Consider the following 57,671-nt stretch of genomic DNA (forward strand, 5'->3'; position numbering starts at 1 on the left):
GGGCGCTGGCTTGCGGCCCTCGCGCCAGCCCTAGGGCATGTAGTAGTCGACCGGGTCGCCGCCGGCTTCGGCGAGGTCGGGGTTGCAGGCGCGGTAGAACGGCCCGTCCACGACGCGGCGTGCGAGGCGCTCGAACTCGGCGGTGTCGCGCGGGGGCAGCGGATGTCCCGCGGCCTGCCCGCTGCGATCACCCCTGCGGCGGCGGCGCGCCAGGGCGTGCAGGAACGGGTTGATGCCGGCCCTGGCCAAGTAGGGGCGCGCGGCGAGGTAGTCGGCGGAGGCGAAGTCGGCCCGCGGGTCCCGGCCCGCGCGCCAGCCCTGGACCAGGTAGTCGCGCACCGGATCGGCCGTGATGCCGTACCAGCTCGCGTAGAAGCCCGCGTCGAAGTGCGGTTCCAGCGCGGCGACCAGGCGCCCTTCGAGGTCCGGGCCGTCCGCCGCATCCGCGCCGGCCCAGAGGCGATGCAGGGCCGCCGGCGTGGCCAGCCGATCGCGCAGCCGGCGCGTGATCTGCGTGAGGGTCGAGGCCCGGCCGAGGCCGTGGGAGCCGACGGGCATCTCAGGGCCCCGCGGACGGACGTTCGCCGCGCGCCGTCACGGGGCGCGGCCTCGGCCGACAGCCTTCGGGGTCGGCGCGGTCGAGGCGCGGGGTGCGGATCGGTTCATGGGCCGCAGCGGGCGGGCAGCGTCGGGGGGCGAGGCAGCGCGGAAGGGTCATGGCTCTGGTTACCCGTGGCACTAACGGAACCGGCGAGGTCCGTAAACCGTGCGCCCCGGGCGGTTCCGTACCCGCGGTCCGCCGGGACGGCGCCTTGTTGGCGAGCCTATTTCGATATATCTAGTTTTACGCCATATCGAAACGGAGTCGCCCCCATGCATCCCCGTGCCTTCGACTGTCTGCGCGCCGACCCCTTCGATCCCCACCGCGCCCGGGCGCATCGCGGCCCGATCGAGGCGGATCCCCGGGGGCGCCACGGCCCCCACGGTCCCCACGGCCGCCGGATGTTCGGCCGCGGCGGCCGCGGCGACCTCGCGCGCTTCTTCGCCCACGGCGACCTGCGCCTCGTCATCCTCCATCTCATCGCCGAGAAGCCCCGGCACGGCTACGAGATCATCAAGGCCATCGAGGAGCGGGTCGGCGGCGCCTACAGCCCGAGCCCCGGCACGGTCTACCCGACGCTCACGCTCCTGGAGGACCTCGGCCACGTGACGGTGACCCAGGGGGAGGGTACGAAGCGACTGCACACGGTCACCGCGGAGGGGCGGGCCGTCCTGGACGGCAACCGCCCGACCCTCGAGGCGATCCTCGCCCGCATGGCGCAGGCCGAGGCCGCCCGGGGCGACGGGCCGCCGCCCTCGGTGGTGCGGGCCAAGGAGGGGCTGAAGCTCGCCCTGCAGTTGCGTCTCGGCCGCGGCCCGCTCAGCGCCGAGCAGGCCGCCGCCATCACGGCCGCCCTGGAGGCGGCGACCGCCGCGGTGGAGCGGGCGTGAGGGGCCGCGATCGGAGCCGGGACGCGGCCGGTGCCTGACCCGCGGCTGAGCCGCCTCGCCCTCGGGATCACCCTGTTCCGTCCGGGCCCCGACCAGTTGGCGCGCGTCCGGGCGCAGGAAGCCGCCGGGTTCGCCGCGGTGATCGCCTTCGACAACGGCGGCCTTCCGGACGCGGAGGCCCGGCGCCTCGCCGGGGCCGGCGTGACCCTGCTGTCGGAGGGGAGGAACCTCGGCATCGCGGAGGCGCTCAACCGGATCGCCGAGGCCGCCCGGGCGGCCGGAGCCGACACCCTCCTGCTCCTCGACCAGGATGCCGAGCCGCCCGGCGACCGCGCCGCCGCGGGGCTGGCGGCCGAGCTGCTGGCGGCCCTGGACCGGCTGCGGGACGCCGGGATCCCGGCGGCGGTCGTGGGGCCGGCCCCCGCGCCGGCCCCGGGCCACAAGGCGCCCGCCTACCCGCCCCGCCCCGGCGCGCCGGAGCGGGGCGACCTCGCGCCGGTGCAGTTCCTGGCGACCTCGGGCTCGCTCATCGACCTCGCGGCGTTCGCCCGGGTCGGGCCGTTCCGGGTCGACTTCTTCATCGACGGGGTCGAGCTCGAATGGTGCTTTCGCGCCTGGAGCCTCGGCCGCGGCTGCTACGTCGCCCGCGCGGTCGCGATCCCCCACCGGGTCGGCGGCGGGGTGATCCGGGCGTTCGGGATCGGCAGGTTCGGCATCGCGATGCCGCGCCAGCCCCTGTTCCGGATGGCGACCTATCTGCGCAACGCGGTCTACGCGTGGCGCCTGCCGCACGTGCCCCTGCGCTGGAAGCTCGCCCAGGCCGCCTACCTGCCGCTCCAGGCCGGGCTGTACTGGGCGGATGCCGGCTGGCGGCCCGCCGTGCTGCTGCGGCTCCTCGCGGCCGCCCGCGACGGCGCCCTCGGACGCCTCGGGCCGCCCGGGGACTTGCCCGAGGATTTGCCCAAGAACCTGCCCAAGAACCTGCCCAAGAACCGGCCCGAGGACCCGTCATGACCGATCGTCCTGTCCTGGACGTGGTGATCGTCAACTGGAACGGCGGCGCCCTGCTGGGCGCCTGCCTGGCGAGCCTCGCGGCGGTCCGGGACGCCGCCACCGTGCAGGTCACCGTGGTCGACAACGCCTCCGGGGACGGCTCGACGTGCAACCTGCCCCCCCTGCCCCGCCCCCTCCGGCTGATCCGGAACGCGGCGAATCTCGGCTTCGGCCGGGCCTGCGACCAGGGCGCCGCCGCCGGGGACGCCCCCGCGATCCTGTTCCTCAACCCGGACACGCAGGTCGCACCCGACGCCCTCGCCTGCGCCCGCGCCGCCCTGATGGCCGACCCCCGGACCGGGATCGTCGGCGCCCGGCTCGTCGATCCGGACGGGCGGACCGCGCGCTCCTGCGCCCGGACCCCCTCGGGCCCCGGCCTCCTCGCGCGCGCCCTCGCGCTGGACCGGCTGGGGCTCGTACGGCCGCATTTCCTGCTCGACTGGGACCACGCGGAGGACCGCGCCGTCGACCAGGTGATGGGCGCCTTCCTGATGATCCGCCGCGACCTGTTCCAGGCGCTCGGCGGCTTCGACCCGCGCTTCTTCGTCTACTGGGAGGATGTCGACCTCTGCGCCCGCGCCCGGGCGGCGGGCTTCTCGGTGCGGCACGTGGCCGGGGCGGTGGCCGGCCATGTCGGCCAGGGCACGACGCGGCAGGTCCGGGCGCGGCGGCTGTTCTACTTCCTGCGCAGCCAGATCCTGTATGCCGGCAAGCACCACGGCGCCGCGATGGCCCTCGCCCTCACGGTCGCGAGCCTCGGCGCGCAGCTGCCCCTGCGCCTCGCCCTGGCGCTCGCCCGTCGCTCCCCCGGGGAGGCCGCGGAGGTGCTGCGGGCGGCCGGCCTCCTGGCGGCGGCGCTGCCGGGCCTCCTGCGAAGCCTCCTGGCACGGCCGACTGGCTGATCCCGCAAGCTCGGGCGCCTGGCGAATCCGCCCGAGCTCATCGTCAGGGCACGCGGTCCAGGCGCTCGACGCGCGCTCTGGGGAGGTCCGGCCGGCCGGCTGCAGCCTCGCGACCCTCGACCGCTCCAGGTTCGGCGGGGTCGGCCACCGGTCTGTCTTCGCGCAGGGCTCCGTCGAGCCGCCCGTCAGCGGCCGATATGGGCCACGGAGGCGATCTCCACCAGCGCGTCCGGCTTCACGAGGCCGCACTGGATGCAGTAGCGCGCCGGCTTCTCCCCGGGGAAGTACGCGGCGTAGACCGCGTTGATCGCCCCGTAATCGGCCCAGTCCTTCAGGAAGACGTGGTTGAAGGTCACGTCGTCCATCGTGCCGCCCGCGGCCTCGACCACGCCCTTGATCGTCTCCAGCACGTGCCGGGCCTGGGCGCCGGCATCCCCGACATGGACCACGTTGGCGTCCCGATCGAGGGGGAGCGTGCCCGAGACGTACAGCACCCCGTCGGCCAGGGTGCCCGGCACGTAGGGGGCCAGCGGCTTGCCCGAACCGGGCGGGATGACGACCTGCTTCGGCATTGTCTGGGACCCTCGCGGCAGGGGTGTCGGGATCGCGGGTGAGCTACTCGGCCGCCGCCCGGGCGCCCGCGCCGAGCGCCGCCTCGAACGACGACACGTCCGAGACCCAGCCGAAGAAGGTCTCGATGTTGGCGAGCGCGCCCTCGTGCAGGCTCCGCGGCCCGGCCTGGTGGGTGGCGTCGGCGAGGACGATCCCGAAATACTCGCGGTGGTAGCCGTCCCGCAGGGTCGACTCGACGCAGACATTGGTGGCGATGCCGGCGAAGACCAGCGTGTTCACCCCCCGGGCGCGCAGGGTGCTGTCGAGGGGCGTGTTGTAGAAGCCGCTGTAGCGCGGCTTGCCCATCACGATGTCGCCCGGCTCCGGCTTCAGGGCGTCCACAAGGGCGTAGTCCCAGGAGCCCTTGGCGAGGAGCCGCGCGTTCCGCTCCGGGTGCCGGCGCATGGTCTTGAGGGCGTTGGACTTGTGCCAGTTCGGCGAGCCCGGCCCGCCCGCCTCGACGTAGTCCGGGTCCCAGCCGTTCTGGAACCACAGGATCCGGATCCCGGCCGCCCGCGCCGCCGCCACCGCCCGGGCGACCTGGGCGACCACCGGCCCGGTGCCCGACACGTCGAAGCCCGCGAGGTCGAGGTAGCCCCCCGGGCTCGCATAGGCGTTCTGCACGTCGACGACGATCAGGACCGTGGCGGCCGGATCGAAGGCGATCGGCTCGGGGCGCGCCGGCAGCGTCACCGCGCCGTGCCGGCCCTGGGCATCGCGAAAACCCGCGGGGGCGTCCATCACGCGACCTCGGCGAGCGGTGCCGGCACCACGTGCCGCCGCGATTGCATCAGCGGCTGGATCCGGGTTCCGAAGGCGTCGAGCCCCTTCAGGAAGTCGTCGAACACCAGCAGCACCCCCTCCACCCCGTCGATCGTCGTGATCGTGTCGAGCATCGCCGCCACGCTGGCGTAGCTGCCCACCAGGGTGCCCATGTTGAGGTTCACCGCCGAGGCCGGGTCGGCGAGCTGGCGCACGTTGGTGTCGCTGCCGGACTTGGTGTCGGCCGCGCCCTGGAGCCCGAGCCACGCGATCGCCTCGGCGTCGGCCCCCGCCCGGTAGTGCTCCCAGGTCGCCATCGCGGCGGCGTCGGTCTCGTCGGCGATGATCATGAACAGCGCGAAGGCGGTCACGTGCCGCCCGGTCCCGGCGCCGGCCTCCGCGAGCTTCTCCACCACGGGGGCGAAGGCGGTCGGCGTGTTGAGGCCCTTGCCCAGGCAGAAATTGTAGTCGGCGTACCGCGCCGTGAAGGCCAGCCCGGCGCCGCTCTGGCCGGCGCAGATGATCTTCATCGGCGCCTGCGGCCGGGGGCTCAGGCGGCAATCGTTCATCTGGAAGAACGTGCCCTTGAGGTCGCTGACACCCGTCTCCCACAGCTCGCGCAGGATCTGAGCATACTCGGCCAAATAGTCGTAACGCTTGGCGAAATACGCGTCGCCCGGCCATAGACCCATCTGGTCGTACTCGGGCTTCTGCCAGCCGGTGACGAGGTTCAGGCCGAAGCGCCCGCCGGAGATCGAATCGATGGTCGCGGCCATGCGGGCGACGATCGCGGGCGGCATGCACAGGGTCGCCGCGGTGGCGAACAGCTGGATCCGGGTGGTGACGGCGGCGAGCCCCGCCATCAGCGTGAACGATTCGAGGTTGTGGTCCCAGAACTCGGTCTTGCCGCCGAAGCCGCGCAGCTTGATCATCGAGAGGGCGAAATCGAGCCCGTAGCCCTCGGCCTTCAGGGTGATCTGCTTGTTCAGCTCGAAGCTCGGGCGGTATTGCGGGGCGTTCTCCGAGATCAGCCAGCCGTTGTTGCCGATCGGGATGAACACCCCGACGCTCATGGCGCGGGCCGCTCGGGCCCCGGCATCGTCGTCCGCATGGATCTGCATCGTCGGCCTGCGCTGTGCCCGGACGGTTCTCCCGGAACCGAATCGGCGCGGGGAGGCTCGCAAAGCCCGGGCGGGGGGTCAAACCCGCGGCGCCGGTCCGGCGGGAAAATGCACATGTTTTCAGCGACTTGCACAACTTGAACGCGATGCCTGCCCAACCGATGCGCGTTGCCGGGGCGTGTCTCCGCCGGGCCGGACCGGATCTCCGCGCGGCAAATCCGTCCGCGCTCCTGCCTGCCGATTGTCATCGCCGAACCGGAGACCATTTCCGAAGGCGGATGACGGATCCTCGATCCGTCCAGATCTGCTCCCGATCGGGAGCCGATCCGAGCCTGTGTCGTGACGCGCGCGGTCGCCGAAGCGATGTCCCTTCGGCGGCGCGCGCCTGAGCCGGAGTGACCGTCGATGCGCGCGTGGCCCGCCCTCCTCCTCCTCGCCCTCGGCCTCGCGGGCCCGGCGGCGGCCGACGACGGGGACCGCGCGGCGGCCCGGGCGGTGATCGCCAAGCAGGAACAGGCGCTGGGCCGCGACGACGCGCAGACCGCCTACGAGCAGGCCGCCCCGGCGATCCGCGCGCTGTTCCCGAACGCCGACCTGTTCATCGGCATGGTCCGCAACCAGTACGGCCCGGTCTACCGCCACCGCAGCTTCGTGTTCGGCGAGGCCCGGGACACGGGCGCGGACAGCGTGGTCCAGTCGGTGGCGATCCAGGACGCGTACGGCGTCGACTGGACCGCCGAGTACAGCCTCGTCCGGGATGCGGACGGGCAGTGGCGCATCACCGGCTGCCGCCTGATCAAGGCGCCGGGCACGAGCGCCTGAGCCGCGCCGGCCCGGCGACGCCCTACCGGCCCTCGCCGGGCCGCATCGTGGCGAGCCGGTCGAGGAGCTGCAGGGTGATGTCGGCGCAGGCCTTGGTCGAATCCTCGTCCGCGCATTTCACGTCGATGCGCGCGTCGCCGCGCTCGAGCACGAAATGGGCGGCCCGCGACGGCGGCGGCGGCGGAGGCGGCGGCCCATCCGGACCGGGGCCGCGCCGGGGACCGCCCGGCGGCGGGGGCGGCGGCGGTCCGGCCTCGGGGCCGGGCCTCGGGCCGCCCGGCGGCGGCGGGGTCTGCGCGAGGGCCACGCTGCCGGACAGCAGGGCCGCGACGCCCGCGAGGGCGATGATTCGGGTCATGGCGGGTCTCTTTCGAGGCGGGATCCGCCCCGCCGGCCCGGGGGCCGCGGGGCGGTCCGGCTATAGGGACGGGCCGCCGAACCGGTCCTGAACCGGCCCGTTCAGCCCCGGTTAAAGCCCGGGGCCCGCGCCGGCGCGGCGCGGGTTTTCGACAGGTCCGCCGGCATCGTGTAGAGGGAGCGCCTTCCTCCCGGAGGCCCCTGTGCTCCACGTCTCGACCCGCGGCGAGGCCGCGCCGCTCTCGTTCTCGGATGCGCTCCTGGCGGGCCTCGCCCGCGACGGCGGGCTCTACGTGCCGCAGACCTGGCCGCAGATCGCCCCGGCGGAGATCGCCGCCCTGGCCGGCCGGCCCTACGCGGAGGCCGCCAAGCGGGTGCTGCGCCCGCTGATCGACGGCGACATCGCCGGCCCGGACCTCGACCGGATGATCGACGAGTCCTACGCCACCTTCCGTCACCCGGCGGTCTGCCCGCTGACCCAGCTCGACGACAACCTGTTCCTGCTGGAGCTCTTCCACGGGCCGACGCTCGCCTTCAAGGACGTGGCGATGCAGCTGCTCGGGCGGCTGATGGACCACGTGCTGGCCGCGCGCGGCACCCGCGCCACCATCGTGGGCGCGACCTCGGGCGATACCGGCTCCGCCGCCGTGGACGCCTTCGGCGGCCTCGACCGGGTCGACGTGTTCATCCTCTACCCGCACGGGCGGGTCTCCGAGGTGCAGCGGCGCCAGATGACCTCGGTGCCGGCGCAGAACGTCCACGCGCTCGCCGTCGACGGCACCTTCGACGATTGCCAGAATCTCGTCAAAGCCCTGTTCCAGCACGCCGACTTCGCCGATGCGGTGCGGCTGTCGGGGGTCAACTCGATCAACTGGGCCCGGGTCGCCGCGCAGGCGGTCTACTACTTCACCAGCGCGGTGGCGCTCGGCGCGCCCCACCGCCCGGTCTCCTTCGCGGTGCCGACCGGCAATTTCGGCGACGTGCTCGCCGGCTGGGTCGCCAAGCAGATGGGCCTGCCGATCGCGAGGCTGATGATCGGCACCAACGCCAACGACATCCTGGTGCGCACGCTGGAGCACGGCGCCTACGACCTGCGCGGCGTGGTGCCCACCACCTCGCCCTCGATGGACATCCAGATCTCGTCGAACTTCGAGCGGCTGCTGTTCGAGGCGCTCGGGCGCGACGCCGCGTCCCTGTCGCGGCTGATGGCCGGGCTGAAGCAATCCGGCGGCTTCTCCCTGAACCCGGAGGTGCTGGCCACGGTCCGCGCCGAGTTCGACGCCGTCGCGGTGCCCGAGCCCGACGTCATGGCGGAGATCGCCCTGACCCAGGCCGCCACCGGCGTGGTGCTCGATCCCCACAGCGCCATCGGGGTGCACGCCGGGCGGCGGCTGCTGGAGCGGGATCCCGCGACCCCCGTGGTGGCGCTGGCCACCGCGCATCCGGCCAAATTCCCGGACGCGGTCGCCAAGGCCACCGGCGGCCTGCGCCCGCCCCTGCCGCCGCACCTCGCCGACCTCATGGACCGGCCCGAGCGCCTGACCCGGGTGGCCAACGACCAGGCCGCGGTGGAAGCGCACATCCGCGCCCGCGCCCGCATCACGCGGGCTGCGTGAGTTTGGCGCGCCGGTCCTCCTCCCCCCGCAGAGGGGGGAGGGAATCCGCGTCCGATCCGGTCCCCTTCGCGACGAGCCGTCGATGAACCAGCATTTCTCCACCCACGCCGCCTCCCCGTCCCTGCGCACGACGCGGCTTGAGAACGGCGTCACGGTGGTCACCGAACCGATGCCCGGCGTGGCCACCGCCAGCCTGGGCGTCTGGGTCGGGGCCGGCTCGCGCAACGAGCGCGCCGACGAGGCCGGGCTGTCCCACCTCATCGAGCACATGGCGTTCAAGGGCACCCGCGCCCGCTCCGCCCAGAAGATCGCCGAGGCGATCGAGAATGTCGGCGGCGAGATCAACGCCGCGACCTCGACCGAGGGGACGAGCTACACCGCCCGGGTGCTCGGCGAGGATGCCGATCTCGCCCTCGACGTGATCGGCGACATCCTCACCGATTCGGTGTTCGACGCGGGCGAGCTCGCCCGGGAGAAGGGCGTCATCCTGCAGGAATACGCTGCCGTCGAGGACACCCCCGACGACGTGGTCTACGACGCCTTCACGGAGGCGGCCTTCCCGGACCAGCCGGTCGGCCGGCCGATCCTCGGGCGCCCCGAGACGATCCGGAGCTTCGACGAGGCCGGCATCCGCGCCTATCTCGACCGGGAATACACCCCGGACCGGATCGTGGTCGCCGGCGCCGGCGCCGTGACCCACGAGGCGATCGTGGCGGCGGCCGAGCGCCATTTCGGCGTGCTGCCGGCGAAGGCCGCCCCCACGGCGGTGCCGGGGGTCTATGGCGGCGGCGAGCGGCGGATGCCGCGCAAGCTCGAACAGGCCAACCTGGTGATCGGCCTGCCCGGCCTGTCGTTCCGGGACGAGCGCTACTACGCGCTGCACATGTTCGCGCAGGTGCTCGGCGGCGGCCTGACCTCGCGGCTGTGGCAGGAGGTGCGCGAGACCCGCGGCCTCGCCTACGAGATCCAGGCGTTCCACTGGCCGTTCTCGGATTGCGGCCTGTTCGGCATCGGCGCCGGCACCGCGGGCGCCGACCTGCCCGAACTCGTCGACGTGACCCTCGCCGCCACGGCGCGCGCCGCCCGCGACCTCGACGCCGCCGAGATCGCCCGCGCCAAGGCGCAGCTCAAGGTGTCGCTGCTCTCGGCGCTCGAGACCCCGGGCGGCCGCATCGAGCGCAACGCCCGCCAGATCCTGGCCTGGGGCCGGGTGATCCCGGCCGGCGAGGTGATCGACAAGGTCGATGCCGTCACGGTGGCGGATGTCCGCGCCGCGGCGGCCGCGATGCTGCGGGGCACGCCGACGCTGGCGGCGATCGGGCCGATCCGCAAGCTGCCCGCCCTCGACAAGATCGCGGGGGCGCTCCGGGCGGCGTGAATGTTCGGCGGGTCGCCCTGCCGCGGCCGGCCACGCACCCTCCCTCTCCCCCGCTGCGGGGGAGGGTGGCCCCCGAAGGGCGTCGGGAGAGGGGAGCGACGGTGCAGAATGGAGCTGTGCCCGCCAAGAAGGTTGTGCCTTATCCTGAAGCCGGGCTCCCCTCTCCCGACCCGGCCTGACGGCCGGCCCACCCTCCCCCGCAAAGGGGGGAGGGAGAGAGGCGGCGCCGCTTGCGCCCACGCGCCAACGAAGATCTGTGAAGCCGACAGGGATGAGGGCGCGGCTGGGAGAATCCGAGCCGGATCGGCTCTGAGACGGCCGTGCGACGACGCCCCCTCCCGCACCCAACTTGATTTGGCCGCAAAGGGGCGCGATCCGCGGGCGGTGGACCGGCCCCGGGGCGCGCTTGCCCCGGGTCAGGCCCACGCCTATCGATCGAGGCCGCCCGGGCGGCCGACGCCGCTTCTCGCACGGCCGGAAGTCAAGACACCCTTGCGCATCCTCGCCCTCCTCCTGACCCTGGTCGGCGGTCTCGTCGGTGCCCTCGCGGCGAGCGCTCCCGCTCAGGCCGTCGAGGCGGTGCGCGTCACCCTCGACGCGCCGGTGATCGACCTGACCTCCGCGATCGAGCGCTACCGCTCGGACGGCGACCTGATCCAGATCTCCACGGCGCCCGGCAAGGACGGCATCGTCCGCCGCATCGTCGTCAAGGCGCGCGACGCCGGCGCCCGGCCCGACTGGATCGTGTTCGCGCTCACCAACGACACCGACGAGCAGATCGACCGGATCCTGGTGGCGCCGCATTTCCGGCTGGTGGATTCCGGGGTGATCTGGCCCGATCTCGGCGGCTCGCGGATCGCCGCCATCACGGCGAGCCAGGGCATCCGGCCCGAGCGCGACGAGAACCCGGAAGCCGACCAGTTCACCATCACGCTGGATCCCGGCACGACGATCACCTACGTGGCCGAATTGCGCGGCGCCAACATCCCCCAGCTCCACCTCTGGGACCAGGACGCCTACCGGCGCAAGGCCGCCGGGCTGACCCTGTATAAGGGGATCATCATCGGAATCAGCGGGCTGCTGGCGCTGTTCCTGACCATCGTGTTCGTGGTCAAGGGCGCGATCATCTTCCCCGCGGCGGCCGCGCTCGCGTGGTCGGTGCTCGCCTATGCCTGCATCGATTTCGGCTTCCTGCAGCGGGTCTTCCCGGTCACCGAGCTGGCCGAGCGGGTCTACCGGGCCTCCGCGGAGGCGGTGCTCGGGGCGACGCTGCTGGTCTTCCTGTTCGCCTACCTCAACCTCGCCCGCTGGCACGTGCGCTACAGCCACGTGGCGTTCTTCTGGCTGGCCTTCCTGGCGGGCCTCGTCGGGCTCGCGGTGTTCGACCCGCCGGTGGCGGCGGGGGTGGCGCGCATCTCCATCGCGGCGGTGGCGGGGATCGGCCTGCTGCTGATCCTCTACCTCGCGGTCCATAACGGCTACGACCGGGCGATCCTGCTGGTGCCGACCTGGCTGCTGCTCGTCGTCTGGGTGGCGGCGGCGGGCTTCGCGGTCACCGGCCAGATCGGCAGCGACCTCGTGCAGCCGGCCCTCATCGGCGGCCTCGTGCTGATCGTGATGCTGATCGGCTTCACGGTGCTCCAGCACGCCTTCGCGGGGGGCGGCCTCAGCCACGCCCTCGTCTCCGACACCGAGCGGCGGGCGCTGGCGCTCACCGGGGCGGGCGACGTGGTGTTCGACTGGGACGTGCCCGCCGACCGGGTCTTCGTCGGCCAGGAGATCGAGGGCCAGCTCGGCCTGCCCCGCGGCACCCTGGAGGGGCCGGCCACTAACTGGCTCGGCGCGCTGCACCCGTTCGACGTGGAGCGCTATTCGGCGGCCCTCGACACGGTGATCGAGGAGCGGCGCGGCCGCATCGTGCACGATTTCCGCCTGCGCTCGGCCGCCGGCACCTTCTTCTGGTACCGGCTGAAGGCGCGGCCGGTGATCGGCGCCGACGGCGAGGTGATCCGGGTGGTCGGCACCATCGCGGACGTGACCGAGGTCAAGACCGCCGAGGAGCGCCTGCTCCACGACGCCGTGCACGACAGCCTCACGGGCCTGCCGAACCGCGAGTTGTTCGGCGACCGCCTCGATGCCGCTCTGGCCTTCGCCAGCCAGGACCAGCGCCTCAAGCCCACCGTGATCGTGCTGGACGTCGACCGCTTCAAGGCGATCAACGACGCGATCGGCCTGTCGGCGGGGGATTCGATCCTGCTCACCCTGTCGCGCCGGCTCGGCCGCCTGCTGCGGCCCCAGGACACCCTGGCCCGGGTGGCGGGCGACGAGTTCGCGGTGATCCTCCTGTCGGAGCGCGACCCCGACCGGATCCTGGCCTTCGCCGAGATGATCCGCCGGGCGATCGCGACGCCGATCACCTACGCCGACCGGGAGATCTTCCTCACCGTGTCGATCGGGCTGGCGCTCTACGAGGCGGGGGCCAACCTCAAGCGCGACGAGGTTTTCAAGTGCGCCGAGGTCGCCATGATCCAGGCCAAGCGCAACGGCGGCGACCGGATCGAGGTGTTCCGCGCCCATATGCGCACCGACCGCACCGACCGGCTGATGCTGGAGAGCGACCTGCGCAAGGCGATCGAACGCAACGAGCTGAAGGTGCTGTTCCTGCCGGTGGTGCGGCTCGAGGACCGCACCGTGGCGGGGTTCGAGACCGTGCTGCGCTGGGACCACCCGAAGCTCGGGCGCATCCCGGCCTCGACCTTCCTGCCGCTCGCCGAGGAGAGCGGCTTCATCGTCAACCTCGGCATCTTCGCCCTGGAGCGCACCGCCCTCGAACTCGCCGCCTGGCAGCGCTCCCTGGAGGTCGAGCCGCCGATCTTCGCGGCCTGCAACCTGTCCTCGCGCCAGCTCCTGCGCCACGACCTGCTGCACGACGTGAAGACCGTGCTGGCCCGCTCCGGGGCGCTCCCCGGCTCGCTCAAGCTGGAGTTCAGCGAGAGCCTCGTGATGGAGAACCCGGAATACGCCGCCCAGATGCTGGCGCGGATCCACGATCTCGGGGCGGGCCTGTGCCTGTCGGATTTCGGCACCGGCTACTCGGCGCTGTCGTACCTGCAGCGCTTCCCCTTCGACACGATCAAGGTCGACGCGACCTTCGTGCGCCAGATCGGCACCGGGCAGACCGCGATCCTGCGCTCCATCGTCCGCATGGCGAGCGAGTTGAACCTCGCCATCGTGGCGGAGGGCTGCGAATCCGAGGCCGACGCCCAGGCGCTGGCCGGCCTCGGCTGCGAGTACGCCCTCGGTCCCGCCTTCGGCGACCCCATGACCCTGCTGCAGGCCCGCCAGATCGTCGGAGCGGCCCCCGAAGCCGCGTGATGTGAGTTCTCGACCGGACCGATTTGGTATACCGCCGACCAGCGATCAACGTGATGGCAGGTGATGCGATGACCCCCGATCAGGTGAGGCTCGTTCAGGACAGCTTCGCGAAGGTGCGGCCGATCGCCGGGACGGCGGCGGACCTGTTCTACGGCCGTCTGTTCGAGACCGCCCCGCAGGTGCGCGGCCTCTTCCCCGACGACATGACCGAGCAGAAGCGGAAGCTGATGGCCATGCTCGGGATGGCGGTGGCCAACCTGAACCACCCGGAGAGCGTGGTCCCGGCGCTCCAGGATCTCGGGCGCAAGCACGTGGCCTACGGCACGCAGGCCGGCCATTACGCCCCGGTGGGCGACGCCCTGCTGTGGACCCTGGAGCGGGGCCTGGGCCCGGATTTCACCCCGGAGGTCCGGGACGCCTGGGTCGCGACCTACGCGCTCGTCGCCGGGGTGATGCAGCAGGCGGCCGCGCAGGCGGCGTGAGCCGTCGGGGCTTCCCGAACGCGGTTCGCGAAAGCTGCCCAGACATCGCCGTCCCGCGCCGTCCGGGAGGCGCGCCTTGGCGGCCGGCGCCGGGACGGCAAATCCGGCTCTCGCCCCGTCCTCCGCCATGCCGGCGATCGTGGCGGCCCCGGGGAACCCGGGTTATGCCGCCCGTAAGACCTTGACGCGTAAATAAAATCTGAATGCCATCGTTAAGCCGCCCTTAACCATGTCCGATCAAGCTCCTGTTGATGGACGGGCCTGTCAGTGCCCGCGATGGGGATGGTCGGATGGCCGAGGCGGCGAGGCGTTACCAGCAGGCGGGAACCTCTGATCTCATGCGCCGCCTGATGGCCCGGCCGATCCGGCTGGAGCAGCAGGCCCGCACCCGGCCGCCGCTCTCCGGCCGCCACCCGGACCTCTCCGACGACCTGTCGGACGATCCGGACGAGGCCGAGGAGATCGACCGCCTCGAGACCCAGCTTCAGGTGGTGAAGGCGGTGCTCCGGGCCCAGCGCCAGGAGGTCGAGTCGCTGCGGGCGCAGCGCCAGATCCTCACGGAATCCGCCCCGAGCGACGATGTCCGGGCGACCCGGGAGCGCTGGGCGGCGCTGGTCGATTCGCTCCTGATCCGTGCCAAGTGAACCGACCTTCGTGAACCCTCTCCAGATCACGCGGGGTATGGCCATGGGCGCGCGCTGCTCGCTCGTCGTCAACGGCCGGGCGGTGCGCGTCTCGCCCGGCGACACGCCGCTGGAGGCGGCGCTCGCCGAGGGCATGATCGCGCCGTCCCTGGCGCAGTCCGGCACCCCTCTGGCCGGCCAGGGCTTCGCGCAGGGCAACGCGGCCCCGTCCGGCCGCCGCCACCCCGCCCGCCGGGCCCGGGCCGAGACCCTGCGGCCGGCGCTCCCCGGAGCCCCGATCCAGGGCCAGGAGGAGGCGCCGCCGCCGCCCGTCGCCCTGCGCAAGGGCACGGTCACGGAGATCCGCCGGCTCAGCCCCGGCATCGTCGAGGTCGTCGCGACCCTGACCCGGCGCCCGACCTGCGAGCCCGGCCATCAGGCCCTCGTGACCTTCGCGGGCCTGCCCACGCTGACGCTGTCCCCGACGCTGCGGGTCGACGGGGTCGCCGAGATCAACGAGGCGGTGTTCCACGTCGCCCGCGACTCCGAGGGCGACCCGCTCGACGCGCTCCGGCTCGACCAGCCCGTGCGCCTGAAGGGGCCGGTCGGCCGGGGGCAGTACCGCCCCGGCGGCGGCCGCCTCGTGCTGGTGGCGGCCGGCGCCGGCTTCGGGGCGATCTGGGCGATCGCCCGCGCGGCCCGCTACGTGGAGCCCGCGCGCGAGATGGCGCTGGCGGTCGGCGCCCGCGACGCGCTGGACCTCTACATGCGCGACAGCCTGGACTGGCTGCGCCGCACCGGCGTCGCCCGGATCGTGCTCTGCGCCGACCGGGGCCGCCAGCGGCCGCCGGACGTGCGCTCCGGCCCGCTCACCGCCCACCTGCCGAGCCTGCGCGCCACCGACGTGGTCCACGTGGCGGGCGACGTCGCCACGGTGGGCGCCGTGCAGGTGCTCGCCGCCTCGGTCGGGGCGCGCTGCTACCCGATCGTGCTCAACTGAGGCGCGCCGCCTCGACGCGGCGGCGCCCGGCTGATACCCGCGCCGGGAGGGCGGCCACGCGCGCCCGCCCCTGATCCGAGCCCTGATGGTCCGCGTCCTCTGCCTCGGCTACAGCATCACGGAGCTGCCGGGCTACGTCGAGCGGGCCAACGCCCTGGCCGCGGCCGAGGGCCGCCCGGTCACCTTCCTGCGGAGCGGCTGGGGCGGCCATTCCCTGCCCTCCATCGCCTGCCTGATCGACGAGATCCTGGACGCCCTCCCCTGCGACTACGTCCTCCTGGAGCTGTTCACCGGCAACGTCCGCTACTTCGACGGCGCGACGATGCGGGCCCATCTCGACGACATCCTGGCGGCGACCGCCCGGCGGGACCTGCCCGTCGCCTTCCTCAACCTGCACCAGGGCGGGGTCGACTACGCGGCCGAGCCCGTGGCCGGCCTGCTGGCGGAGTACCGCGCCCTCTACGGGATCCGCGCCCTCGACATCGCCGCTCCGGTGGCGGCGGCGGGCGCGGGCGACATCACCTACCTCCTGACGGACGGGACCCACGTCACGCCGGCCGGCGCCGACCTCTACGGCACCCTGGTCTACAGCCTCATGCGGGCCCCGCCCCCGGGCCGCGCCTACGTCGCCCGGTTCCGGGGGCTGCCGGGCCGGTTCGAGTCGCTGCCGCTGCGCACCCTCCGCGGCCTGGCCTGCGGGTTCGCGCTGCGGCGCAACGGCATCCCGCTGGCGTTCCTGGAGATCGCCGAGGGGGCGCGCGTCGAGATCCCCCTCGGGCGCCCCCGCGACGTGATCGGCCTCCTCGTGACCTACGGTCCGCAGGCGGGCACGCTGCGGGTCCAGGACCCGGCGACCGGGCGGGCGCACGCCGTCGTCGCCTACGATGAATTCTCCTACTACACGCGCTCGATGTTCCGCGGCGTCACCCTCCCGGCGGCGCGGTCGCTGACGATCGCGCAAGGGGCGGAGCGGCCCGACATCGCCCTGCGCAAGGGCACGCCGGATCCGGGCCCGCGGCTCGGGCGCGTGTCGCACGTCTTCTTCCGGCGCCGGCTGAGCCTCGCCGCGCGCGCCGCGCGCCTGCGCCACCGGCTGCACCGCACCCTGCTCCGCGTCGGCCTGCGCCTCGGAGCCGTCCGCAGGGCCTGAGGCCCCCCTTCGCGGGGCCCGGGCGCGATGCGCGGAGATATCCCGCTATCCGACCGCATCCGGGGCCGGCAGCGGCGCGCGATGACGGCGCGATGATCCCGAACCCGAAGATTTCATTCGCACCGGGTTGCGAAGTATTTGTATCGAAACAGAAATATTTTCTCCAAGACGCCGATGAAAGGTGCGCCCGGGAAACCGTATTTCCGGCTGGATCCGACAAAACAGCCTGTGTTAGTCGAAATCGCAGCGCGAACGGGGCGACACACATGCGATTCCTGGAAAGAGTAAACTTACCCGTCAAAATGTCGGTTCCGATCACGATCATGATGCTCGCGAGTGCGACTTTGGTCTTCTACGCGCTCGGCGCACTCGGTCTCATGGAGCAAAGAAACAACTACATGGTCGACTATTACTTCGCCCGGTTGGAGATGTTCTCGCAGGTCCGTGAGCGGTTTCTCGACGCCAGCCTCATGAACCGCAGCATCATCATCGGTCAACCGGAGGTCGACCTCCCGTCCTTCCGCAGACGCTACGACGAGGCCGTCAAGGCGGTGGCCGACAACATCGAGAAGCTGGCCGCGGGCTCGCGGCGAAAAGAGATCCAGGACCTGCAGCGCACCATCGGCAAGATCGCGCGCGAGTATTTCGACCTGCTCGACCGCTCCAACGACCTCGCCTTCCGGAACGACCGCGCCGCGGCGATCGAGGTCGGCGTCGTCGCCAGCCGCGAGATCCGGGCGCGGTTCGTCGTGGCGGCGCAGGATTACGAGGCGCAGGCGGCGGCCCGGCTCGAAGAGGCGAAGATCGCGACGCGGCAGGAGGCCGAGAAGGCCCGCACGGTCCTGATCGGCTCCGCCCTGGCGGGCCTGCTCGCCGCCCTCGGCCTCTCCGGGGTGATCGTCGTGTTCGGCGTGACGCGGCCGCTCAAGCGCCTCGTCGCCGCGCTGCAGAGGATGGCGAAGGGGGATGCCGAGGCCACGATCGCGGAGGCCCGGCGCGGCGACGAGATCGGGATGGTCGGCCGGGCGGTCGAGGAGATCAAGGCGATGGTCGCCCGCAACGCCACCGCCGAAGCCGAGCGCACGCGGCAGGCGGAGGCCCTCGCCGCCGCGGCGCGCAAGGGCGCCATGATGGACTTGGCCCAGGCCTTCGAGGAGGCGGTGGCCAAGATCGTCACCCGCGTCTCCGCCTCGGCGGACGAACTTGAGGGCACCGCCCACCAGATGACCACGACGGCCCAGGAGACGGCCACGCAGTCCGGCGCCGTGGCGGCCGCGGCCGAGGAGGCCGCGGCCAACATCAACACCGTCGCGACCTCGACCGAGGAACTCGGCAGCGCCATCCAGGAGATCGGCCGTCGGGCGAGCGGCTCGTCCGAGCTCGCGCAGCAGGCGGTGAGCGAGGCCGACCAGACCGCCGCCCTCGTGTCCGAGCTGCAGGATTCCGCCGCCGCGGTCGGCGACGTGGTGGAGCTGATCTCGACCATCGCCGGCCAGACCAACCTGCTGGCGCTCAACGCCACCATCGAGGCGGCCCGGGCCGGCGAGGCGGGCCGCGGCTTCGCCGTGGTGGCCGCCGAGGTCAAGGCGCTCGCCGAGCAGACCGCCAGGGCGACCGGCGACATCTCCGGGCAGATCGCGCGGATCCAGGCCGGGACCGACGCGGCGGTCGGGGCGATCGGCACGATCATCGCCCGGATCCGGGAGATCAACGGGGTGGCGACGGGCATCGCGACGGCCGTGGACGAGCAGGGCGCGGCGGCTCAGGAGATCGTGCGCAACATCGCGCACGCGACGCAGGGCGCCTCCGAGGTGACCGGCAACATCGCCGGGGTGGCCGAGGCCTCGGAGCGGACGGGGATCGCGGCCGATCACGTGCTCACGGCCGCGACGGCCCTGTCGCGGCAATCCGAGCGGCTCTCCGCGGAGGTCGGCCGCTTCCTGGTCAGCGTCCGCGCTGCCTGAGGGGGCGCACGGGAAGAGTGGGGGCGTCATCCCCCTCCGACCGGCGGCGGGCGGCGCGCGGTCCGATCCGCGGCCCCGCCCGTGAGTCCCGGCCGGCGGCTCAGGCCAGCCGGACCCGCCAGATCTCGGCGGCGTATTCGCGCATCGCCCGGTCGGAGGAGAACCACGCCATCCGGGCGGTGTTGCGGATCGCCTTCGCCCACCAGCCGCGCGGGTCGCGCCATGCGGCGTCGATGGACCGCTGCACCCGCCAGTAATCGTCGAAGTCGACGGTGAGCAGGTACTGGTCGCGGCGGCGCAGGTCGTCGGTGAGCGGCCGGAACCGGCCCGGCTCCTCCGGCGAGAACCGCCCCGAGGCGATCATGTCGAGGGCCGCCGCCAGCCGCGGCGAGGCCTGGATCGCCCGGGCGGCGTAGTCCGGCTCGGCCTGCCGGGCGCGGACCCCGTCGGCCTCCAGGCCGAAGATGAAGATGTTGTCCGCCCCGACATGGTCGCGGATCTCGATGTTGGCGCCGTCGAGGGTGCCCACCGTGAGCGCGCCGTTGAGGGCGAACTTCATGTTGCCGGTGCCCGACGCCTCCATGCCGGCGGTGGAGATCTGCTCGGACAGGTCGGCGGCCGGGATGATCGTCTCGGCCAGGCTCACCGAGTAGTTCGGCAGGAACACCACCTTCAGCCGGTCGGCGACCTCGGGATCGTCGTTCACCGCCTTGGCGACGTCGCAGGCGAGCTTGATGATCAGCTTGGCCTGCACGTAGCTCGGCGCCGCCTTGCCGGCGAAGATCTTCACCCGGGGCGCCCAGTCCCGGTGCGGCTCGGCCTTGATCGCCTGGTAGAGCGCCACGGTCTCCACCACGTTGAGCAATTGGCGCTTGTACTCGTGGATGCGCTTCACCTGGACGTCGAACAGCGCGTCCGGATCGATGTCGATGCCGGTGCGCTCGGCGACCAGGGCGGCGAGCGCCTCCTTGCGCTGCCGGCGCACGCCGGCGTAGCGCGCCACGAAGGCCGCATCCTCCGCGTGGGCCTCCAGCCCGCGGAGCAGCTCGGGGTCGTCGAGGACGCCGGCGCCCACCGTCTCCACGGCGAGCCGGGTGAGGCCCGGATTGGCGTTGTGGAGCCAGCGGCGGAAGGTGATGCCGTTGGTCTTGTTGACGATCTTGTCCGGATCGAGCGCGTGCAGGTCGGAGAAGACCGTGGAGCGCATCAGGTCGGTGTGCAGCGCCGAGACGCCGTTGACCCGCCGGGCGCCGTGGAAGGCGAGATGCCCCATGCGCACCCGCCGGCCGTGCGACTCGTCGATCAGCGAGATCGACGCCAGGTAGGCCGCGTCCTGCCGGCCGTGCTTGGACTGCTCCTCGAGGTGCATCCAGTTGATCAGGTAGATGATCTGCATGTGGCGCGGCAGCAGCCGCTCCATCAGCTCCACCGGCCAGGTCTCCAGCGCCTCGGGCAGGAGCGTGTGGTTGGTGTAGTGCAGCGTGTTGGTGGTGACGTGCCACGCATCCTCCCAGGAGAGGGCGTATTCGTCGAGCAGGAGCCGGATCAGCTCCGGCACCGCGATGGCCGGATGCGTGTCGTTGAGCTGGATCGCCGCGTGGTCCGGCAGGGACCGGACGTCGCCGCGCTCGGCCACGTGGCGGGCGACGAGGTCCTGGAGCGAGGCCGCGGTGAAGAAGTATTCCTGGCGCAGGCGCAGCTCCTGGCCGGCGGCCGAGGCATCGCTCGGGTAGAGCACCCGGGAGATCGCCTCGGCGCGCATCCGCGCCGCGGCCGCGCCGACATGGTCGCCGCCGTTGAACCGGGCGAGGTCGATGGGCTCGCCGGCCTCCGCCTTCCACAGGCGCAGGGCGTTGACGTGGCGCCCGCGCCAGCCGACGACCGGCACGTCGTGGGCCACCGCCCGCACGGTCTCGGCCGGCTGCCAATGGCGCCGGATCACCCCCGCCTCGGGGGAGGACAGCGTGACGGTGCCGCCGAAGCCGATCGTGTAGGCCGCCTCGGGCCGGGCGAATTCCCAGGGGTTGCCCTCCGCGAGCCAGGTCTCCGGCGCCTCGCGCTGCCAGCCGTCCTCGAAGGACTGGCGGAACAGGCCGTGGTCGTAGCGGATGCCGTAGCCCATGGCCGGGATGCCGATGCTGGCCATGCTCTCCATGAAGCAGGCGGCCAGCCGCCCGAGGCCGCCGTTGCCGAGCGCCGCATCGGGCTCGGCCTCCTGCACGGCGTCGAGGTCGACCCCGAGATCCCGGAGCGCCGACCGCGTGGTCTCGGTGAGGCCGAGGTTGTTCATCGCGTCCGACATCAGCCGGCCGATCAGGAATTCCAGCGACAGGTAGTAGACCCGCTTGTTCGGCACGCCGCGCTCGGAGGCCATGCAGGCGGCCACGATCCGCTCGCGCAGGGCCAGCGCGGTCGCGGCGAACCAGTCGCGCGGGCGGGCGGTCTCGGGGGTCTGGCCCAGCGCGAAGGTGAGCTTGGCGCGGATCGATTCCCGCAGATCCACCACCGCATCGCCGCTTGCGGACAGGACCGGGGCGGTCCAAGAGGCGGAGGCGGCAGCCTCGGGACCGCGCTCGTCGCGCGGGGCCTCGTGTGGCACAGGCCGGATCAGAACATCGTTCAGCACGTGCAGGTCCCCCAAAGTCGGTGTCCCGGATGTTCGGGCCGGGCGGATCGTGGGCGGATTATCTCTCTTGATGGATTGCCGCCGCGTGAACGGACGGGCAATCCGTGCCCCCGAAGCGCCCGACTGTGCGGTCGGCTTCCGGCGAAGTCGTGGCAGCGCCGCCGCAGCGGGGCGCACGGACACGTCCGGGACTATATGGCACGCCAACGTGACATTCCAGACACATGCGCCCGCGTCGAACCGGCCGCCGCCGGTCGCCGGCGCGCCGGCCCGCGGCGAAGCCGGGGCCGCAACGCGAGAGACGCAGCATGACCGACACCGTCTGGTGGAAGTGCGGGACCGTCTACCAGGTCTATCCCCGCTCGTTCCAGGACACGAACGGCGACGGGGTCGGCGACCTGCCCGGCATCACGGCGCGGCTCGACTACCTCGCGTGGCTCGGGGTCGACGCCGTGTGGATCTCGCCGGTCTACCCCTCGCCCATGGCGGATTTCGGCTACGACGTGGCCGATTACTGCGGGATCGACCCGCTGTTCGGCACGCTCGCGGATTTCGACGCGCTGATCGCCGAGGCCCACCGGCGCCGGCTGAAGGTGATCCTCGATTTCGTGCCCAACCACTCGTCGATCGCCCATCCCTGGTTCGCGGCGAGCCGGTCGTCGCGCGCGAGCCCGAAGCGGGACTGGTACATCTGGCGCGACCCCGCCCCCGGGGGCGGTCCGCCCAACAACTGGCTGTCGAATTTCGGCGGCCCGGCCTGGACGCTCGATGAGGCCACCGGCCAGTACTACTACCACGCCTTCCTGGCCGCGCAGCCGGACCTGAACTGGCGCAACCCCGCCGTGCGCGAGGCCATGCACGACGCGCTCCGCTTCTGGCTGGACCGCGGGGTCGACGGGTTCCGGGTCGACGTGATCTGGCACCTGATGAAGGATGCCGGATTCCGCGACAACCCGGCCAATCCCGACTATGCGCCGGGTTCGCCCGAGATCAACCGCTTCACCCAGGTCTACTCCGCCGACCGGCCGGAGATCTTCGACGTGATCGCCGGCATGCGGGCGGTGCTGCGTCGCTACGGCGAGCGCGTGCTGATCGGCGAGATCTACCTGCCGGTGGAGCGGCTCGTGGCCTATTACGGGCCGGACCTCACGGGCGCCGACCTGCCGTTCAACTTCCAGCTGATCCAGACCCCCTGGCGCGCCGACGCCGTGGCGGATCTCGTGGCCCGGTACGAGGCGGCCTTGCCCGAGGGCGGCTGGCCGAACTGGGTGCTGGGCAACCATGACCAGCCGCGCATCGCCGCCCGCGTCGGCGAGGAGCAGGCCCGGGTCGCCGCGATGCTGCTCCTGACCCTGCGCGGCACCCCGACCCTCTATTACGGCGACGAGATCGGCCTCGGGCACGTGCCGATCCCGCCGGAGCGCGCCCGGGACCCCTGGGAGCGCAACGAGCCGGGTCACGGCCGCGATCCGGAGCGCACGCCGATGCAGTGGGACGACTCCCCCCAGGCCGGCTTCTCCACGGCCGAGCCCTGGCTGCCGCTGTCGGCGGATTGGGCGACCCGCAACGTCGAGGCCCAGCGCTCGGACCCGGCCTCGATGCTGACCCTGCACCGGCGGCTGCTGGCCCTGCGCCGCGACCACGCGGCGCTCGCGGTGGGCGGCTATCGGGAGGTGCCCCCGGGGATCGGCGCGGAGGGGAGCGCGGACGGGAGCGCGGAAGGGAACGCGGAAGGGAACGCGGAAGGCGGCGCGGAGGTGTTCGCCTACGAGCGATTCGCCGACGATCAGGTCCTGCGCGTGATCCTGAATTTCGGCGCCTCGGCGGTCCGCCTGCCGCTGCCCGCGGGCGGCTGGACGGTGCTGCTCTCGACCTGCGCGGGGCGGGCCGGCGAGGCGGCCGGCGCGGCCGTGGCGCTGGGCTCCGCCGAGGGCGTGATCCTGCGGCGCTCCTGAATCCTGTATTCGGCGGTCGAGACATCGATTCGACGGTGCCTTCTTGCCGCAGTGCGGTATGAGTAACCGCCGCTTAAGGATGCCGGTGGCCTACTTTGTGCGTCGCAGCGGAACCGTCGCGGCGGAGGAGCATTGATCGTGGTTGAGATCGCGACAGCCGTGTCTGCCCGATCGTCCGCCAGAGCGGGACACCCGCCCGGGCCGGTGCCGATGCCCGATGCGCGCCGCGAGGGGTCCTACGGGGGCGCCTTCGCCGACCGGGCGCCGGTCGAGGACGGCGGCCCCTACACGATCCGGCAGGCCGCCCGTCCGGCCTCGCTGCGCCGCCGCATCCTCTACGCCACGCCCGAGATGGCCGATTTCGTGAAGACCGGCGGTCTCGGCGAGGTCTCGGCCGCCCTGCCCCGGGCCCTGGTGCCGCACTACGACATCCGCGTGCTGATCCCGGGCTACCGCCAGGTCCGCGCCGCCTTCCCGGAGATCCCGGTGGTCGCCCGCCTCGACGGGTTCGCGGGCGTCCCGCCCTGCGACCTCGGCCTGGTCGAGGCGGCCGACGGGTTGCGCATCTACGTCCTCCTGAGCCCCGACCTCTACGAGCGGGACGGCACGCCCTACGGCGACCAGAACGGCGATTTCGGCGACAACGACCTGCGCTTCGCCCGGCTCAGCCTCGCGGCGGCCGAGATCGCCGCCGGCATCGACGCCGACTGGGCGGCCGACCTCCTGCACCTCAACGACTGGCAGGCGGCGCTGGCCCCGGCCTATCTCGCGTGGCGCGGCCGGCGGGTGCCGAGCGTGCTGACGATCCACAACCTCGCCTACCAGGGCCTGTTCCCCCGGGACAGCCTGGCCCGGCTCGGGGTGCCGGAAACGGCCTTCCAGGTGGACGGGGCCGAGTTCTACGGGCAGCTCTCCTTCCTCAAGGCCGGGATCTTCTACGCCTCCCAGGTCACCACGGTGAGCGAGACCTACGCGCGGGAGATCCAGACGCCCGAACTGGGCTGCGGCCTCGACGGGCTGCTGCGCACCCGCGCCGGCCAGGGCCGGCTCGCCGGGATCCTCAACGGCATCGACGAGACCTGGGACCCGAGCACCGACCCCCACCTCGCCACGCGCTTCGAGATCGACGACTGGAAGGGCAAGCGCGCCAACGCCGAGGCGGTGCGCCAGCAGTTCGGGCTGGCGGTGTCCCGCGGGCCGCTCTTCGCCATCGTGTCGCGCCTCGTGCACCAGAAGGGCATCGACCTGAGCCTGCAGGCCGCCGAGGCGATCCTGGCCGAGGGCGGCCAGCTCGTGGTGATCGGCCAGGGCGAGGGCCGGTTCGAGCAGGCGCTCCGGGGGCTGGCCAAGCGCCACCCCGACGCGGTGGGCGTCCATGTCGGCTTCGAGGAGGCGCAGGCCCGGCGGATGTTCGCCGGCAGCGACTTCCTGCTGATGCCGTCGCGCTTCGAGCCCTGCGGGCTGGCCCAGATGTACGCGCAGCGCTTCGGCTCCCTGCCGATCGTGCGGCGGACCGGGGGGCTGGCCGACACGGTCGAGGACGAGGTGACGGGCTTCACCTTCGCGGAGCCCTCGGCCGCGTCCTTCGGGGCGGCGGTGCGCCGGGCCCTGCAGGCGTTCGGCCAGAAGAAGCGCCTCAACGCCATGCGCCGGCGGGCCATGGCGGCCCGCTTCGGCTGGGACCAGGCCGCCGACACCTATGCCGGCCTCTACGGCCGGGCCATCGGCAACAGCACGGCGCTGCGCTGGCGGGCCGCGTAGGGTTCTTCGCAGGGCGTTCCGCGTTTCTCCCTCCCCCCCCTCTGCGGGGGAGGGTTGCCCCCGGAGGGGGTCGGGAGAGGGGAGCGACGGTGCAGAATGGCCCTGTCCCGCCCTACCTGCTGTGCCCTGTCCTGAACCGGGGTTCCCCTCTCCCGACCCCTGCCGACGCAGGGGCCACCCTCTCCCGCAGAGGGGGGAGGGAGCACGTGGCGCATGTAGCCGCCCTCACCCCTCCAGCAGGAAGATCATCGTGGCCAGCGGCGGCAGGGTGAGCGACAGGCTCTGCCCCTGGCCGTGGCTCGCCGCCGCGTCGGTGTGGAGCCCGCCCCGGTTGCCGACATTCGAGCCGCCGTAGATCCCGGCATCCGAGTTGAACGCCTCCCGGTAGAAGCCCGCCTGCGGCACGCCGACCCGGTAGCCCTCCCGCGGCACCGGCGTGAAGTTCGACACCACGATCGCCACCTCGCCGGGCTTGGCGCCCTTGCGGGCCCAGGCGATGACGCTGTTGTCCTGGTCGTCCGCCACCAGCCACTGGAAGCCGGTATGCTCCACGTCGCGGCTGTAGAGCGCCGGGGTGGAGACGTAGAGCCGGTTGAGATCGCGGACCGCGTCCTTGACGCCCTTGTGCAGGGGATCGTCCAGCAGGTGCCAGTCCAGGCTGATGTCGTGGTTCCACTCCCGCTCCTGGCCGAACTCGCCGCCCATGAACAGCAGCTTCTTGCCGGGATGCCCCCACATGAAGCCGAAATAGGCCCGGAGGTTCGCGAATTTCTGCCAGCGGTCGCCCGGCATCTTGCCGAGCAGCGAGCCCTTCCCGTGCACCACCTCGTCGTGGGACAGCGGCAGGATGAAATTCTCCGAGAAGGCGTAGAGCAGCCCGAAGGTCAGGTTGTGGTGGTGGTAGCGGCGGTGGATCGGATCCTCCGACACGTATTTCAGCGTGTCGTGCATCCAGCCCATGTTCCACTTGAAGCCGAAGCCCAGCCCGCCCGTGTAGGTCGGGTGCGACACGCCGGGCCAGGAGGTCGATTCCTCCGCCACCGTGATCGTCCCCGGGGCGTGGCTGTAGGTCGCCTCGTTGGTCTTGCGCAGGAAGTCGATGGCGTCGAGGTTCTCGTTGCCGCCGTAGCGGTTCGGGATCCACTCGCCCTGGCGGCGCGAGTAGTCGAGGTAGAGCATCGACGCCACCGCATCCACCCGCAGGCCGTCAAGGTGGTAGTGCTCCAGCCAGAACCGGGCGTTGGCGGCCAGGAAGGTCGCCACTTCGGTCCGCCCGAAATTGTAGATGTAGGTGCCCCAGTCCTGGTGGAAGCCCTGGCGCGGGTCGGCGTGCTCGTAGAGGTGGGTGCCGTCGAACAGGCCGAGCCCGTGGGCGTCCAGGGGGAAGTGGCCCGGCACCCAGTCGAGCAGCACGCCGATGCCGGCCTCGTGGGCGGCGTCCACGAAGGCCGCGAAGTCGTCGGGCGTGCCGAAGCGGCTCGTCGGGGCGAACAGCGAGACCGGCTGGTAGCCCCAGGATCCGTCGAACGGGAACTCGGTGATCGGCAGCATCTCGATATGGGTGAAGCCCATATCCTTGACGTAGGGGATCAGCCGCTCGCCCAGCTCCTTGTAGGTCAGGTAGCGGTTGCCCTCCTCGGGCACCCGCGCCCAGGAGCCGAGATGGACCTCGTAGATCGAGATCGCGGCGTGGCGCGGGTCCTTGGCGCCCCGGGTCGTCATCCAGCCGGAATCGCGCCAGTCGAACTCGCTCGTGCCGTGGGTGACCGAGGCGGTCTCCGGCGGGTGCTGGGCGGCGAACGCCACCGGGTCGGCCTTGAGCGGCACGAGGGCGCCGTCCGGGCCGCGGATCTCGAACTTGTAGCGCACGCCCGCCTTGAGGCCGGGCACGAACAGCTCCCAGATGCCGCCGTCCTGCCACAGGCGCATCGGGTGGCGCCGGCCGTCCCAGTCGTTGAAGTCGCCGACCACGCTGACCTTGCGGGCGTTCGGCGCCCAGACGGCGAAGCGGAAGCCGTCGATGCCGTCGAGCTGGCCCGACTGGGCGCCGAGCATCCGGTAGACCAGGTTGGTGCCGACCTCGCGCAGGGCGGCGACGTCGTACTGCTCGATCGACGAGCCGAAGCCGTAGGGGTCGTAGCGGCGGCGCTTCGACCCGTCCCAGGACTCGACCTCGATCTCGTAGAGCGGCCGTCCCTCGCCCTCGACCTTGGCGACGAAGAACCCGTCCGGGTGGCGCTTCTCGAACGGCACGGTGCGGCCGTCCATCACCAGGGCGGCGGCCTTCGCCTCGGGCAGCACGGCGCGCACCTCCCAGGCCTGGGGCCCGACCCGGTGGGGGCCGAGCACCGAGAAGGGGTCGCCGTGGCCGGCACCCATCAGGGCGGCGATCGCGTCCGGGTGGACGCTCGGCGGCGCGGCGGCTCCGGGGCCCGGGACATCCGCGTTCCGCGCCGCCCCCGCTTCCGGGTCGGCCCGCATTGCGAAGGTCTGGTCGATCGCCGTCATTCCGATGCTCCGGGCTCGTGTCCGTCCGTGTCCAGAATGGTGAGAACCCCCCGTGCGGGGATTTCGATCCAGTCCGGCCGGTTGTTGGCCTCGTAGTCGACCTCGTAGAGGGCCTTGGTCAGCAGGCAGAGGCGCAGCAGCCGCGCCCGCGTGCCCGGGTCGGTCACCGCAGCCCGGGACCCGTCCACGGCCGACTGGTATCCGGCCAGGAAGGCCGCCTCGATCATGCCGCGCCACGCGGTGGCGGCGTCCCGGGCCCGCTCCTCGGTATCGCCGAACCGGGCGGCGATCTCGCGGGTCACGGTCTCGGCCCCGTACGCGAAGGAGCGCATCAGCCCGGCCACGTCGCGCAGCGGCATCGACTTCGCCCGGCGCTCGTCGGCGGGCCGCGAGGGCTCACCCTCGAAGTCGACGATGATCAGGTCGCTCTCGGCGACCAGGACCTGTCCCAGATGGTAGTCGCCGTGGATGCGGGTCTTGTGGGCTCCCCGCGGCGGCTCGGCGGTGAGGGTGTCGATCAGCGCCTCGACCTGCTGGCGGCGCTGGCCGAGCTCCGCGCAGGCCGGCTTGCCGGCATCGAGGCCCCGGTCGGCCAGGCCCTTGAGCGCCCGGAAGGCGCGCTCGGCCTGATGGCGGGCATCCCGGGCCAGCACCCCGAGGTCGTCCTCGGTGAAGGGCTCGGCCGCGAAGGCCGGATCGTCGGTCTCGATCGCCAGCGCCGCGTGCAGCTCGGCGGTGCGCCGCCCGAGCAGGGCCGCCCAGGGCCCGTGGGCCTGGAACGCCTCCGCGGGGGTGGCGGCCTCGCTCTCCGGAGTGAGCACCACGGTCTCGAAGTCCCGGCGCAGCCCCTCCAGCATCAGCGTCCAGGCGTCGCCCTGGTTCATGACGAACTTTTGCAGGACCGCCAGCGCCGTCCGCGTGCCGTCCTCGGCCACGTGTTCGAGGGTGCCGAGCAGCGCGGGCGTGTTGGAAAAACCCGCCTCCTCGGTGAGGAAGCGCCCGACCTCGATCTCGGGATGCATCCCCGGCTGCAGGCGGCGCAGCAGCTTGAGCATCATCTTCGAGCCGATGGCGATCGAGGTGTTGCTCTGCTCGGCCGAGAGCCGGCGGATGTCGGCCACGTCGACCGTGACGGCCGGGTCGAAGGCCGAGGTGACGGCGAAGACGAGGCTCCCGCTCTCCGTGGGGATCTCCCGGCCCTGGCGCATGTCGTCGATCAGGCAGGCGGCGAAGTCGTTGGAGCCGGCCGCCCCGTAGAGCAGCCCGGTGCGCGGCCCCCGGCGCACCCGCGCCACCGCGAAGGGCAGCAGCGTCTCGTCCTCGCGGCCCTCCTCGACGCCCACGGGCATGAAGTATTCGTGGCTCTCGCCGTTGGCGAGCTGCACCTGCAGCCGCGGCAGCAGGAACCGGGCGCTCCCGTCCACGTCCTTCAGGGCGGCGCAGTCGATGACCTTCACGGCCCGGATCCGCGAGCCCTTGGCGCCGAACCAGCGCCGGCTCGTCAGGAACGGCGGCACCACCGTCCGCTCGAAGGCGACGCGCTCGCGCCCGCTCATCAGGCTCTCGATGCCGCCGGTCAGCACCAGGGTGAACAGCTCCGGCGGCTCCTGCTGCGGGCCGACGACGCCGGAGCGCGCCGCGCTGAGCGAGAACCAGTAGAAGCCGTAGGACGGCAGGGTCAGCAGGTAGGGCAGGTCGCCGATCGGCGGGAACTCGGTGCCGCCGGTGAGCTCGATCGGCACCGCGGTGCGCAGTTCCGACAGGTCGAGCTGCACCGCCTGGGGCGCGCGCGACAGGTTGGCCACGCACAGGACCCGCTCGTCCCCGTGCTCGCGGATCCAGGCCAGGACCTTGCGGTTCGACGGATAGAGGAACTGGATCGTGCCGCGGCCCAGGGCGACGCTGTTGTTGCGGATCGCGATCATGCGCCGCGTCCAGTTCAGCAGGCTGGTCTGCGCCTGGATCTGCGCCTCGACGTTGATCGCGTCGAAGCCGTAGATCGGGTCCTGGATCGCCGGCAGGAACAGCCGCTGGGGGTTCGCCCGGGAGAAGCCGCCGTTGCGGTCGGGGGTCCACTGCATGGGCGTGCGCACGCCGTCGCGGTCGCCGAGGTAGATGTTGTCGCCCATGCCGATCTCGTCGCCGTAATAGAGCACCGGCGTGCCGGGCATCGACAGGACGAGGGACTTCATCAGCTCGATCTTGCGCCGGTCGTTCTCGAGGAGGGGCGCGAGGCGACGGCGGATGCCGAGGTTGATCCGGGCGCGGCGCTCGGCGGCGTAGAACGACCAGAGATAATCACGCTCCTCGGCGGTGACCATTTCCAGGGTCAGCTCGTCGTGATTGCGCAGGAAGATCGCCCATTGGCAGCCCTCGGGGATCTCGGGGGTCTGGCGCATGATGTCGGTGATCGGGTGCCGGTCCTCCCGGGCGATCGCCATGTACATCCGCGGCATCAGCGGGAAGTGGAACGCCATGTGGCATTCGTCGCCGTCGCCGAAATACTGCGCGGTCTCCTCCGGCCACTGGTTGGCCTCGGCGAGCAGCATCCGGTCGGGATAGCTGGCATCCAACGCGGCGCGGATTTTTTTTATGACGTCATGCGTTTCCTGGAGGTTCTCGCAATTCGTGCCGTCGCGCTCGATCAGGTAGGGGATCGCGTCCAGCCGCAGCCCGTCGACGCCCATGTCGAGCCAGTAGCGCATCACCTCGATGACGGCCTCCAGCACGGCCGGGTTGTCGAAGTTGAGGTCCGGCTGGTGGCTGTAGAACCGGTGCCAGAAATACTGCTTGGCGACCGGGTCCCAGGTCCAGTTCGACGCCTCGGTATCGAGGAAGATGATCCGCGTATCCTTGTACGGCTCGTCGGTGTCCGACCAGACGTAGAAGTCGCGCTCGGGCGAGCCGGGGGGGGCCTCCCGGGCCGCCTGGAACCAGGGATGCTGGTCGCTGGTGTGGTTGATGACGAGCTCGGTGATGACCCGCAGGCCGCGCTCGTGCGCCGCCTCCACGAAGGCCTTGAAGTCCTCCATGGTCCCGTAGGAGGGGTTGATGTCCCGGTAATCGGCGATGTCGTAGCCGTCGTCGCGCAGGGGCGAGGGGTAGAACGGCATCAGCCAGATCGCCGTGACCCCGAGGTCGCGGACGTAGTCGAGGCGCTGGGTCAGGCCCTCGAAGTCGCCGATCCCGTCGTTGTTCGAGTCGAAGAACGACTTGACGTGGATCTGGTAGATGATGGCGTCACGGTACCATTGCGGGTCGCTGCGATCGATCATCGCGTCGCTGCCTCATCGGTGGACTTCAAGGGGATCGGCGGTCGGGACTGGCGGATGGACCGCCGCGCGCCGCAACGGTCGGCGACGGGACCGCCCGCCGCCGGATATTCAATTGCCATGGTCGAGTGCCACGCGCGGCCTCAGCCCGCAACCCGCCGCGGCGCCCGCAGGCGCCAGATCACGCAGGATCGCTCGGCCGGATCGAGGGCGATGCGGTGGGTCTTGCCGCGCAGCTCGAACGTGTAGCCCTGGAGCAGGTCCTCGACCTCGACGGCGCCGTCGTCGGGCAGGCCGAACAGCCAGAGCGGCACCTCGTAGGTGCATTCCTGGCGGCTCTTCGGGTCGAGGTTGACCATCGTGAACACGCAATTGTCGCGCTCCGGCGTCGCCTTGGCGTAGGCGATGATCTGGTCGTTGGAGGCGCCGGTGAAGACCACGTTGCGGAAGTCCCAGAGGGCGGGGTTCTCGCGCCGGATCTTGTTCAGCCTGACGATGTGCTCGCGGATGTTGCCCGGCCGGTCGTAGTCCCAGGCCTTGATCTCGTATTTCTCGGAGTTCAGGTATTCTTCCTTGCCGGGATACGGCGCCGCCTCGCACAGCTCGAAGCCGTTGTAGATGCCGTAGACCGACGACAGGGTCGCGGCGAGCGTGCCGCGGATCACGAAGCCGGCGCGGCCGCTGGTCTGGAGGAAGTAGGGATTGATGTCGGGCGTGTTGGCGAAGAAGTTCGGGCGGTAGTATTCGCCCATCTCGCCGGCGAGCTCCAGGGCGTAGTCGGTGAGTTCCTGCTTGGTGTTGCGCCAGGTGAAGTAGGTGTAGCTCTGCTGGTAGCCGGCCTTGGCGAGCTTCTTCATCATCTTCGGCCGGGTGAAGGCCTCGGCCAGGAAGATCGCGTCCGGATACCGGCCGTTGACCTCGGCGATCACCCATTCCCAGAACGGGATCGGCTTGGTGTGCGGGTTGTCGACCCGGAAGATGCGCACGCCCCGGGCGCACCAGCCGAGCAGGATGTCGCGCAACTCGATCCAGAGCCCGGGCAGGGCCCCGCCGTAGAAATGGACGTTCGAGATGTCCTCGTACTTCTTCGGAGGATTCTCGGCGAATTTGAGCGTGCCGTCGGGGCGCCACTCGAACCACTCGGGATGGTCCTTGATCCAGGGATGGTCCGGCGAGCACTGGATCGCGAAGTCGAGGGCGATCTCCATGCCGTAGGCGTGGCTCGCCGCCACCAGCCGCTCGAAATCCGCCAGGGTGCCGAGGTCCGGGTGGACGGCCTCGTGGCCGCCCTCCTCCGAGCCCACCGCGTAGACCGAGCCGACATCGCCGGGCTCGGCCGTGAGGGTGTTGTTCTTCCCCTTGCGGTTGGTGCGGCCCACCGGGTGGATCGGCGTGAAATAGAGGACGTCGAAGCCGAGCTCCCGGATCTCCGGCAGGCGCCGGATCACGTCGTCGAAGGTCCCGTGGCGGTGGACGTCCATCGACTGGGAGCGCGGGAAGATCTCGTACCAGGCGGAGAACCGGGCCGCGAGGCGGTCGGCGATCACCGGCAGGGTCACGGGATAGCGGGTGAGGTTCACCCGCTCGGCGTTCCGGCGCACGAGGCTCGCCGCGTCGGGCTGGAGGATCCGTTCGAGCTGGGCGGCGGAGCCGGTCTCCTCGGCGGCCAGGGCCGCCACCAGGGCGGTGAGGCGCTCGCCGTCGCGCCCGCCCCGGGTGCGGGCCAGCGACGCGGCGGTCTCCACCAGGGTCACGCCCTCGATCGTCTCGAGGCGCACGTCGACGCCGGCGGCGCGCTTCTTCAGGGTGTCGCGCACCCAGGACGAGAACGGATCGCGCCACGCGATCAGGGTGAACTCGTAGCGGGCGTTCTTCTCCAGGGGGACGTGCCCGGCCCAGCGGTCGTTGTCGACGAAGACCATCGGGTCCTCGCGCCACGCCGCGTCGCCGGCGACCCGCGACAGGATCGCGGCGTCGATGACCTCGTGGCCGTCGGAGAAGATGTCGGCCTCGACCCGCAGGGACTCGCCGACGATCCGCTTCACCGCCGAGCGGCCGCCGTCGATCTCAGGGCTCACCGCCTCGATCACCACCCGGCCCGCCCCGTCCGGGGTGCCCCGTTCGGGCTGGCGGGCGACCTGCTGGGCGCCGGCCGCGAGGATGCGCAGCTCACCCGGAAGCAGGTCGATGGCGCTGCCGGGATGGAAGGCGATCGGCTCGACCTCGGGGGTCCGGTCGACGAAGGCGCCGAGCATCCCGCCGGTGCGGGCGATCAGCGCGCCGGCCTCCACCGGCACCGGCTTGTCGGTGGGATTGTAGAGCACGATCAGCCCGTGCCGGGCCGAGGCCGGATGGCCGGTGTCGAAGCGGGCGAGCGCCACGAGGTCGCTGTCGGGCGCCGAGATGCGGACCTGCGCGCCCTCGACATTGGCGGCCGGCAGCTCGGCTCGCAGGGCGTTGATCGCCCGGATGAAGCCGGAGATGTCGATGCCGGTGTCGCTCTCGCGGTCGCGCGGGGTGGTCTCGACCACGTGCAGCGCCCGGCGGTAGCCCCACTCGTAGCCGATCGGCATCAGCACGCCCGCCGAGAAGAAGGCGGCGAGCGCGTAGCGGGTGCGCAGGTGGGCCGCCACCGCCTCGGGGCCGCCGCCGATCTCGGCGGCGAGCCGCTTCATGTCGTGGTTTTCGGGAAACGCGATCGAGGGCGCCAGCACCCGCAGGCGCTCGTACTGCTCCAGCGCCCAGGGCTTCTTCAGGTCCCACCACGCGAAGGAGTTGAACAGGTAGTCGAAGCCGGCGCCCGCCGTGGCCCGCGCCTCCTCGAAGGTGCAGCCCAGGGTCTCGGCGGCGAACAGGCAGGCCGGGTCGCGGTCCTTGGCCTCGCCGATCAGGACGCGCCAGGTCTCCGGCGGCACCTTGTAGGCGGCGTCACAGCGGAAACCCGCGACGCCGAGCCCCTGGAGCCGCCCCACGTAGGCGCCCCAGATCCGGGTCAGCTCGTCCCGGGCCGCGGGGGTGTGGTAGTCGAGTTCGGCCAGATCGCCCCAGACCGTGCGGATCGTGGGATCGTCGGGATCGACCGCCGCGGGGTGCATGATCGAGCCGTCCGGCTCCTTCATGAACAGGTCGGGCCGCTCCGTGGCGAGCCGGGCGTTGTCGGCGGTGTGGTTGATCACGAGGTCGGTCATCACCGACAGGCCCAGCGCCTGCGCGGCGGTGCAGAAGTTGCGGATCTGCGCGTCGTCCGGCGTGCCGTCCGGGTCGCGGATCCGCTCGTCGAGCCGCTCGGGATCGGCCACCGCGTAGAGGCTCTTCGAGCCGCCGGTCTGGTGGAACGGGTTGAGGTAGATCCAGTCGAAGCCGAGCGCGGCGATCCGCGGCAGCTCGGCGGTCCAGTCCGCGACGCGCCCGACCAGGAGCGGGAACAGGTTGTAGATCCGCGGCCCCTCGGCGCGGGGCGCCAGCGAGGCCGGCAGGACGGCCTCGGCTCCAGTCGTCGCCGCGGCTTTGGTCGGTGCGTTCATGCTGGCTTCTGGCTCCCGTTCCTGTGTCGTAACGCCCGAACCGTCCGGGCGTGCCTCATGATCCGGTTCGACGTGTCTCAGCAGAGTTGCGTGACACGGCTGCGGAGGCGCCTGCCTGCCAACCGCGCGCCTAACCCTCCCCCCCTCTGCGGGGGAGGGAGAGCTACGGATCCGGCCGCTCTCATGTTTCCCGCTGCAGCACCGCGTAGGGCAGCTCGCGCAGGACGTCGCCGAGGTCGGCCCCCTCCCCTCGGCTCTCCACGATCCGCCCCGTCGCGAGGTCGCGCCAGCGGGTCCCCGCCCCGAGCTCCACCCGGGTGCCCGCGAAGGCCTCGCCCGACCAGACCGCCTCGCCGACGAACCCGGCCACCAGCCGCGGCACCGCCACGAACAGGTCGCCGCCCTCCTGGCCCGGATCGGTCCGCCGGTAGGCGATCACGTGGGCCGCCCGCGCGCCCTTGGCATCGACCGGCTCGTAGGACGCACTCGCGTAGAAGTCCGGGCGTTCGGCCCGCTCGGCCAGGAGCCGGGTGAGCGTCGCCTGCTTCACCCGCCCGTCCGGCCAGTGCGCCAGCAGGGCAGCGGGCTCCCCGCCCTGTTCGAGCATCCGTTCCAGGGCCGGGTAATCCACCGGGCGGCGGTTGTCGGGATCGACGAAGGAGAAGTCCCACACTTCCGTGCCCTGGTAGGTGTCGGGCAGGCCCGGCAGGGTGCATTTCAGGACCGTCCGGCCGAGGCTCGCCAGCATGCCGAGATGGGCGAGCCGCCGGGCGAAGGGCCTGAGCGCGTTCAGGAAGTCCGAGCCCGGGGCGATCAGCGCGGTGAACAGCCGCTTGACCGCGCCCTCGTAGACCGCGTCGACATTGACCCAGCTCGACCGGCGCTTGCCCTCCCGCATGGCCTTCTCGCCGTAGGCGATGAGCCGGTCGCGGAACTCCGCGATCGCGTCGGGTTCGTCGCCCTCCAGCAGCTCCAGGGGCCAGGCGCCGAGAATCGCCTGGAAGAACATCCACTGGTCGTTGGCGTCGGGCGCCGGCTCCCCGTCGATCCGGGCGAGATGGGGCCCGGCTGTCCGCTGCCACAGGTCCCAGGCCTTGGCCCATTCCTCCGGGATCTCCGAGAGGGCGAGCAGCCGGGTCCGGGCATCCTCGCCGCGCTTGGTGTCGTGGGTCGCGGTGGTGATCATGGCGCTCGGCCAGTCGCGGGCGCGGGCGATCTGCAGGTCGTGGAAGTGCTCGGCGTCGATGCCGTACTCGCCCGGATCGCCGCCGACCTCGTTGAGGCCGAGCAGGCAGGCGTAGCGATAGAACAGCGTGTCCTCCAGGCTCTTGGCCATGACCGGGCCGGTGAGCTGCTGGAACCGGCGGCGGAAGCGCAGCACCACCCGCGGGTCCGGCCGGCCCGGACCCACCGTCTCGATCCGCCCGAGCAGGACCTCGGCGGCGAAGTCGTGGACCGAGCGGTCGGGCAGGCTCGACCAGCGCTTGGCCTTGGCGACCGCGCCCTCGATCAGCCGGACGTCCTCGGGCTCGACCTCGCCCTCCTCCAGCTCCGGCGGCAGGTAGCTCCGGTAGGTCGGGAAGCGCGCGATGATCTCGATCAGCGCCCGGCGGAGCGCGTTGACGGTGAAGTCGCGGGTGCGCCGGTCGGCATCGGCCACCTCCTTGAGGTCGGAGGTCAGCACCTCCAGCTCGCTGGCGAAGCTGATCTCCAGGATCTCGGCCTTGGCGGCGCGGAGCTGGAACCCGTAGGGCTCGTCGAAGCCGGTCGCCCAGGTGTACAGGCGCTCGACCTTCCCGCGCCGGGTCTTGTCGACCAGGATGCCGTCGAGCTGGTTGAGCACGTCGTAGCCCGTGGTCCCGGCCACCGGCCAGGGCCGCAGCCGCTCCCCCGGCTCCAGGATCTTCTCCACCACCACGTAGAAGCCCGGTCCGACCGCCGCCTGGAGCGCCCGCGCGTAGCCCAGGGGGTCGGCGAGCCCGTCGATGTGGTCGATGCGCAACCCGTCGATCCGGCCCGCGCGGACGTGCCGGAACACCGTCTCGTGCGAGCGGTGGAAGATGTCGGACAGCTCGACCCGCAGGCCCGCCAGGGAGTTCACGTCGAAGAAGCGGCGGTAGTTGATGTCGCTCGACGCCACCCGCCAATGGGCCAGCCGGTAGGCCTGGGCCTCCAGCAGCCGGTGCAGCGGCCCGAAGCTGTCCGGGCGGCCCTTGAAGCCGTTGAGCAGCGCCAGCGTGCTGGCGGTGGCCTCCTGGATCAGCGGCGACACGCCGTGGATCTCGGCGAGCCGGCGCTTCAGCCCCTCGGCCTCCTCGGGGAAGCCCCTGCGGCGGCTCTCGTCGGTGTCGATCGCCATGGCCCGCAGGCGCTCGGAGATCGCGAGCAGCTCCGCGGTGGTGTCGTCGTCCACGGCCCCGATGGCGGCGATCACCCGGTTGAGGATCGTCGGGTAGCTCAGCGGCCGGATCGGCAGCTGGTGCTCGTAGTGCCAGACGCTGAACGCGCCCGTGTCGGGGTCGAACTTCAGCACCAGCGTGCCCTGCTCCAGGGCCTCGCCGTAGCGCTCGCCCAGGAACGGGATGACGAGGTTGCGCCCGGCCCCGAGCCGCTCCCAGTCGATGTCGAAGGCATCGGCGAACGGCGACAGGGAGCCCCATTCGAGCACCGAGAGCCACCAGGGATTGTCGGCACCGCCGACGCCCATGTGGTTCGGGACGATGTCGAGCAGGAGCTTGATCCCGTGGGCGTGGAGCGTCTCGGAGAGCCGGATGAAGCCGTCCTCGCCGCCGAGCTCCGGGTTGATCGCGCCGTGGTCGACGATGTCGTAGCCGTGGGTCGAGCCCGGCCGCGCCTTCTGGAGCGGCGAGGCATAGACGTGGCTGATCCCGAGCCGGTGCAGGTAGGGGACGATCCGGCCCGCATCCGCGAAGGTGAAGTCCTTGTGGAACTGCAGCCGGTAGGTGGAGCGGGGCGGCGGGGCGGCCAGCCGCGCGGCGCCGGAGCGCGGTCCCCGGGCCTCGGCGGACAGCGACGCCGCCAGCTTGGCGAGCGGGCCGCCGGGGGCGGCGATGTCCACGAGGTCCCGGTCGAGCTTGCGCCGCCAGTTCGGGTACCCCTCGGTGGAGCCCGGCACGTTGGCCTGGGCGAGCTCGGAGACCACGTCCTCGTACTGCACGGCGGTCAGCATCGCGGGCGCCCGGGCGAGGTAGCGGGCGGCGGCCTCGAAGGGCGCGGCGTCCGGCGGCTCGGCGGACGGGATGAGCTGCTCGCCGGCCAGCGCCTCGGCGAGGCGGCGCCGCTCGACCACCCGCTCGGCGCGCTCGGCCTCGGCCCGATCCTGGTCGTAGAGGCCCAGCGACTGGCGGGTGTCGGTGTCGACCCCGCGCCACCAGCCGACGAAGGTCGGCAGGTCATGGGTGGTGATCGCCGTGAGCGCGTCGCGCGGATAGGCCGCGGGGGCCTTGAACCGGCCGTCGGCCTCCCGCTCGAAGGCGAGGATCCGGTAGCTCAGCACCCCGGCCCGCATCAGCGCGTCGGAGAAGCCCTCGGGGGCGGTCCCGAGATCCTCGGCGATGACCAGGCACTTGTTGCGGTGGCTCTCCAGCCGCAGCACCGCCAGCATCGGCTCGAACGGCATCGCCACGTAGGCGCCGGCCTGGGCGCCCGCGCCCAGCGGGATCAGGAACAGGCGGGCGAGCTGGAAGGCGTGGTCGATCCGGATCGCGCCCGCATGGCGCATGTTGGCCTGGACCAGCGCCCGGAAGGCCGCGAGCCCGTCGCGCTCCATCGCCAGCGGGTCGAAGGCCGGCAGGCCCCAGTTCTGGCCCTTCGGGGCCAGGAGGTCCGGCGGCGCGCCGATCGACACCCTGTCGGCGAAGCGCTCGGGATGCGACCAGATTTCGGAGCCGCCCCGGTCGGCGCCGACCGCCAGGTCCCGATAGAGCCCGACCCGCATGCCGGAGCCGAGCGCCGCCGCGGACGCCTCTTCGAGCTGTCGGTCGGCGAGGTATTGCAGCCAGGCATGGTAGCCCACCGCCTCGGCGTTCTCCGCCGCGAAGGCGCGCACCGCCTCCGTGCCGGCGCGGCGGAATTCCTCGGGCCAGTCGCCCAGCCAGTGCGCGCCCTGCTGGCGGAAATGTTCGGACAGCGCCTCGAACACCGCGTGGGAGGCGAGGTCCGCGCCGCCCTCCTGGCGGAAGCGCTCGAACCCGGCATCGGTGCCGGCGCGGGCGGGCGAATCCGCCCAGAGCGCCCGGAGCACAGGATCGAGCACGTCGTGCACGCCCTGGTGGTCGACCAGCGCCGCCTCGCGGAGCGCCGCGATCGCGTCGGCGCGCTCGGCGAGCAGCGCCTCGGCCCGGGACCCCGCCAGCCCGGGCAGGCTGCGCGGGGCGATGAACAGCGTCTCCAGGAACAGCCGCGAGGACGGCGAGTACGGGGAGATCTTGGTCCGGTCGGAGGCGAACAGGGCGTGGACCGGGCTCAGGCCCAGGAACGCCGCCCCGCGCAGGGCCGCCTCCCGGGCGGCCTCGCCGGCATCCGCGTAGGTGCCGATGCCGATGTTGGTGGCCGAGCGCAGGCCGTAGAGCTGGGCGGCCAAACCCCAGTCGGAGGCGCCCTCCTCCGTATAGGGGCGCGGGCGCCAGCAGCGCTGCGGCGCGGCGATCACCCAGGCCTCGGTGCGGGACTGGCCGGCCTGCACGGTGAGGCGGTGGTAGCCCGGGGTCAGCGGCGGCAGCTCGAAACCCGGCTCCGACCCCTGCGGGTTCGCCCGTCCCTCGCGGGCCGTGCCGCGCTCGTCGACGAGGCGCCAGACCAGGGTGTGGGGCGTCCCGTTCTGGAGCCGAACCGGCACCCGGGCGGCCCGGCGGGCCTCCACGGGCAGGAGCGGCGGGATCAGGCCGCGGCGCAGGCTCTCGACCTCAGCGAGGCTCTCGGCGATCGCCGCCTCGTCCTGGACCGCGAAGCCCAGGGCCGCGAGCAGGCCGCGGCGCACCTCCAGCGACGTCTCGACGGGCTTGCCGAAGGCGTCGGTGTAACCGGCCGCGACGCCGACGAGGTCGGCGAGTCTTTCGAGGGGGCTCACGCGCGAGGCTCCGTCAGGAACAGGCCGGTCCAGGATGGCAGGTCGCGCCCGGCCCCGTCGGGGGCGTTGGTCCAGATCAGCCGGGCGCCCCCCGGGTCGACCGCGAAGGGCGCGGTCCCGACATTGGCCACGAAGCGCAGGGTGCCGGCGCCGAAGCGCCACGTGCAGTCGATCACGTCCTGGCGCGGCAGGGTGGCGGCGGCGCCTTCATAGCCGGACTTCGCCAGCGGCACGACCACGTCGCGGCGCAGGGCGAGCAGCCGCGTCGTCTCGGCCAGCACCTCGCGGTGGGGCGAGCGGTCGCGCTCCGACCAGTCGAGCTTCGAGGCCTCGAAGGTCGCGCGCTCGGTCGGGTCGGGGATCTTGGACGTGTCGTCGGCAAACGCCGCAAAGCTCTTGAACTCCCGGCGGCGGCCGTCGCGCACGGCCTTGTTCAGGTCCTCGTCCGGGGCGAAATCGACGAAGAACAGGAACGGCGCCGAGGCCGACCATTCCTCGCCCATCCACAGCATCGGGATCTGCGGCGCCAGCAGCAGCCCGGCCCGGGCGAGATCGAGCTTCTTCGGGTCGGCCAAGTGGTTGAGCCGCTCGCCCAAGGCGCGGTTGCCGACCTGGTCGTGGTTCTGCAGGAAGGTCACGAAGGCGGAGGGCGGCAGGTGTCCGGAGGGCTCGCCGCGGGGGTGGTTGCCGAGGGTCGAGAAGGGCTCGCCCTGGTAGGCGAAACCCTCCGCGAGGCAGCGGGCGAGGTGCGCGACCGGTTTGTCGGCAAAGCTCTTATAATAGCCGGCATCCTCGCCGGTGAGCAGGACGTGCCAGCCATGGTGCAGGTCGTCGGCCCATTGCGCGTCGTGCATCTTCGGCCGGCCGGCGGCGTCGCGCTCCAGCCAGCGGGCCTGGTTGGCCTCGTTCTCCAGCATCAGGTGGATCTGCCGGTCCGGGAAGGTCTTGCGGACCGTCTCGCCGAGCTCGGCCAGGAAGTGGCGGGGCGAATCGTCCAGGATCGCGTGGACGGCGTCGAAGCGCAGGCCGTCGAACCGGTATTCCTCCAGCCAATACAGGGCGTTCTGGATGAAGAACTGGCGCACGACGGCGCCGCTCTCCTTGCCGTCGAAGTTGATCCCCGCGCCCCAAGGGGTCTGGTGGCGCTCGGTGAAGAACGTCTTGGCGTAGGCGTGGAGATAGTTCCCGGCCGGGCCGAAATGGTTGTAGACCGCGTCGAGATAGACCATCAGCCCGAGCCCGTGGGCGGCGTCGATCAGGCGCTTGAGGTCGTCCGGGCGGCCGTAGGCGCCGTCGGGGGCGTAGGGCAGCACGCCGTCGTAGCCCCAGTTGCGCGAGCCCTTGAAGTCGGCGAGCGGCAGCAGCTCGATGGCGGTGACGCCCAGCGCCTTGAGGTCCGGCAGCCGCGCCTGCAGGCCGGCATAGGTGCCCTCCGGGGTCGCCGTGCCGACATGGCACTCGTAGATCACCGCCTCCTCGAAGGGCCGCCCGGTCCAGGCCTCGTCGGACCACGCGAAGGCGCGCGGGTCGATCACCTCGCTGAGGCCCGAGACGTCCTCCGGCTGGAAGCGCGAGGCGGGATCGGGGGCGACGAGGTCGCCGTCGATGCGGAAGCCGTAGCGGGCGCCGGGCTTCACCCCGGGCAGGGCGGTGCGCCGCCAGCCGCCGCCGGATTCGGGCAGGGGATGGCTGGTGCCGTCGACGACGAGGTCGACGCTCTTGGCGGTGGGCGCCCAGAGGGCGAAGCGGACGCCGCCCTCGACCATCTCGGCCCCGAATTCCATGCTGTGGGCGCGCCGCATCGGGCCACCGTCCTCGTCATTGGCCGCGCGCACCGGGGCGCAAGCGCTGCAGGATCTACCAGTGGTGGGAGAAGGCCCCGGGCACGATCCGGTTCCCGCAGTGCAGCTATGGCGGGTGTCGGGTGTGGCAATGGGGATTCGGAAGCCTGCGACGCGCGCTCCTCCCCTCTTGAGGGGAGGAGTTGGAGGGGGGGTGGCTCAGGATCAAGCGGTGCGGTGCCTCCTGCACCACCCCCGCCCCTGCCCTCCCCACAAGGGGGAGGGAAAAAGCGCCGCGATTTCAAAGCGTTCGATATCAGGCCTCGAGGTGTGAATTTGCCAGCCCCGCAGGGGGAGGGAGCACGCGGGGCCGTCACCGACCTTTTCTGAAGCGATGTCGCCCTTAAGGCCCCGGCACCCAACCGCCCTTGCCCGCCATGCCCGGGGCGGTGAGCACCAGGACCGTGCGGCCGGGCAGCGGCACCGCGGCGCCGGCCGGGTAGGCGGCGGCATCCGGCGGCAGCGCGCCCTCGGGCTCGCCCGTGTCGAAGACCGGCCGCCAGGGGCCCCCGATCACCGGCACGAGATGGAACGTCAGAGGCCCCGCCCCGGCATTGAACAGCATCAGCAGCCGGTCGCCCGGCGCGCCGTCATTGCCGATCTGCATCCCGAACGCCTGGAGCCCGTCGTCGGACCAGTGGCGGTCCCCCATCTCGGTGCCCTCGGCGCTCAGCCAGTGCACGTCGCGCAGGGGCTGGTCCGGATGGATCAGGTCGCCGGTGAAGAAGCGCCGCCGCCGCAGGGCCGGTTGGGCCCGGCGCAGGGCCAGCAGGTTGGCGACGAAATCCGTGAGCGCGGGGTCCGGATCGACGCTCCAGTCCATCCAGCTCGTCGGGTTGTCCTGGGCGTAGGCGTTGTTGTTGCCCCCCTGGCTGCGGGAGCGCTCGTCGCCCATCAGCAGCATCGGCACGCCCTGGGCCAGCATCACGGTGGCCAGCATGTTGCGCTTCTGGCGGGCGCGCACGGCCAGGATCGCGGCATCGTCGGTGTCGCCCTCGACGCCGTAGTTGCGGCTGACGTTGTGGTTATGGCCGTCGCGGTTGTCCTCGCCGTTGGCCGCGTTGTGCTTCTCCTCGTACGACACCGTGTCGGCCAGCGTGTAGCCGTCGTGGCTGGCGATGAAGTTGACGCTGGCGAGCGGCGAGCGCCGGGAGGGCGCGAACACCTCGCGCGAGCCGGTCAGCCCCTGCGTGACCTTGGCCAGCGTGCCGGAATCGCCCTTCCAGAAGCCGCGGGCGGCGTCGCGGAACTTGTCGTTCCACTCGCTCCAGCCGCGCGGGTAGCCCCCGAGCTGGTAGCCCCCCTCCCCGATATCCCAGGGCTCGGCCACCATCTTGATCCGGGCGAGCACCGGATCCTGGGCCACCGCCTGGAAGAAGGCCGCCCGCGGGGTGAAGGCGAGCGGCGAGCGCCCGAGGCTCGAGGCGAGGTCGAAGCGGAAACCCGCGATCCCGTAGGCGGTCACCCAGTGGCGCAGGGAATCGAGCACGAGCTGCATCACCCGCGGATGGCTCGCGTCGAACGTGTTGCCGCAGCCGGTGCAGTCGAGATTGCGGCGCCGGTCGGCGGGGTCGAGCTTGTAGTAGCTGGCGTTGTCGATGCCGCGGAACGACAGGGTCGGGCCGGTGTGGTCGCCCTCGGCGGTGTGGTTGTAGACGACGTCGAGCCAGGTCTCGATCCCGGCGGCGTTCAGCTCCCGGATCGCCGCCTTCAGGCCGCCGAGACCGCCCTCCCCGCGGTAGCGCGGGTCCGGGGCGAAGTAGCCCAGGGGTTGATACCCCCAGAAGTTGACGAGGCCCTTCTCCACCAGGAAGCGGTCATCCGCGAAGGCCTGGATCGGCAGCAGCTCCAAGGCCGTGACCCCGAGCTTGACGAGGTGCTCGATGATCGCCGGATGGGCGAGCGCCGCGTAGGTGCCGCGCTCGGGTTCGGGGATGTCGGGATGGGTGCGGGTCAGCGCCTTGACGTGCGCCTCGTACACCACCGTCTCGGCGAGGGGCCGGCGCACGGGCGCGAGCGCGAGGTCGGGCACCTCCGGGGCGGTGACCACGCATTTCGGCATGTAGACCGCGCTGTCGCGCCGGTCGATGCGGTCCTCGCGCCCCCTCCGATGGCCGTAGAGCGCGTCGTGCCAGCGGATCCGGCCGCGGATCTCCCGGGCGTAGGGGTCGAGCACCAGCTTCGAGGCGTTGAAGCGGTGGCCGCCCGCCGGGTCCCAGGGCCCGTGCACCCGGTAGCCGTAGAGCTGGCCCGGCAGCACCCCGCGCAGGTAGCCGTGCCACACGTCGTCGGTCCGGCAGGGCAGCCGGACCGTGCGGGTCTCGTGGCGCTCCCCCGGCTCGAACAGGCAGATGTCGACCGCGGTGGCGTGCTCCGAGAACAGGGCGAAGTTGACGCCGCGCCCGTCGAACTGTGCGCCCAGCGGCGCCGGGACCCCGTCGTCGACGGCGATCATGCGGGGAATCCGATCGTGCGCGGGAGCGGCAGCGGCGCGTGCCGGCTACTCGGCCGCCGCCGCGGCGGTGGGCGGCTCGCGCTCGATCGTGCGGAAATTCTCAAGCTCCGAGAGGAAGTTGCGCGCCCACCAATCGACGTCCTCGCGGGTCATGCGCTCGACCATCGGCTTCCAGCGGGCGACCCGTTCGGCCTTCGGCATGTAGAGCGCGGCGCGGATCGCCTCCGCGACCTCGAACCGGTCGTAGGGGTTGATCAGCAGCGCCTCGGGCAGCTGCCGGGCGGCGCCGGCGAATTTCGACAGGACCAGCACGCCGGGATCGTCCTCGCTCTGGGCGACCACGTATTCCTTGGCCACGAGGTTCATGCCGTCGCGCATGGGCGTGACCAGCCCGACCCGGGCCGCCCGGTACAGGCCGGCGAGCACCGGGCGCGGATAGGCCTTGGTGATGTACTGGATCGGCGTCCAGGCCGGGTCGCCGAGCGAGCCGTTGATCTCGCCGACCTTCTCGTTCACGTCCCGGGCGAGCTGCTCGTATTCCGGCACCTCGCTGCGGGATTTCGGGGTGATCTGGATGTAGGTGACGTTGCCGCGCTGGTCGGGGTTGGAGGCGAAGAAGCTCTCCACCGCCTCCATCCGCTCCGACACGCCCTTCGAGTAGTCGAGCCGGTCGACGCCGATCAGCAGCTTGCGCGTGCGCAAGCCCGCCATGGTCTCGCGCACCACCTTGTTGGACCCCGCCTTCTCGGCGGCGTCCTTGAAGCCCGCGACGTCGATGCCGATCGGGAAGGCGCGGATCCGGGTGCGGCGCCCGTCGACCATCAGCGAGCCGCCGCCGAGCGGGATCGCCCGCTGGGTATCGATCAGGTTGCGCTGCAGGTTCTGGACATCCGCCTCGGTCTGCAGGCCGATCAGGTCGTAGTCGACGATGGCGCGCAGCAATTCCCCGCTCGCCGGCAGCGAGTTGAACACGTCGGCGGCGGGCCAGGGGATGTGGTGGAAGTAGCCGATCGGGTTGTCGAGCCCGAGGCCGCGCAGTTCGGCCGCGAGCGGCAGCAGGTGGTAATCGTGCACCCAGATGATGTCGTCCGGCTCCACCAGCTTGGCGAGCGCCCGGGCGAAGGTGCGGTTCACCCGGCTGTAGCCGGCATAGTCGGAGCGCGAGAAGGCGCCGAGGCCCAGCCGGTAATGCATGATCGGCCACAGGGCCCGATTGGCGAAACCGGCGTAATATTCGAGGTGGTCCTGCGGCGAGAGGTCGACGACGGCGTACTGGACCCGCCCCCGGTCGATCAGCGTCGGCTCCTCGGAGGGCTCCTCCGTGATGGTGCCGCTCCAGCCGAACCACAGCCCCTCGTAGGCGGTGAACGCCTCCTTCACGGCGACGGCCAGGCCGCCCGCCGCGACCGCCTTGCCGCCCTCCTCCGGCACGGCGACGCGGTTCGATACGATCACAAGGCGTGCCACGCGGGTCGGCTCCGGATCAGGGGCGCGGGTCGAGTCGAGGATCTCGCCGCGCCTGCATCGGGACTTCTTGATGTCAGAACGCGCGGAGGCCCTGCGCGATCCTTTGTTGTGTCGTGAGGCAACCCAAGCGTGAAGCCGGGCGCGGGTCAAGTCGAGGTCGCGCCCTTCCGGGACAGGAGTGCGGCTCCGTCCCGGCACGGCAATGCAGTCCCGCGCGGACGCCGGAGGGCCCGGCGGGAGCGTGTTGTGCAAGCCTGGCGGTTCTGCCAGACCGTGCCTGAACGCCGACTGAGCGGAATCGGCGGCGCGTCCGGGCGCGGGACCGCGACGGGGCCGTCGCCGCGCACGCAGACGGCACCGGAACCGGCGAGAGCCCAGTCGGTTACTCAGCCATCGTGGGGGCCGCGGTCGCCGCGAGCGGCCCCGTCCCCGCGCCGCGAGGAGTGTTTTCGAGATGGCCGGCAACGAGTTACCGCACGGTGCGCCCCACGAGCCGCCCCATGAGTCGCCCCGCGAGACGCCCGGAGACGCCCTCGGCGCGACGCCCCACGCCGGGGCGGACGAGCGCGCGCAGTGGCGCGGCCTGCAGGGCGACGTCGAGGGTCTGGCCGACGTGGCGGCCGAGCGTGGCCGCGGCCTGCTCGACGCCGCCCGCCTGCAGGCCCAGACCTATGTCGAGCAGCGCAAGAGCGACGCCGCGCAATCGGTCCACGACCTCGCCCAGACGATCCGCAATTCCGGCCGCGACCTCGGCGACAAGCCGAACGTGCGCGCCTTCTTCGACAGTGCCGCCGACGGGCTGGAGCAGCTCGGCACCTCGATTGAGCGGCGCAGCCTCGGCGACTTCTACAGCGAGGCCGAATCCTTCGCCCGGCGCGCCCCGGTGGCGGTGGCGGTGGGCACCTTCGTGGCCGGCCTGATCGCCGCCCGCTTCATCAAGTCGTCGAGCCTGCCGCCGGAGGCACCGGACGGTGACGCCCGCGACAGCTTCCGGGCCTGACGCCATGGCCCAGGGTCCTGATTCGCGCCAGACGGGCGCCTCCGCCGGTGCCTCGAGCATCCAGAGCCTGATCGGCGACGCCCTGCGGGAGACCAACGAGCTCGCCCGCAAGGAGATCGCGCTGTTCCGCGCCGAGATGGCCGGCAACGTCCGCCAGCTCATCGTCGGGCTCGCCTGCATGGTCGGATCGGCGGTGTTCGCCGTGGTCGCCCTGCTGGTGCTGATCGGGGCCCTCGTGAAGTGGCTCGCCACGATCGTGGGCTCCGAGTGGCTCTCGGCCCTGATCGTCGGCGGCGTGCTGCTGGTCCTCGCCCTCGGGATGGCGCTGTGGGCGCGCAGCGCCCTCTCCCTCTCGACCCTGGCCCCGAAGCGCACCACGCGCCAGGTCCGTCAGGATGCCCAGGCCCTCTCGGAGCGCGTGTCCGGATGAGTACGATGAACGACCTCGAGAAGGAGATCGAGGAGAGCCGGGCCCGGCTCGACGACACGATCGACCGCATCCAGGGGCGGCTCTCGGTGCCGAACCTCGTGGACGAGATGCTGGGCAATGCCCGGCGCATGCCGGCCCTGAACAGCACCTACGACAGTGCCCTCGAGGCCGTGCGCCGCAATCCCGTGCCGGTGCTGCTGATCGCGGCGGGCGTCGGCCTGCTGTTCAGCCGGATGGCGCGCGACGCCGAGCGCCGGCGCACGGAAGTCTCGGCCGCGCGCGTGTCCGCCCTGAACACCGGCGCGGCCCGCAGCTACGACCCCGATCTGCCCACCGTACGCCCCGCCCGGGATCCGCTGGACACGACCGAGATCTGAACGCCGGGCCGGGAGGCCGGGCAGACCGGCGCCGAATGCCGGCCGCCGAGACCGAACATCCGAGGACAACGCCATGACCGACAAGCCGGGCACGCCCGCCACCCCGTCCAGCCTCCCCGAGCAGCACGCCGCCGCGGCGGGGATGCCGCACGGTGCCGGTGACACGACCCTGCGGCCGGATCCGGCCGGCCACGGCGACCCGGGTGCACCCGGCGCGGCGGCGGGCGACTTCACCCTCCGACCCGATCCGCGCGGCCTGCACGACCCGCTCCCGCACGGCGCGGCGACGGGCTCGATAGACGCGGCCTCCGCGGCCCGGGAGGGGGTCCGTGCCGCCGGCGACCGCGCCGCGGACCTCGCCGGACAGGCGCGGCGGACGGTGTCGGACCTCGCCGACACGGTCAACGACCGCCTCGGCGGCGTGGCCGACCAAGCGCGCGACCGTGCCTCCATGGTCTACGACGATGCGCGCGAGCGCGCCGGCGCGCTCCACCGGCGCAACATGCAGGCGCTGGACGACCTGACGAGCCAGGGCATCGACGGCATCAACCGCGGCCGCACCGCCGTCGAGCGCTTCGTGGACGACAACCCGCTCCTCGTCGGCGTGGTCGGCGTGGCCGCGGGCCTGCTGCTCGGCGCGCTGCTGCCGCGCACCCGCCAGGAGGACCGCAACATCGGTCCCTGGGCCGACGAGGTGCGCGACCAGGGCCTGCGCTACGCCCGCGAGGTCACCAATATCGGCCGCGAATTCGTCCAGACCGCCCTGGATCCCGACAACCTCAACGCCGCCGCCCGCAAGGTGGCGGATCCGGACGGCCACAAGCCGCCGGAGGGGGAGCGGACCCAGCACAATCTCTGAGCCGGGCTTCGGTCCAGGCCCCGGCGCGACGCAGCCGCGCCGGCCTCACGCCCGGTCCGGCCGTCCCTTGGCCGGCGCCCCGATCCGGGCGCCCGGATCAGTCCCGATACAGCTCCGCATGCGCCGTCCGGAGCAGGTTCTTCTGCACCTTGCCCATGGTGTTGCGGGGCAGCTCGTCCACGAACAGGACGCGCTTGGGGCATTTGAACCGGGCGAGCCGACCCTCCAGGGCGGCCTGGATGCCGGCCTCGTCCGGGCAGCCCGGGCCGCCCACCACCACGGCGGTGACCGCCTCGCCGAAATCCGGGTGGCTCAGGCCGATCACCGCGGACTCGACCACGCCCGGCAGGGCGTCGATCTCGGTCTCGACCTCCTTCGGGTAGACGTTGAAGCCCCCCGAGATGATCAGGTCCTTGCCGCGCCCGACGATGTGGACGTAGCCCCGCCCGTCGACCTTGCCGAGGTCCCCGGTGATGAAGAACCCGTCGGCCTTGAATTCGGCCGCGGTCTTCTCGGGCATGCGCCAGTACCCCTGGAACACGTTCGGGCCCTTCACCTCGATCATCCCGACCGCGTCGGGCCCGAGGGCCGCGCCGGTCTCCGGATCGACCACCCGCAGGGACACGCCCGGCAGGGGGAAGCCCACCGTGCCGGCGACCCGGTCGCCCGCATAGGGGTTCGAGGTGCTCATGTTGGTCTCGGTCATGCCGTAGCGCTCGAGGATGGCGTGGCCGGTGCGGGCCTGCCAGTCCCGGTGCGTCTCGGCAAGCAGCGGCGCCGAGCCCGACACGAACAGGCGCATGCCCCGGGCCGCCTCCGGCGTGAGGCCGGGCTCCTTGAGGAGGCGCGTGTAGAAGGTCGGCACGCCCATCAGCACGGTGGCCCGCGGCATCAGGTCCAGGATCAGCTTCGGGTCGAGGCGCGGCAGGAACAGCATGGAGCCGCCGCTCGCCAGGACCGTGTTGGTCGCCACGAACAGCCCGTGGGTGTGGAACACCGGCAGGGCGTGGATCAGCACGTCGTCGGCGGTGAAGCGCCAGGATTCCACCAGGGTGCGGGCGTTCGACGCGAGGTTGTCGTGGGTCAGCATGGCGCCCTTGGAGCGCCCGGTCGTGCCCGAGGTGTAGAGGATCGCCGCGAGATCCTGCGGGCCCCGGGCCACGTCGGGGACGTCCCCCGCCTGCCGGTCCGCGGCCTCGGCGGCGCTGCCGCGGCCCTCGGCGTCGAGGGTCCAGACCGCGCGGACGCCGGACGCGGCCTCGGCGAGGGCGGCGCGCTTGCCCGGGTCGCAGACGAACACCGCGGGCTCGGCGTCGCCCAGGAAGTAGGCGATCTCCGCCGGGGTGTAGGCGGTGTTGAGCGGCAGGAACACCGCCCCCGCCCGGACCACGCCGAGGTAGAGGAAAATCACCTCGGGGCTCTTCTCGACCTGCACGGCCACCCGGTCGCCGGGGGCCACCCCCGCCGCCCGCAGGGCCGCCGCGTAGGCGCCGGAGCGGGCGATCAGGTCCGCATAGGTGGTGCGGCGCCCGTCGGGCGTCTCGAGCACGGTCTTGGCGGGATCGGGAACGCCGTCCCGGATCAGGGAGAAGAGGTGATTGGTCATCGGGCGGCTTGAGCTGTCGCGGGCCTTGCGTGTCTCCCGCACCCATAGCCGCCTCGGGGGCCTTCCGGCGAGCCCTTTCAGGCGGCGAGCCGCTGCCGCGACGACAGGAAGGCGCCCTCCGGGGCCCGTTCGGGCGCGAACAGGCCGAGGCCGATGGGCGCCGGCATGCCGACATAGATCGCCTCCATGCCGCCGCGCCCATAGGCCTCGTGCCAGAAGCCGGAACCCTTGGAGTCCCGGGAGAACTCCCGCCACCACGTGCGGTGCGGCTCCGAGCGGGTGAAGCGCTCCAGGCTCTCCAGGTCCCGCCAGTACTGGCGCATGCCGATATGGGTCAGCCCGAAGACCAGGGTCTCGTGCGCCAGGAGCCCGTCCGGCTGCGCGCGCACCGAGGCCGCGATGCCGCGCCCGAGGCCCAGCAGCGCGCGCAGGCCGCGCCAGCGGGTGACCCGGAAGCCGAGATAGACCACCACGAGGTCGGGATAGGCGGAGAGATCCACGGAGCGTCGGACGGGGGCACCTTGCATGACGCGGTCTCCTGGGTCTGTATGCACCGTAAACATGGAGCCGTATGATTACAGTGTCAACATCCGATCGGGAGAGGACCTACCACCACGGCGACCTGCGGGCGGCCCTGGTCGCGGCGGCCCTGGACCTTCTGGAGGCCGGGGGAGAGGCGGCGCTGTCGCTGCGCGCGGTGGCCCGGGCCTGCGGGGTCTCCGCCATGGCGCCCTACCGCCACTTTGCCGGCAAGGAGGATCTCCTGGAGGCGGTCGCCGCCCGGGGCTTCGCCGACCTCGCGGCCCGGCTGGAGGCGGCCGACGCCGCCGCCGAGGGGGGAGAGGCGCTCGCCGCGCAGGGGGCGGCCTACGTGACCTTCGCGTGCCGTCACCCGGCCCTGTTCCGGCTCATGTTCATGAGGCCCTGCCGGGGGCCGGTCGGATCCGAGGCCTACCGGATCCTGGAGCGCCGGGCGGCCGCCCTCGCGGGGCCCGCCATGGGCGCCGAGGACCTGACGCTCGCCGCCTGGTCGCTGGTGCACGGCCTCGCCGCGCTGATCCTCGACCGCCGGGTGCCGCTGGAGGGCGAGGCCGCGGAGGCCCTGGCCCGGCGGATCACCCTGGCCTTCGCCGCCCGGTTGACGGCGGCGGGCTGAGTCACGCCTCGGCCAGCACCACGGCCCGCGGCGGCGGCAGCTTGGCGCGCAGCTCCCGGGTCACCGCCGGCGCGGCCACCACGGTGCCGAGATTGGCGTAGGTCTCGTGGTTCCGCTCGATGGCGGCGAGGTCGTAGAGGTAGTTGACCATCAGGCCGTGCGACTGCGCCAGCCCCTTCGTCGAGGTGTCGCCGAGGAAGTTGATCCGGTCGAGGCGCGCGCCGTTGCCGAGGTGGAACCGGGCCACGGGGTCGAGGGGGCGGCCGCGCTCGTTCTTGGCGCGCAGGAAATAGGCCGCCGCGGCCGGGATCAGCGCCTTGCGCACCGCCTCGGCCCGGACCTTGTCGGCGGCCCAGTCGGGATCGTCCAGCGCCCGCAGGGTCTCGACATCCTCGGGCAGCAGCCCCTGCGGGCTGTCGGCCCGGCGCTCCCGGGCCAGCCACGCGGAGAAGCCCGGCACCGGCGAGAGCGTCACGAAGGTCTTGAGCGTCGGCACCTCGCGGGTGAGGTCCTCCACCACCTGCTTGATCAGGAAGTTGCCGAAGGTGACGCCGGCGAGCCCCTTCTGGCAGTTCGAGATCGAGTAGAACACCGCCGTGGTGGCCGCCTGCGGCTGCAGCGGCTTGCGCGCCTGCGACAGGATCGGGGCGATCGCCGACGCGATCTGGTCGGTGAGCGCCACCTCCACGAAGATCAGCGGCTCGTCGGCCAGCGCCGGGTGGAAGAACGCGAAGCAGCGCCGGTCCGGCGGCTCGATCCGGGCCCGCAGGTCGTCCCAGCCGGTGATGGCGTGCACCGCCTCGTACCGGATGATCTTCTCCAGGATGTGCGCCGGCGTGGTCCAGTCGATGTGGCGCAGCACCAGGAAGCCGCGGTTGAACCACGAGGCGAACAGGTGCTCGAAGTCGCAATCGAGGCTGTCGACGGCGTCCAGCAGGGCGGGCTCCGTCGCCTCGCCGGTGCGGAGCGCCCGGCGCAGGTCGAGCAGGTCCTCGCGCATCCGCACGAGGCTGAGCGTGCCGCCGCGGGCGAGGTTGAGGCGGCGGATCAGCTCCTGGCTGCGCGGCTCGGCGGCCTCGTGCAGGGTGCCGAGCCGGGCCCGCGACGGCGCGGCCCGATAGGCGGCGATCGCCGCGTCGACGGCGGTGTGGTCCGCGTCGAAATCGAGCGCGATGGCGCGCAGGAAGGCGTGGCGCTCGGCCTGGCCGAAGCTCGCGTAGCGGTCCAGGATCAGGCGGGCGAGGGCCACCCCGGAGGCCTCGCCCCGGCGGGAGATCAGGTCCTCGCACAGCTTGACGAGGTCGCCCGCGCTGGCCCGGGAGGCGATGTCGCCGCGGGCGATCCCGATCAGGTCGCGGCCGCGCTCGCTGATGGTCTGAAGCAGGTCGCCGAAGAAGGAGATCGCCGCCATGACCCTCGTACTGGCTCCGCCGGTCCGGACCTGAAGCGCCGCAGGGCCCCCGACTCCGGCCCGGCGAGCGGAAGCGTGCGGAACCCACCGCCACCGAGTCCCGCGAGGGACCGGTCCGGGTTTCCGACGCCGCCCGCCAGTCTACGGCGGCGCTGCCGCCGCGACCAGAGCTTGACCGGTGCTGCCGGCGGGCTTCCAGCCTGCGGGAGCGGCACGAAGATCGTGTGACGGGTCGAAACGCCCGGATGCGTCAGAGCCGCTCGGCCACGGTGGTGAGGTCGGCCCGCTCCCGCCAGTCGCCGACGCCGTGCTGGCGGGCGAAGCGGAGTTCGGCCGCCCGGCGGGCGCGCTCCGGGTCGCGGGCCCGCATGATCTCGACGGACCCGATGGTGAAGGGCACCCCGAGGATCTCCTTGGCGAAGTCGACGCGGTAGTTCGGCATCCCGTACTCCCTGCTGTGGCGGCTCCGGGCGTCCGCACGGAACGAAACCGCCCGCGTCTCCGTAATCCGGTGCGGAACCTGGATCGGCTCGACGCCCCGGATCCGTGTCCGCGGCGCCCGCTCGCGCGTGGCACGGCGCGGACCGCGTCGACGGCATATGGTGCTGGGGCGCCGCCGGTGAAGGGGCGCGGGGTGTTCCGGCAGGGATGCATCGCCGCAGCTTGCCGGGCGCCGCGCTCAGGCCGTATCGCACCCTTCTGCCGCACCCATCCGTCGCACCCTTCCGCCGCATCCCGCCGCCGCACCGTGCGGCTCGGACCTCCCGACCCTACACACGGACCCGGCCATGTCCCTTCCGCGGCGTCGCTGCCTGCCCTCGATCCCGTCATGACCGCGCGCCTCGACGCGAAGGCCCGGCTCGGCCTGACGCTGATCGCCGGCGGCGCGGTCGCCAACATCTACTACAATCAGCCCCTGCTCGGCCTGATCGTGGCCGAGTTCGGCGACCGCGCCGCCCTGTGGGTGCCGACCACGGCGCTCGTGGGCTACGGGCTCGGCATCGTCGGGCTGGTGCCGCTCGGCGACGCCCTGCCGCGCCGCGCCCTGATCGTGGGGCAGTGCCTCGGCCTCGCCCTGGCGTTGCTGGCCGTGGGCCTCGCCCCGAACCTCGCGAGCCTCGCGCTGGCCCACTTGGTGGTCGGCGTGCTGGCCAGCGCGGCCCAGCAGGCGGTTCCGCTCGCGGCCGAACTCGCCCCGGACGCGAGCCGCGGGCGGATCGTCGGCCAGGTCATGACCGGGCTGCTGACCGGCATCCTGCTCGCCCGCACGGCGAGCGGGTTCGTGGGGGCGCATCTCGGCTGGCGGCCGGTCTTCCTCGTGGCCGCGCTCCTGGCGCTTGCCATGGCGGCCATCGCCCGCGCCACCCTGCCCCAAACCCCGCAGACGCACCCCCTGCGCTACCGCGCCCTGATGCTGTCGATCCTCCACCTCGCCCGCACGCAGCCGGTCCTGCGCACGGCGAGCCTGTCGCAGGCGCTGCTGTTTGCCGCGTTCAACGCCTTCTGGGCGACGCTGGCGCTGCTGGTGGAGGGGCCGCCCTTCGGGCTCACCGCCGCGGGCGCCGGGCTGTTCGGGGTGATCGGCGTCTGCGGGGCCTTCGTGGCGCCCCTCTCGGGCCGTTTCACCGACCGGCGGGGGGCGAAGCCCGTGGTGCTCGGCGGCAGCCTGATGGTCGCCCTGTCGTTCGTGGTCCTGTGGGCCGGGGGGACGTGGTCGCTCGCCGCGGTGGCGCTGGGGGTGCTGCTCATCGACATCGGCATGAACGGGGCGCTCATCGCCAACCAGACCCGGGCCTACGCCCTGGTCCCGGGGGCGCGGGGGCGGATCAACACCGTGCTGTTCACGACCCTGTTCGTGTTCGGGGCGCTCGGCGCCTATGCCGGCTCGCAGGCTTTCCTTCTGGTCGGCTGGCCGGGGGTCTGCGCGGTCGGGCTCGCGTTCTCGGCGCTGGCGGTGATCGTGGCGGCGCGCGACCCGCACCCCCCGGGCGTGCGGACTACCTGAGCACCCGGGACAGCCGGCACCAGGCCGCCTTCCCGGCCGGCAGGCCGAAGCGCAGGCGGTTCGGACGCTCGGCGAAGCGCCGCACCGCGATCCCGGCGGCCGCGAGCCGCCGGTACAGGTCCGGCCCGTCCGAGACATCCGCGGTCCGGAACAGGCACGTGCCGCCGACGATCCGCCCCCCCGCCCGGGCGATCATCCGGTCGAGCCGGGCTGCGTCCGCCGCCCGCGCCCGGGCGGCCTCCGACCGCCAGCCCGCATCCGACAGGGCCGCGCGCCCGATCGCCAGGGCGGGGCCCGACACCGCCCAGGGGCCCAGCGCCGCGGCGATCCGGGCGGCGGTGGCCGGATCCGCGACCGCGAAGCCGAGGCGCAGGCCGGCGAGCCCGTAGGTCTTGCCGAAGGAGCGCAGCACCACGAGGCCCGGCGCCACGTGCGGGCACAGGCTCTCCACCGGCTCGAGATCCGCGAAGGCCTCGTCGGCCACCAGTAGGCCGCCGCGGGCGCCGAGCGATTCGGCCCGGGCACGGCGCTCGGCCAGGGAATGGGTCCGCCCGTCGGGGTTGTTGGGATCGACGATCACCGCCACCCGGGCCCCGCCGACCGCGTCGAGGCCCGGGATCTCCGTCACCGCATGTCCGGCCCGGGTCCAGGCGGCGGCGTGCTCGGCGTAGGTCGGCCCGAGCACCGCGACCCGGGTCGGCGCCAGGAGCCGGGGCAGGGTCTCGATCAGGATCTGGGTGCCGGGGGCGGGCACGACGTGGTCGGCCCCGGGGGCCCCGTAGGCCGCCGCGGCGGCTTCGCGCAGAGCCCGGACCTCCGCGGCCTCGGGCAGCCGCGTCCAGGCGCTGGCCTCCACCGGCGGCACGGGATACGGGACCGGGTTGATCCCCGTCGAGAGGTCGAGCCAGGGTTCCGGCGCGTCGGGAAAGGCTTTTCGGAGCCCGCCGAGGTCGCCGCCATGGGCGATCGCGGCGGGCTCCCGCGCGGGAACGCTCCACACCGAATGGTCCATCCGCCCCTAACGCTCGCCGTCCTCGCCCTCGCCCTCGGGATCGAGGCGGCTTCCGGCTATCCGGACGCGCTCTACAGGGCGGCCGGCCACCCTGTCACCTGGATCGGCCGGCTGATCGCCGCCCTGGAGCGCGGCCTCAACCGCGGGTCGGAGCGCCGCCGCCGGATCGCTGGCTGCGGCGCGCTGGCGCTCCTGCTCGCCGCGACCGGCCTGCCGGCGCTGGCCCTCACGGCCCTGGCCGGCCTCACCGGCCCCCTCCCCGCCCTGCTGGTCCTCGGCCTCGCCTGCGCGAGCCTGCCGGCGCAGCGCAGCCTGCACGACCACGTCGCCGCGGTGGAGCAGGCCCTGCGGAGGGACGGGCTGGAGGCCGGGCGGCGCGCCGTGGCGATGATCGTCGGGCGCGACCCCGACCGCCTCGACGAGCCGGCGGTCTGCCGCGCCGCCATCGAGAGCCTGGCGGAGAACTTTTCCGACGGGATCGTGGCGCCCGCCGTCTGGATCGGCGTCCTCGGCCTCCCGGGCGGGGCGCTCTACAAGGCGATCAACACCGCCGACAGCATGATCGGCCACAGGACGCCGCGCTACGCGGCCTTCGGCTGGGCGGCGGCCCGGCTCGACGACGGGGTGAATCTTCCGGCCTCGCGCCTCGCCGGCCTGCTGATCGCCGGCGCGGCCGCCCTGCGCGGCGCGGATGCGGGCGGCGCGCTCCGGGCGATGGCCCGGGACGCCGGCCGCCACCGCTCGCCCAACGCCGGCTGGCCGGAGGCCGCCATGGCCGGGGCGCTGGGCCTGAAGCTCGCGGGACCGCGGGTCTACGACGGCGCCCTCGTCCCCGATGCCCATATGGGCGACGGACGGGCCGAGGCCACGGCCGCCGACATCGCCCGGGCATTGGCCCTCTACCGCACCGCCTGCTGGCTCCAGGGCGGCCTCGTGCTCGGGCTCCTCGCCCTCTGGCTGGCGCTGGCCGGCTGAGCCGCGCGGTCTCCGCGCGCCGACGATCGGCGGGCCGAGCGTCGACCGAGACTTGGCACGGGCCGCCCTTCGGACGCATCGTGCCGGACCGGGACGGGGAGAGGCCGATGCGCGCGGTGTTCGTGGATGCCAGCGAGACCCTGGCGGCGGTGGCGCGGCGCCTGTCGCGGCCCGACGATCCGCCCTTCGCGATCCACGAGGACCCCGGCATCACCCCGGAGGACCTGCCCGGGATCCTGGCCGGGGCCGAGATCGCCGTGATCGACCACACCGCCCTCCCCGGCGACGTGGCCCGCGCCTGTCCGGGCCTGAAGCACGTCGTGTTCCTCGGCACCGGCGCGCGCAGCTACATGGATCCTGAGGCGCTCGCGGCCGAGCTCGGCGTGACGGTCCACACCATCAAGGGCTACGGCGACACCGCGGTCGCGGAATGCGCCTTCGCGCTGATGTGGGCCGCCGCCCGGGGCCTGCCCGAGATGGACCGGGCGATGCGCGCCGGGTCCTGGCTGCGCCGCGAGGCGCTGCAGCTCACCGGCAAGACGGTGGGCCTCGTCGGGTTCGGCGGCATCGCGGCCGAGATGGCCCGGCTGTGCGGGGGCATCGGCATGCGGGTGCTCGCCTGGAACCGGACGCCGAAGGCCCATCCCGGCGTGGATTTCGTGCCGCTGGACGCGCTGCTCGCCGGGAGCGACGTGGTCTCGCTCCACCTGCTCCTGACCGACGAGACCCGGGGCTTCCTGTCGGCGGCCCGCATCGCCGCGATGAAGCCCGGCGCGATCCTGATCAACACCGCCCGGGGCGCGGTGGTCGACGAGGCGGCTCTGGTGGAGGCCCTGCGCACGGGCCGGATCGCGCAGGCCGGGCTCGACGTGTTCACGGTCGAGCCCCTGCCGGCGGATCACCCCCTGGCGTCCCTGCCCAACGTCACCCTCTCGGCGCATTCGGCGTTCCGCACGCCCGAGGCCAGCGACAACCTGATCGGCGCCGCCCTCGACCGGTGCCGGCGGATCGCCGCCGGCTGACCGAGCCTCAGTGCTCGGTGCCCGGCATGTTCGGCCGCGGCGCGCCGCCGTGCTGGTGGATCACGCTGGAGCGTTCCGGGCTGCCCTTGGCGTCGGCGACCTGCTTCCGGGCCGCGGCGGCCAGGAACCAGATGCCGCCGAGCGTCCCGAACGCGAGAATCATAAGCGGAAATCCCTGGCTCATCGCAGTGCCCTCCTCGACGATGTTCCGCGGGGCGCGGGGTTGCATCATCTTGCCGGTCGTGCCGGCCTGAGGAAGCATAACGCACGAGGCCGGTCCGTGTTCAGGCCGGCCGCGCCGCCTCCGGGACCGCCCGCCGGGCTGCGTCCCGCCGCAGGGCGGAGAGCACCAGGAACATCAGGCCGGCACCCAGCGCCAGGCAGGCCGACAGGAACAGCATCGGCACGAGGTCGCTCTGGGTCTGGTCGCGGATGAACGGCACCGCGTTCTGCGCGACGAAGCCGCCGAGATTGCCCACCGAGTTGATCGCCGCGATTCCGGCCGCCGCCGAGGCGCCGCGCAGGAAGGTCCCGGGCATCGACCAGAACACCGGCTGGGCCGCGAAGGTCCCGGCCGCCGCCACGCACAGGCAGGCGAACTTCACCGCGTTG

The 57,671-nt window shown here is 72.5% G+C and carries 42 protein-coding genes (1 of these 42 running past the window's edge); 22 read left to right on the top strand and 20 right to left on the bottom strand.

The features are described from left to right. Positions 1 to 30: 30 nt before the first annotated feature. The gene (locus tag MKL01_RS04055) at positions 31 to 558 is read right to left on the bottom strand and encodes a hypothetical protein (protein WP_243903949.1); all 528 of its coding nucleotides are present in this window, start codon (positions 556 to 558) and stop codon (positions 31 to 33) included. Between the two features lie 315 nt (positions 559 to 873). Here MKL01_RS04055 and MKL01_RS04060 point away from each other — a divergent pair, with 315 nt between their 5' ends. The 3 genes from MKL01_RS04060 to MKL01_RS04070 are packed head-to-tail and all read left to right on the top strand — an operon-like array spanning position 874 to position 3,446. Next, complete coding sequence (locus tag MKL01_RS04060) at positions 874 to 1,491, top strand: PadR family transcriptional regulator (protein ID WP_243903950.1); 618 nt, start codon at positions 874 to 876, stop codon at positions 1,489 to 1,491. A 30-nt stretch (positions 1,492 to 1,521) separates the two neighbouring features. Continuing rightward, on the top strand, positions 1,522 to 2,505 hold the full coding sequence (locus MKL01_RS04065) for a glycosyltransferase family 2 protein (RefSeq protein ID WP_243903951.1): 984 nt from the start codon (positions 1,522 to 1,524) through the stop codon (positions 2,503 to 2,505). Beyond that, on the top strand, positions 2,502 to 3,446 hold the full coding sequence (locus MKL01_RS04070) for a glycosyltransferase family 2 protein (protein ID WP_243903952.1): 945 nt from the start codon (positions 2,502 to 2,504) through the stop codon (positions 3,444 to 3,446). Before MKL01_RS04065 ends, MKL01_RS04070 begins: the two co-directional genes overlap by 4 nt. Before the next feature lie 185 nt (positions 3,447 to 3,631). Here MKL01_RS04070 and rutC read toward each other — a convergent pair whose 3' ends face one another. From rutC to rutA, 3 genes are read right to left on the bottom strand one after another with little or no spacing between them, the layout of a single operon-like run. After that, entirely contained in the window at positions 3,632 to 4,018 is a 387-nt protein-coding gene (gene rutC, locus MKL01_RS04075) for a pyrimidine utilization protein C (protein WP_243903953.1), read from the bottom strand. A gap of 43 nt (positions 4,019 to 4,061) precedes the next feature. Then, positions 4,062 to 4,799 carry a pyrimidine utilization protein B gene (rutB, locus tag MKL01_RS04080; protein WP_243903954.1) on the bottom strand — a complete coding sequence of 246 codons (738 nt, stop codon included), beginning with the start codon at positions 4,797 to 4,799 and terminating at the stop codon, positions 4,062 to 4,064. After that, positions 4,799 to 5,893 (bottom strand): pyrimidine utilization protein A, encoded by a 1,095-nt coding sequence (gene rutA / locus MKL01_RS04085; RefSeq protein ID WP_243904015.1) that lies wholly within the window; start codon positions 5,891 to 5,893, stop codon positions 4,799 to 4,801. The genes rutB and rutA overlap by 1 nt, the downstream gene beginning before the upstream one ends. A gap of 453 nt (positions 5,894 to 6,346) precedes the next feature. Here rutA and MKL01_RS04090 point away from each other — a divergent pair, with 453 nt between their 5' ends. Then, a complete protein-coding gene (locus tag MKL01_RS04090; protein ID WP_243903955.1) occupies positions 6,347 to 6,763 on the top strand; it encodes a DUF4864 domain-containing protein in 417 nt (138 codons plus the stop codon). A gap of 22 nt (positions 6,764 to 6,785) precedes the next feature. Here MKL01_RS04090 and MKL01_RS04095 read toward each other — a convergent pair whose 3' ends face one another. Further along, positions 6,786 to 7,121, bottom strand: coding sequence for a hypothetical protein (locus tag MKL01_RS04095; protein ID WP_243903956.1), 336 nt, complete (start codon positions 7,119 to 7,121; stop codon positions 6,786 to 6,788). Between the two features lie 202 nt (positions 7,122 to 7,323). Between MKL01_RS04095 and thrC the strand changes: the two genes are divergently transcribed. From thrC to MKL01_RS04135, 8 genes are all read left to right on the top strand, one after another. Next, positions 7,324 to 8,736 (top strand): threonine synthase, encoded by a 1,413-nt coding sequence (gene thrC / locus MKL01_RS04100; protein ID WP_243903957.1) that lies wholly within the window; start codon positions 7,324 to 7,326, stop codon positions 8,734 to 8,736. A gap of 82 nt (positions 8,737 to 8,818) precedes the next feature. Further along, the gene (locus MKL01_RS04105; RefSeq protein WP_243903958.1) at positions 8,819 to 10,114 is read left to right on the top strand and encodes a M16 family metallopeptidase; all 1,296 of its coding nucleotides are present in this window, start codon (positions 8,819 to 8,821) and stop codon (positions 10,112 to 10,114) included. A 492-nt stretch (positions 10,115 to 10,606) separates the two neighbouring features. Further along, the gene (locus MKL01_RS04110; protein ID WP_243903959.1) at positions 10,607 to 13,489 is read left to right on the top strand and encodes an EAL domain-containing protein; all 2,883 of its coding nucleotides are present in this window, start codon (positions 10,607 to 10,609) and stop codon (positions 13,487 to 13,489) included. Between the two features lie 68 nt (positions 13,490 to 13,557). After that, the gene (locus MKL01_RS04115; protein WP_243903960.1) at positions 13,558 to 13,971 is read left to right on the top strand and encodes a globin family protein; all 414 of its coding nucleotides are present in this window, start codon (positions 13,558 to 13,560) and stop codon (positions 13,969 to 13,971) included. Positions 13,972 to 14,309: 338 nt separating this feature from the next. Next, on the top strand, positions 14,310 to 14,615 hold the full coding sequence (locus MKL01_RS04120) for a hypothetical protein (protein ID WP_243903961.1): 306 nt from the start codon (positions 14,310 to 14,312) through the stop codon (positions 14,613 to 14,615). A 43-nt stretch (positions 14,616 to 14,658) separates the two neighbouring features. After that, positions 14,659 to 15,594, top strand: coding sequence for a ferredoxin--NAD(+) reductase (locus tag MKL01_RS04125; protein ID WP_243904016.1), 936 nt, complete (start codon positions 14,659 to 14,661; stop codon positions 15,592 to 15,594). Between the two features lie 85 nt (positions 15,595 to 15,679). Further along, positions 15,680 to 16,744, top strand: a complete 1,065-nt coding sequence (locus MKL01_RS04130) for an SGNH/GDSL hydrolase family protein (RefSeq protein ID WP_243903962.1) — start codon at positions 15,680 to 15,682, stop codon at positions 16,742 to 16,744. A 323-nt stretch (positions 16,745 to 17,067) separates the two neighbouring features. Beyond that, a complete protein-coding gene (locus MKL01_RS04135) occupies positions 17,068 to 18,708 on the top strand; it encodes a methyl-accepting chemotaxis protein (protein WP_243903963.1) in 1,641 nt (546 codons plus the stop codon). A gap of 100 nt (positions 18,709 to 18,808) precedes the next feature. Here MKL01_RS04135 and MKL01_RS04140 read toward each other — a convergent pair whose 3' ends face one another. Further along, positions 18,809 to 21,334: a glycogen/starch/alpha-glucan phosphorylase gene (locus MKL01_RS04140; RefSeq protein ID WP_409566195.1), complete on the bottom strand. Its 2,526-nt coding sequence runs from the start codon at positions 21,332 to 21,334 to the stop codon at positions 18,809 to 18,811. A 308-nt stretch (positions 21,335 to 21,642) separates the two neighbouring features. On the opposite strand from MKL01_RS04140, the gene MKL01_RS04145 reads away from it, so the two are divergent. Further along, entirely contained in the window at positions 21,643 to 23,289 is a 1,647-nt protein-coding gene (locus tag MKL01_RS04145; protein ID WP_243903964.1) for an alpha-amylase family glycosyl hydrolase, read from the top strand. 210 nt (positions 23,290 to 23,499) lie between these two features. Then, positions 23,500 to 25,050: a glycogen synthase GlgA gene (gene glgA / locus MKL01_RS04150; protein WP_243903965.1), complete on the top strand. Its 1,551-nt coding sequence runs from the start codon at positions 23,500 to 23,502 to the stop codon at positions 25,048 to 25,050. A gap of 225 nt (positions 25,051 to 25,275) precedes the next feature. Here glgA and glgB read toward each other — a convergent pair whose 3' ends face one another. The 7 genes from glgB to MKL01_RS04185 all read right to left on the bottom strand — a co-directional run bounded on the left by glgB (position 25,276) and on the right by MKL01_RS04185 (position 45,206). Beyond that, positions 25,276 to 27,558 carry a 1,4-alpha-glucan branching protein GlgB gene (gene glgB / locus MKL01_RS04155; RefSeq protein WP_243903966.1) on the bottom strand — a complete coding sequence of 761 codons (2,283 nt, stop codon included), beginning with the start codon at positions 27,556 to 27,558 and terminating at the stop codon, positions 25,276 to 25,278. Then, the gene (treS, locus tag MKL01_RS04160; RefSeq protein ID WP_243903967.1) at positions 27,555 to 30,833 is read right to left on the bottom strand and encodes a maltose alpha-D-glucosyltransferase; all 3,279 of its coding nucleotides are present in this window, start codon (positions 30,831 to 30,833) and stop codon (positions 27,555 to 27,557) included. The genes glgB and treS overlap by 4 nt, the downstream gene beginning before the upstream one ends. Positions 30,834 to 30,973: 140 nt before the next feature. Beyond that, positions 30,974 to 34,354, bottom strand: coding sequence for a maltotransferase domain-containing protein (locus MKL01_RS04165; protein ID WP_243903968.1), 3,381 nt, complete (start codon positions 34,352 to 34,354; stop codon positions 30,974 to 30,976). A 181-nt stretch (positions 34,355 to 34,535) separates the two neighbouring features. After that, positions 34,536 to 39,443, bottom strand: coding sequence for a malto-oligosyltrehalose synthase (locus MKL01_RS04170; RefSeq protein WP_243903969.1), 4,908 nt, complete (start codon positions 39,441 to 39,443; stop codon positions 34,536 to 34,538). Then, entirely contained in the window at positions 39,440 to 41,245 is a 1,806-nt protein-coding gene (gene treZ, locus MKL01_RS04175) for a malto-oligosyltrehalose trehalohydrolase (RefSeq protein ID WP_243903970.1), read from the bottom strand. The genes MKL01_RS04170 and treZ overlap by 4 nt, the downstream gene beginning before the upstream one ends. 382 nt (positions 41,246 to 41,627) lie before the next feature. Further along, a complete protein-coding gene (glgX, locus tag MKL01_RS04180) occupies positions 41,628 to 43,739 on the bottom strand; it encodes a glycogen debranching protein GlgX (RefSeq protein WP_243903971.1) in 2,112 nt (703 codons plus the stop codon). Positions 43,740 to 43,784: 45 nt separating this feature from the next. After that, positions 43,785 to 45,206 carry a trehalose-6-phosphate synthase gene (locus MKL01_RS04185; RefSeq protein WP_243903972.1) on the bottom strand — a complete coding sequence of 474 codons (1,422 nt, stop codon included), beginning with the start codon at positions 45,204 to 45,206 and terminating at the stop codon, positions 43,785 to 43,787. Between the two features lie 454 nt (positions 45,207 to 45,660). Here MKL01_RS04185 and MKL01_RS04190 point away from each other — a divergent pair, with 454 nt between their 5' ends. The 4 genes from MKL01_RS04190 (at position 45,661) to MKL01_RS04205 (ending at position 47,872) form a co-directional block, all read left to right on the top strand. Next, positions 45,661 to 46,206 (top strand): hypothetical protein, encoded by a 546-nt coding sequence (locus MKL01_RS04190; RefSeq protein ID WP_243903973.1) that lies wholly within the window; start codon positions 45,661 to 45,663, stop codon positions 46,204 to 46,206. 4 nt (positions 46,207 to 46,210) lie between these two features. After that, on the top strand, positions 46,211 to 46,636 hold the full coding sequence (locus tag MKL01_RS04195; protein WP_243903974.1) for a phage holin family protein: 426 nt from the start codon (positions 46,211 to 46,213) through the stop codon (positions 46,634 to 46,636). Positions 46,637 to 46,641: 5 nt separating this feature from the next. Beyond that, positions 46,642 to 47,013 (top strand): DUF3618 domain-containing protein, encoded by a 372-nt coding sequence (locus MKL01_RS04200; RefSeq protein ID WP_243903975.1) that lies wholly within the window; start codon positions 46,642 to 46,644, stop codon positions 47,011 to 47,013. A 73-nt stretch (positions 47,014 to 47,086) separates the two neighbouring features. Further along, on the top strand, positions 47,087 to 47,872 hold the full coding sequence (locus tag MKL01_RS04205; protein WP_243903976.1) for a hypothetical protein: 786 nt from the start codon (positions 47,087 to 47,089) through the stop codon (positions 47,870 to 47,872). Between the two features lie 97 nt (positions 47,873 to 47,969). On the opposite strand, the gene MKL01_RS04210 is transcribed toward MKL01_RS04205, so the two are convergent. Both MKL01_RS04210 and MKL01_RS04215 read right to left on the bottom strand, forming a co-directional pair. Next, a complete protein-coding gene (locus MKL01_RS04210) occupies positions 47,970 to 49,478 on the bottom strand; it encodes a malonate--CoA ligase (RefSeq protein WP_243903977.1) in 1,509 nt (502 codons plus the stop codon). A gap of 77 nt (positions 49,479 to 49,555) precedes the next feature. Continuing rightward, on the bottom strand, positions 49,556 to 50,005 hold the full coding sequence (locus MKL01_RS04215; protein ID WP_243903978.1) for a monooxygenase family protein: 450 nt from the start codon (positions 50,003 to 50,005) through the stop codon (positions 49,556 to 49,558). Positions 50,006 to 50,049: 44 nt separating this feature from the next. On the opposite strand from MKL01_RS04215, the gene MKL01_RS04220 reads away from it, so the two are divergent. Further along, a complete protein-coding gene (locus MKL01_RS04220) occupies positions 50,050 to 50,634 on the top strand; it encodes a TetR/AcrR family transcriptional regulator (RefSeq protein WP_243903979.1) in 585 nt (194 codons plus the stop codon). A gap of 1 nt (position 50,635) precedes the next feature. On the opposite strand, the gene MKL01_RS04225 is transcribed toward MKL01_RS04220, so the two are convergent. Together MKL01_RS04225 and MKL01_RS04230 are read right to left on the bottom strand one after the other, a co-directional pair. Further along, positions 50,636 to 52,045 carry a malonyl-CoA decarboxylase gene (locus tag MKL01_RS04225; RefSeq protein ID WP_243903980.1) on the bottom strand — a complete coding sequence of 470 codons (1,410 nt, stop codon included), beginning with the start codon at positions 52,043 to 52,045 and terminating at the stop codon, positions 50,636 to 50,638. 250 nt (positions 52,046 to 52,295) lie between these two features. Then, complete coding sequence (locus MKL01_RS04230) at positions 52,296 to 52,487, bottom strand: hypothetical protein (protein ID WP_243903981.1); 192 nt, start codon at positions 52,485 to 52,487, stop codon at positions 52,296 to 52,298. A 387-nt stretch (positions 52,488 to 52,874) separates the two neighbouring features. Between MKL01_RS04230 and MKL01_RS04235 the strand changes: the two genes are divergently transcribed. Continuing rightward, positions 52,875 to 54,050, top strand: a complete 1,176-nt coding sequence (locus tag MKL01_RS04235; RefSeq protein WP_243903982.1) for an MFS transporter — start codon at positions 52,875 to 52,877, stop codon at positions 54,048 to 54,050. On the opposite strand, the gene cobD is transcribed toward MKL01_RS04235, so the two are convergent. Next, on the bottom strand, positions 54,043 to 55,062 hold the full coding sequence (gene cobD / locus MKL01_RS04240) for a threonine-phosphate decarboxylase CobD (protein ID WP_243903983.1): 1,020 nt from the start codon (positions 55,060 to 55,062) through the stop codon (positions 54,043 to 54,045). The genes MKL01_RS04235 and cobD overlap by 8 nt on opposite strands. Here cobD and cbiB point away from each other — a divergent pair. Together cbiB and MKL01_RS04250 are read left to right on the top strand one after the other, a co-directional pair. After that, positions 55,054 to 56,037: an adenosylcobinamide-phosphate synthase CbiB gene (cbiB, locus tag MKL01_RS04245; RefSeq protein ID WP_243903984.1), complete on the top strand. Its 984-nt coding sequence runs from the start codon at positions 55,054 to 55,056 to the stop codon at positions 56,035 to 56,037. The genes cobD and cbiB overlap by 9 nt on opposite strands. Positions 56,038 to 56,144: 107 nt before the next feature. After that, a complete protein-coding gene (locus MKL01_RS04250; RefSeq protein WP_243903985.1) occupies positions 56,145 to 57,059 on the top strand; it encodes an NAD(P)-dependent oxidoreductase in 915 nt (304 codons plus the stop codon). A 7-nt stretch (positions 57,060 to 57,066) separates the two neighbouring features. On the opposite strand, the gene MKL01_RS04255 is transcribed toward MKL01_RS04250, so the two are convergent. Then, positions 57,067 to 57,222 carry a hypothetical protein gene (locus MKL01_RS04255; protein ID WP_243903986.1) on the bottom strand — a complete coding sequence of 52 codons (156 nt, stop codon included), beginning with the start codon at positions 57,220 to 57,222 and terminating at the stop codon, positions 57,067 to 57,069. Positions 57,223 to 57,343: 121 nt separating this feature from the next. After that, positions 57,344 to 57,671: the end of an MFS transporter gene (locus MKL01_RS04260; RefSeq protein ID WP_243903987.1), read on the bottom strand. Its footprint extends 1,019 nt past the window's final position; the window shows 328 of its 1,347 coding nt (coding positions 1,020-1,347); its start codon lies beyond the right edge, outside the window — the gene reads right to left on this strand; its stop codon occupies positions 57,344 to 57,346.

Origin of the sequence: Methylobacterium sp. J-070, from assembly GCF_022829385.1 — a bacterium.
Classification (GTDB): domain Bacteria; phylum Pseudomonadota; class Alphaproteobacteria; order Rhizobiales; family Beijerinckiaceae; genus Methylobacterium.

Excerpts from the sequence above, each read along its gene's own strand:
- MKL01_RS04055 (WP_243903949.1), bottom strand. The coding sequence starts at position 558 with ATGCCCGTCGGCTCCCACGGCCTCGGCCGGGCCTCGACCCTCACGCAG.
- MKL01_RS04060 (WP_243903950.1), top strand. The coding sequence starts at position 874 with ATGCATCCCCGTGCCTTCGACTGTCTGCGCGCCGACCCCTTCGATCCC.
- MKL01_RS04070 (WP_243903952.1), top strand. The coding sequence starts at position 2,502 with ATGACCGATCGTCCTGTCCTGGACGTGGTGATCGTCAACTGGAACGGC.
- rutC (WP_243903953.1), bottom strand. The coding sequence starts at position 4,018 with ATGCCGAAGCAGGTCGTCATCCCGCCCGGTTCGGGCAAGCCGCTGGCC.
- rutB (WP_243903954.1), bottom strand. The coding sequence starts at position 4,799 with ATGGACGCCCCCGCGGGTTTTCGCGATGCCCAGGGCCGGCACGGCGCG.
- rutA (WP_243904015.1), bottom strand. The coding sequence starts at position 5,893 with ATGAGCGTCGGGGTGTTCATCCCGATCGGCAACAACGGCTGGCTGATC.
- MKL01_RS04090 (WP_243903955.1), top strand. The coding sequence starts at position 6,347 with ATGCGCGCGTGGCCCGCCCTCCTCCTCCTCGCCCTCGGCCTCGCGGGC.
- MKL01_RS04095 (WP_243903956.1), bottom strand. The coding sequence starts at position 7,121 with ATGACCCGAATCATCGCCCTCGCGGGCGTCGCGGCCCTGCTGTCCGGC.
- MKL01_RS04105 (WP_243903958.1), top strand. The coding sequence starts at position 8,819 with ATGAACCAGCATTTCTCCACCCACGCCGCCTCCCCGTCCCTGCGCACG.
- MKL01_RS04115 (WP_243903960.1), top strand. The coding sequence starts at position 13,558 with ATGACCCCCGATCAGGTGAGGCTCGTTCAGGACAGCTTCGCGAAGGTG.
- MKL01_RS04120 (WP_243903961.1), top strand. The coding sequence starts at position 14,310 with ATGCGCCGCCTGATGGCCCGGCCGATCCGGCTGGAGCAGCAGGCCCGC.
- MKL01_RS04125 (WP_243904016.1), top strand. The coding sequence starts at position 14,659 with ATGGGCGCGCGCTGCTCGCTCGTCGTCAACGGCCGGGCGGTGCGCGTC.
- MKL01_RS04130 (WP_243903962.1), top strand. The coding sequence starts at position 15,680 with ATGGTCCGCGTCCTCTGCCTCGGCTACAGCATCACGGAGCTGCCGGGC.
- MKL01_RS04135 (WP_243903963.1), top strand. The coding sequence starts at position 17,068 with ATGATGCTCGCGAGTGCGACTTTGGTCTTCTACGCGCTCGGCGCACTC.
- MKL01_RS04145 (WP_243903964.1), top strand. The coding sequence starts at position 21,643 with ATGACCGACACCGTCTGGTGGAAGTGCGGGACCGTCTACCAGGTCTAT.
- glgA (WP_243903965.1), top strand. The coding sequence starts at position 23,500 with ATGCCCGATGCGCGCCGCGAGGGGTCCTACGGGGGCGCCTTCGCCGAC.
- glgB (WP_243903966.1), bottom strand. The coding sequence starts at position 27,558 with ATGACGGCGATCGACCAGACCTTCGCAATGCGGGCCGACCCGGAAGCG.
- treS (WP_243903967.1), bottom strand. The coding sequence starts at position 30,833 with ATGATCGATCGCAGCGACCCGCAATGGTACCGTGACGCCATCATCTAC.
- MKL01_RS04165 (WP_243903968.1), bottom strand. The coding sequence starts at position 34,354 with ATGAACGCACCGACCAAAGCCGCGGCGACGACTGGAGCCGAGGCCGTC.
- treZ (WP_243903970.1), bottom strand. The coding sequence starts at position 41,245 with ATGCGGCGCGCCCACAGCATGGAATTCGGGGCCGAGATGGTCGAGGGC.
- glgX (WP_243903971.1), bottom strand. The coding sequence starts at position 43,739 with ATGATCGCCGTCGACGACGGGGTCCCGGCGCCGCTGGGCGCACAGTTC.
- MKL01_RS04190 (WP_243903973.1), top strand. The coding sequence starts at position 45,661 with ATGGCCGGCAACGAGTTACCGCACGGTGCGCCCCACGAGCCGCCCCAT.
- MKL01_RS04195 (WP_243903974.1), top strand. The coding sequence starts at position 46,211 with ATGGCCCAGGGTCCTGATTCGCGCCAGACGGGCGCCTCCGCCGGTGCC.
- MKL01_RS04200 (WP_243903975.1), top strand. The coding sequence starts at position 46,642 with ATGAACGACCTCGAGAAGGAGATCGAGGAGAGCCGGGCCCGGCTCGAC.
- MKL01_RS04205 (WP_243903976.1), top strand. The coding sequence starts at position 47,087 with ATGACCGACAAGCCGGGCACGCCCGCCACCCCGTCCAGCCTCCCCGAG.
- MKL01_RS04210 (WP_243903977.1), bottom strand. The coding sequence starts at position 49,478 with ATGACCAATCACCTCTTCTCCCTGATCCGGGACGGCGTTCCCGATCCC.
- MKL01_RS04215 (WP_243903978.1), bottom strand. The coding sequence starts at position 50,005 with ATGCAAGGTGCCCCCGTCCGACGCTCCGTGGATCTCTCCGCCTATCCC.
- MKL01_RS04220 (WP_243903979.1), top strand. The coding sequence starts at position 50,050 with ATGATTACAGTGTCAACATCCGATCGGGAGAGGACCTACCACCACGGC.
- MKL01_RS04225 (WP_243903980.1), bottom strand. The coding sequence starts at position 52,045 with ATGGCGGCGATCTCCTTCTTCGGCGACCTGCTTCAGACCATCAGCGAG.
- MKL01_RS04230 (WP_243903981.1), bottom strand. The coding sequence starts at position 52,487 with ATGCCGAACTACCGCGTCGACTTCGCCAAGGAGATCCTCGGGGTGCCC.
- MKL01_RS04235 (WP_243903982.1), top strand. The coding sequence starts at position 52,875 with ATGACCGCGCGCCTCGACGCGAAGGCCCGGCTCGGCCTGACGCTGATC.
- cbiB (WP_243903984.1), top strand. The coding sequence starts at position 55,054 with ATGGTCCATCCGCCCCTAACGCTCGCCGTCCTCGCCCTCGCCCTCGGG.
- cobD (WP_243903983.1), bottom strand. The coding sequence starts at position 55,062 with ATGGACCATTCGGTGTGGAGCGTTCCCGCGCGGGAGCCCGCCGCGATC.
- MKL01_RS04250 (WP_243903985.1), top strand. The coding sequence starts at position 56,145 with ATGCGCGCGGTGTTCGTGGATGCCAGCGAGACCCTGGCGGCGGTGGCG.
- MKL01_RS04255 (WP_243903986.1), bottom strand. The coding sequence starts at position 57,222 with ATGATTCTCGCGTTCGGGACGCTCGGCGGCATCTGGTTCCTGGCCGCC.